This window comes from Paraburkholderia susongensis, from assembly GCF_900177725.1.
GTDB lineage: Bacteria > Pseudomonadota > Gammaproteobacteria > Burkholderiales > Burkholderiaceae > Paraburkholderia > Paraburkholderia susongensis.
The window spans coordinates 1-55316 of record NZ_FXAT01000022.1; the positions used below are offsets into that span (position 1 = coordinate 1).

Sequence of the window (55316 nt, forward strand, 5' to 3'; positions counted from 1 at the left end):
GCGCTGTACGAGAGATCGTTACGCGGGTACACGAACGGCTGGCCGATGCTGTACTTGTACGCCATTGCGACCAGCGTGGGCAGCTTCGCGATCATACGGACCGCGGATACCTCGCGATGCTGCGGGTTGGTGATGTCGAGCGAGTCGTGATAGAACGCGGACAATGCGCCGACTGCGGCAACCAGAATCGACATCGGGTGCGCATCGCGACGGAAACCGCGGAAGAAGAAGTGCATCTGCTCGTGCACCATCGTGTGCTTCGTGACGGTGTCGACGAACTCGGCTTTCTGCTGCGTATTGGGCAACTCGCCGTTCAGCAGCAAATAGCAGGTTTCGAGGAAGTCGGCGTTCTGCGCGAGGTTGTCGATCGCGTAGCCGCGATACAGCAACTCGCCCTTGTCGCCGTCGATATACGTGATTTCGGAATTGCACGACGCCGTCGACATGAAGCCCGGGTCGTACGTGAATTTGCCGGTCTGGCCGTACAGCTTGCGAATGTCGATGACATCAGGGCCCAACGTGCCCTGATAGATCGGCAGATCGATGGTCTGATCACTGTCGGAGAAACTCAGCGTTGCGTGTGTCTGCGAATTCATCTGGATCGTCCTTTTGCTTTGATACCGTACGTGCCGGCATGCATGATAGCCGTACGCCGCGGCGCGATCTCGACGCGCTGCCTGAGGTACGGGCATGCTCAGCCCCGCCCCGCATTCTACGGGTCGGCGCCGCGTTGATTGCGACGATTGATTGCAACAATCCATCTCGGTGCGCGCAACACTCGTTGCGTGCACGCCTTCTGCGAATCATTGGCGCAGCCTGCGCGTGCCTCTTTTTTCGACACACATTACACATATCAGCGCGTTGCTAGCCAAATGAAAGTCGGCGCAACCGCTGCAACAATGTTTTGCGGCAAGCGGACTGCGCCGGCCCACATCCATCTGCGATACTCGATCCACGCTTTGATGTTACGGCCCGCGCCATCCGATGCGGGCTCTTTTGATCAAACAGAAAAACAGGAAGGACCCGATGAATGCTTCTCTCGAAACGCTGTTTCCGGATCACGTCCATACGGAAGACAACACCGTCACCGCGCTCAATCATCAGGACATCGTCGTTGCGTTGTCGGCGGCACTGAAGGCGCAGAACGTCGCGGTGCTGCACATGCTCTATCCGCGCACCGACGCGCGCACGCACCTCAGTCTCGATACGCTCGTCAACGTGCTGCACGGCCACGGCCTGCATGAAGTCGCCGATCTCGTCGCGCAGGAAGCGCACTATCTGCTGTTCAAGGATCCGGCGAAAGCATGGAAAGTGTTCCATGAAATTCGCAACGACTCACTCGCGATCGGCGTGCATCTGTATTACCACGGGGTGGTCGGCGAAGCGGCCGAACGCGCGCTCGACAAGGACGCGCATCGCAAGGCTTGAGGCCTGAACGGGCGATCGGCGGCGCGCGCCTGCCGATCTCCCGTGCTGTTTCCGCTACATCCTCACTGCGCGCGTATCACCCTCAATGAACGCCTCGATGAACTCGTCGATGTAGCGATTGAACGCGGACGGATGCGCGAGGTTCATACCGTGCGACGCGCCGCGCACCGTCTGGCGGCGCGCATCGGGCAGCCACCCTTGCAGTGCGGTCACGGTGCGCCGGAACATATCGGGGCTCTTTTCGCCGTCGATCAATAGCACCGGGCAGCGCACCTCGGCCGCTTCTTCCGGCACATACGCAGGCAACGGATCGCGGAATTGCCTTGCGAGCGTGTGCGCGTTGTCGGTGGCCATGCGCCGGAAACCCGGCGTGCTCATCGCCCAGAAACCGGGGCGACTCACCGAATCGACGAACAGTTGCAAGCCTGCTTCCACTTCGCCCGTTTCGATCAGTTGCGCCGCTTTCGCGCGCAGCGCGTTGACCGTTTCCGGCAGACGCGCGGGCGCACGCCCTGCGATCTGCAACGGGCCGCCCGGATCGGCGAGCATGAGCGTGCGCACGCGTTCGGGATGGCGTCGCGCGAAATGAAACGCCACGCAGCCGCCGCGTGAATGCCCGACCACGTGCGCCGGCCCCGCGCCGAAACGGTCGATGAATTCCGCGACTTCGTCCGCGTGCTCGCTCCAGCTGAACGGCAGGTCCTGCCCTGTGTCGGTCACCGGCCAGTAGTGCGTGAGGCTCACCGCAACGCAGCGATAGCGCTTCGACAGACCCGCGAGCTGCGGTTGCCAGTAGCGGTAATCACAGAGCGAGCCGTGCACGAACAGCAGCAGTTCGCCCTCGCCCGCCTCGACGTAGGGCATGCGCAAACCGTTATGCAGTTCGATGAAAAGTGACGATGACGACGGGGACGCAGCGGAAACAGATTGATTCACGAGTGGTTCACGGACAGCGTGGCGACACGCAATTTCGGCGGCGCCGGCAAAAAAAAGCATTGGAAAAGAAGCGCGTCGACGTCCCTGAAAGTGGGACGCGAAGCGTATTGTCACATATCACTCACTCGTATCCGGCTTCGCCGAGCAACCCAGCCGCGGCCGCCACGCCCGCGCCGCGCACCGCGCAGGTCAGCGGCTCCTCGGCGACATGCACGTCCAGACCGATTTCATCGGTGAGACGCCGCCCGAGGTTGCCGAGCAACGCGCCGCCGCCCGTCAGCACGATGCCGTTGTGCGCAATGTCCGTGACCAGTTCGGCCGGCGCCAGTTCGAGCCCGCGCTTGACCGCACCGATCACCTGCCGCAGCGGCCCCTCGATCGCCTCGGCGATATCGCGGTTGCTCAGTTGCACCGTGCGCGGCAAGCCGTCGTCGACGCTGCGGCCGGTCGCGTTCATCTGCTCGAGCGGCACATCGTGCACGGCCGAGCCGATGCGCTTCTTCACATGCTCGGCGGTCTGCTCGCCGAGCAGCACGCCGTACAGATTGCGCACGTAGCTGACGATCGCCGCGTCGAAATTGTCGCCGCCGACGCGCACCGAGCCGCTATAGACGGTGCCGCCGAGCGCGATCACGCCGACTTCGGTCGTGCCGCCGCCGATGTCGACCACCATCGAGCCGGTCGCGTCGCACACCGGCAGGCCCGCGCCGAGCGCCGACGCGAGCGATTCGCCGATCAGGCTGACCCGCCACGCGCCTGCCGCCCCGGCGGCCTCGCGGATCGCGCGCCGCTCGACCTGAGTCGCCCCGTCGGGTACGCACACCGTAAAAGCGGCGCGCCGGGTCAACAGCGAACGCGGGCGCGCCATGTCGACGAATTGCCGGATCATGTGTTCGGCGGCGGAGAAGTCGGCGATCACGCCGTGGCGCATCGGCCGCACCGCCTCGAGATTGCGCGGCGTGCGGCCGAGCAGCTGGCGCGCCTCGGTGCCGACCGCGGCAATGCGTTTCGGCCCGCTCGCGGGCTCTTTCTGGAAGCACACGACGGACGGCTGGTTCAGCACGATGCCGCCGCCGTCGGTATAGATAAGGGTGTTGGCCGTGCCGAGATCCACCGCCACGCAATGGCGGAACAGTCGCTCGAAGAGCGGATGATGCGGCGTCGGTCTGGCCATAAACGGGCTCTGATATGTCGTTATCCGCCGTCTTGGGCGGTCTGGAAATGCGCCCCCGGTACTTAACCGCCCGCCACGCCCGGCTGGGCGTTGCGCTGGCGCGCGGCGGTCGTGATTTTCAAGCCAATCCCCCTATAACGGCAAGCGGATCGGAATCTTTAGGGCCACTTTCCAGCGCGGCTGTGTCAATCGCGCGACACCGCGCCGAGCGCGCGTTGCAGCGCGGCACGGCCGAGTGCGACGCCGTCGGCGGTGATCGTGTGGCCGACGCCGGGCAGCGCGTAGGCGTCGACCGGGTAGCCGGCCTGGCTGAAGGCGTCGGCGGCGTATTCGAGTTCGCGCACCGGGATCACGTCGTCGTCCTCACCGTGGATCAGCGTGAGCGGCGTGTCGCGCCGCCCGCCACTCTGGACGGCGATGGCCGACGCGAGCCGCCCCGAGTAGGCCACGACCGCCGCCGCGCCCTCCGCGCTGGTCGCGACATGATGCAGCGCCATGATCGAACCTTGCGAAAAGCCGACGAGAGCAAGCCGCTCGAAAGACAACTGATAGCGCGCGAGTTCGGCGTCCAGCATGCGGCGCAGCGCCGGATACGCAGCGGCGACGCGCCCCGTGCGGTTCGCCTCGGTGACGTCGCTCAGGCTGAACCACTGACGGCCGCCGAAGCCGCCGTCGAACGGATCGGTGCCGTCGAGCGACACGAACGCCGCATCGGGCAGGCTCTCGCTCCAGATATCCGCGAGCGGCATCAGATCGCGCGCATTGCTGCCGACGCCGTGCATCAGCGCGACGAGACTCGTCGCAGGCGCGTTCACCGGCGCGCGCCGCCAGCCGTGTTCGAATTGCTCCCAGGTCATGGTCGTTTCCTTTTCTCGGTTGATTCGTGGTTTTGGGGGTGTAAGTGTTGCACGTGGTTGTTGCACGCTCGGGCGCCGCGTGCGGGCTTAGGCGCGAGCATACGCTGCGGGGTTGGTTCGCGCGGTTGTAAGCCGGCATATCGGCGGCGATGACAAGGATGGCTCCATAACTCGGATCGCGGCGCTTCCGAAGCCGCGCGCAGAACTTGTCGTAATCGAGCGCTGTACGCTTAGGACGCTGGCGCATGATGTACTCGTAGGACTGATCTGCTGCAGAAATCCTGTAATGAGCGCAATGAATGCGATGCAGAAGCCCGCCGTCAGTACCGCCCCACCCGGCCATACCGCGAGGTAGTCGAACCAGACCAAGCCCGTGAGGTCCAGCAGCCCGTCAGGGGCGTGGTGAACCGGTGTTTTTTGGGATGTTGTTCTGTTGCACAATCGCGCCTGGTCAATTGGCTGTGAGGCGCGATGTTGTCGCTTTCGTTGGGTTCTCATCACGGTGTCCGTGAAGGGCAGCACGGACATCTCTTCTGGCGGAGCGTTCGCAAATCGATCTACCTTCACATCCGGTCGCCCCGCATGTTCGATGTGGACCAGTGGTTTCATTTTGCATTGCCGGCGAGCGTACCCCGCGAGGCGCACGACGATCTGGTAGAGGGCATGAAAGAAGCCCGCGTAGCGTGGCTGCGACATGCCCCGTCCATGCTGCTGTCCCACCAGTCCTATGAGTTGCGCAACGTGCTCGGGAAAAGCGACAACATCTTTCACATGAACAGGATGGACAACCATCAGGTCGCCAAGGCCCTGTACAACGAAGTAAAGGACGGCAATCTGCTTTTTGTGCCCGAGAAGGACGATATGCGCAAGTGCGTGGAGGCGATACGAAAGCAGCGCGAAAAAGCTTTCCGGCTAGTCCCTGCGCGTACGCAACAACCGGCCGACGCGGACATAACAAGGGTGCTCTACGGCAACGGCCCGCACGTGCCTCAAAATCTCGACACACCATCGTATTATTCCCCCATTGTGGGTGCGCTCAGTGACGCGCAGCCGTTTGACTATCGGCCGGCCATGCCTGACGGCAACGCAGAGGAACTGGCTGCAAGTACGAACAATCCGAACTACGCGGCGAAGATGCTAGGGTATGACCGCAAGACTTTCGGCGATATCCTGCATAAATTCAAGCCACGCAATGGCTTGGGGCCTGCAGATAACGTTATCTGGCACGATAACGGTGACGTGTACTTCAAAGGCAATTATGTCGGCAATTTTCATGACTGGGCAGACTGAGGCGGCATTGATGACAGGTTATCAACGCGCACATGCAACGTTTTACATTTCTGGCGACGCACTGGTGCCGTCGTTTTGGTCAGAATACTTCGGCATCGAGCCGGATATTGCGATTACTAAAGGCGAGCCGTTTACAACGCCGTCCGGGCGACCAAGCCGCGTTCCCGGTCGCGTTGGGCTTTGGGGAGTGGAAAGTAAATCCGCTGTTCGCAGTGATTCCCTTGAGCCTCATCTACGCTACCTCATTGAATACCTTAATCTTCCACGCTCGGACCTTCGCCAATTACTAGCGGAGAAACACACCCACATGCGCTTCTTCTGCTACTGGGACAACGAAACTGGGAATCGCGTGCCTGATGTACCGGACGATATTCGTACCATCATGGAGGCAATGGGGGGCACAATTGAGATTGACGAGTACCGTTAACAGCGCACACGTGACCACACCTACGCTGCACCACGCGCAGCAGCGCCCCACCGTGTCTGCGGCGAAGAACATCAGTTAGTTCCATGCTATGTCCATACACCGCGACATAGCATGTCGCGGTTCGCCTGGCAATGCCCAACTGCTATATGGAACGACCTCTATTTGGAATGGTGCTGAGATCCCTGTCGGCCAGCGAGTAGTCATGTGTCGCGCCATCAAGAAAAAGTACGACGCGATCTTTCGACTAGATGACCCAGAAGCCATGTGCAATTTCGTCTTTACCCTTGCAAAGCGAAACGCAGAAGTCCTTCGATTTTTCACAACCCTTTTCGAAACTCGCGTCGTCAACTCGTGCTGCGTCCACCGCCATTGACTCGCCAATGACACCCGGGGCCAGTAAAAACAATTCAATCTGCTTTCATGGGGAATGCGTCTGGTCAGTACCCCGCAATTGCACTGCAAAATAAAACTGATAATCCGTCCAGTTATCGACTGAATGGATTATCTGTCACACCCCTGAATGGAAAGTCGGGCCTGATCTGTCCCGACGTAAAAGTGACAGTATTGGATGAATGATCCGTCACGCTGTTTTCGTAGACGGGGTATGCTGTTTCCCTCGTCGCGCCGTGCGGGGAATTGTGGGGGAACGGATTTCCCCACGTCAACAACGCTGCTCCCAGGCCTGTTCCCCACAGTCATACCAACACAGGGAAAATCCGTGCAAAGCCAAGCCACACAACCGCCTCCACTTGAAGGAGGCAAGCTGGTCCTTGCGACCTTCGCGGTCGCGCTCGCCACGTTCATGAACGTGCTGGACACCTCGATCGCGAACGTCGCCATCCCCACTATTTCAGGCAACCTCGGCGTCTCGGTCGACGAAGGCACGTGGGTCATCACCGTGTTCGCGGCCGCCAACGCCGTGTCGATTCCGCTGACCGGCTGGCTCACGCAACGCATCGGCCAGGTGAAGCTGTTCGTCGGCGCGATCCTCGCGTTCGTGCTCGCGTCGTGGCTGTGCGGCGTCGCGCCGACGCTGCCGATCCTGCTGCTCGCGCGGGTTTTCCAGGGCGCGGTGGCCGGTCCGCTGATTCCGCTCTCGCAAGCCATCCTGCTCGGTTCGTATCCCAAGGAGAAAGCATCCACCGCGCTCGCGCTGTGGGCGATGACCGCGACTGTCGGCCCGATTGCCGGCCCCGCGCTCGGCGGCTGGATCACGGATAGCTATAGCTGGTCGTGGATCTTCTACATCAATATTCCGGTCGGTCTGTTCGCGGCGGGCGTCACGTGGATGATCTACCGCACCCGCGAATCGCCCACGCGCAAACCGCCGATCGACGTGGTCGGCCTCGGCCTGCTCATCACGTGGGTCGCATCGCTGCAGATCATGCTCGACAAGGGCAAGGACCTCGACTGGTTCTCGTCGCCGGTGATCTCGATTCTCGGCCTCGTCGCGCTGATCAGCTTCGCGTTCTTCCTCGTGTGGGAACTGACCGCGGAACATCCGATCGTCGATCTGCGCCTCTTCCAGCAGCGCAACTTCCTCGGCGGCACGATTGCGATTTCGGTCGCGTACGGCGTGTTTTTCGGCAACCTCGTGCTGCTGCCGCAATGGATGCAGGAGTACTTGAACTACCGCTCCGTCGACGCCGGGCTGGTCACCGCGCCGCTCGGCATCTTCGCGGTGATCCTCGCGCCGGTGATGGGCCGCGTGCTGCCGCGCTCGGATGCGCGCGTGATCTCGACGCTCGCGTTCGTCGGCTTCGCGATCGTGTTCTACATGCGCTCGAAATACGTGGTCGAGATCGACACGTGGCACCTCGTGCTGCCGACGCTACTGCAAGGCATTCCGATGGCGCTGTTCTTCGTGCCGCTCACGTCGATCATCCTGTCGGGCCAGCCGCCTAGCCGGATTCCGGCGGCGGCCGGTTTGTCGAATTTCGTACGCGTGTTCTGCGGCGCGGTGGGCACCTCGCTCGCGGGCACGGCGTGGAACAACCGCACGGTGCTCCATCACGTGCGGCTCACGGAGCAGGCCTCGATCGACAACCCGGCGTTCGCGCAGCAAATCGACACGACGCAGTCGCTGCTGCATCTGAATACGCAATCGGCGCATGCGCTGTTCGATTTCACCGTGAACACGCAGGCGGCGATGATGGGCCTGAACGACATCTTCTTTATCTCGGCGGTCATCTTCGTGGTCATCATTCCGCTGATCTGGATCACCCGGCCGGCCAAGGGCGGTGGTGGAGCGGATGCGGCGGGAGCGCATTGAGGCGGGAGTGCGAGGGCGGCGACGCCGGTCAGCGGAAATAACGCGCAGGCGTGTCGCCGAACGCTTCGCGGAACACCGCGATGAACGACGACACGTCGCTATAGCCGACTTCGAGCGCCACCTGCGTGACGCTTTCGCCCGCGCCGAGATATTCGAGCGCGGCCAGCAAACGCAGTTGCTGCCGCCATTGACCAAAGGTCTGCCCCGTTTCCTTCGCGAACAGACGCGCCGCCGTACGGGCGGTCACACCGGCCGCCGCGGCGAGTTCATCGAGCACCCGCGATTGCGCCGGATCGGCGCCCAGCGCATCGGCGATCCGCTGTGCGCGCGGATCCTGCGGCCAGCTCAGCCCCAGCGGCGCGGCAGGCAAGGTCGCGAGGCGGTCCAGCAGCACTTGCAGAAGACGGCGGGCGGGTTCGTCGAGTGGCTGGTCATGCGGCAGATCGGCCGCGGCAACGAGGAGCGCCCGCACGAGCGCATCAGGGACGAGCGCGCCGGTTTGCGTGGGCAGCAACGCAGACGCTGACGCAGATAACGGCGCGGACAGCGGCTCTTGTGCGGTGGAAGTGGCGGAGGCTGCGTCCGGATCGGGAGCGGCATACAGCGAATACAGGTGCACGGGACGTGTGGCGTGCAGGCAGTGCAGCGTGTTCGCGGCGATCCACAGCGCGTGGCCGGGCGGCACGACCCAGCGGCCGGTTTCGGTGCGCACCGTCAGCACCCCATCGCTCACGTAAATCAGCTTCGCGCGGTGATACGCGTGCCACGGCTCGTCCAGCGTCTCATGGCGCTCGCCGACCACGAAGAGCGCTTGCTCGATTCCGTCCAGATCGAAGGCTTCCATCATGGTGTTTGCTTTGGCGCGCGGCTTCCGCGAAGGGAGCAAGATTAGCATGTCCGCGTGAGCGCTCCGAAGGGGCTGGCGTGATGGAGGCCTGCGCCGCGCATGTATCGGGCCTCTCCCCCGATACCCGCGGATGCCGTGCCGGGGAGCATTCCCGGCGGCCATGCGGCAATTTCACGAGAGCATCAGTGTCATTCATTCAATGACGAAACGGCATGGAAAACGGTATCGAGAACCGCCTGGGCAAGCGCGCGTGCTACAAAAAAATTTGACAGAGTATCTTAAGATATATATCTTAAGATACATCTTACGACAGCACGGGAGTACCCAAGATGCGTCATTCACACCGTTTTTCCGGTCCGCGCGGCGCGGACGCCCATTCCCACGGCGATTTCGGCCGCGAGTCGCTTCACGCGCTCTGGCACGTGTTCCACGGCAATGCCCACCGCGGTCGCCGCCACCACGAATTCCACGCTGACGCGCGCAATCAGAACCCCGACGGCTTCGGCACACCCGCTGGCTCCAATGGCCCCTCCGCCGCCGATCCTCGCGAGCACGTCTCGCGTCATGCCTTCCCGCATCAGGCCTTCTCGCTCCATGCCTTGTGGCACGCGATCAGCCGCCATCACGACCACCGCTTTGGCGGCCGCGGCGGGCGCTTCGGCGGCGGCTTCGGCGGCCCCGGCGGCCCCGGTGGCTTTGGCGGTTTCGGCGGCGGTCCCGGCGGCTTCGGCGGTGAAGGCGACGGTTTTCCGCGCGGCCGCAAATTCAGCTCCGACGACCTGCAATTGCTGCTGCTCTCGCTGATCGACGCCCAGCCGAGCCACGGCTACGAGCTCATCAAGGCGCTCGAAACGCGCTCGAACGGCTTCTATAGTCCGAGCCCCGGCATGGTCTATCCCGCGCTGACGTATCTCGAGGAACTCGGCTACGTGACCGTACAGCTCGAAGGCAATCGTAAGCGCTACGAACTATCGGACGCGGGCCGCGAATATCTGGCCGCGAACCGCGAGCGCGTCGAGCTGATGCTCGCGAGACTCGCGCATATCGCACGCAAGATGGATTCGGTGCGCCGCGCGTTCGCCGGCCAGGAGCCGGCCGACGTCAGCGAAGGCGGCTGGGTGCCGGAGCTGAACGAGGCGCGCCGCACGCTCAAGAACGCGCTGCTGCGCCGTGACAACGCGCCGGCCGACGAACAGCGCCGCATCGCCGCAATCCTGATGCGCGCGGCAAGGGAAATCGAAGATGCAAGCGCCGGCAAGGACGCGAGCGAGAACCCAGGCGAGAACGGCGAGCCCACCGCCTAAGAGCGCGCCACCCCGCGCACCCAATCGAACAGAGCACGATCCGAACAGGAGCAACACCCTCATGCAAACTCAGGACAATCGACCCGATCTCGCCGTGCAGCGCGTACGGCATCCGCTGAAATTCCGGCTGTTGCAAGTCAAGGCGGTGCGCCCGCTGAGCCCGCATCTGATTCGCGTCACCTTCACGGGCGACGATCTGCACGACTTCGTGTCCGCATCGTTCGACGATCACATGAAGGTATTTTTCCCCGAGCCCGGCGCCGACAAGCCGACGCTGCCGCAAGCCGGCCCCGACGGCCCCGTGTTTCCGGACGGCCCGCGTCCGACCGCGCGCGATTTCACGCCGCGCCGCTTCGATCACGAGGCGCGCGAACTCGACATCGAATTCGCGATGCACGAAGCCGGCCCCGCCGCCGAGTGGGCCGCACAGGCCAAAGTGGGCCAGTATCTCGGCGTCGGCGGTCCGCGCGGCTCGTTCGTAATCCCAACCGCTTTCGACTGGCATCTGCTGGTCGGTGACGACACCGCGCTGCCAGCCATCGCGCGCCGTCTCGAAGAACTGCCGGCGGGCGCGCGCGTCGCGGCGGTGATCGAAGTGGCCGATCCGTCGGCCCGTATCGAATTCACGACGCAGGCGGAGCTGCACCTCGTCTGGTGCTATCGCAGCGAGCGAGGCAGACAGGCCCGCGCGCGGGGCGAAGCGCTTCTGCAGGCGGTGCGCGACACCTATCTGCCGGAAAGCGGCGAAGGTTACGTGTGGGCCGCCGGCGAAGCGGCGAGCATCCGCGCGGTGCGCCAGCATCTGTGCGGCGAGCGCGGCGTCAATAAAACGCGGATTCGCGCGGCGAGCTACTGGAAACAGGGCGCCGTCGCGGTCCACGAATCGATCGACGACTGAGCGCGCCCGCGCCGCCGCCCATCATGCGCGGGCGCTCCTGTCAGGCACACGCCGCTGCCATGCCCGTGCCCGCGTGGTGCGATGTGAACACGCGTCAATCCGTCTTGCCCGTCAACGCCCGCCGCTCGGCATCGCCCTCATCGTGCGGCGCCGAGTGGAACGCCCTCGCCTTGCCGATCACGATCTTCAGCATCGCAATCACCGGCACCGCGAGAAAAATCCCCGCGACGCCGCCGAGCTGATCGCCCGCAAGCAGACCGACGATCACGAGAAACGGACTCACCTCGACCCCTTCGCTCATCAGATAAGGGTTGAGCACGTAGTCCTGGAACAGCCGGTACAGCCCGATAAAAATCACCAGCCATAGCAGATGCGGATAGCCGCTGAACACCGCGACCACGAGCGTGATCGCCACGGCGGCAAGCGGCCCCGCGAACGGCACGAATTCGAGCAGGCCCGCGCTGACCGCGAGCAGGAATGCGTACGGCAGACCGAGCAGCGAGAACGCGACGCCGTAGCAGATCAGCGTCGCGAGCGACAGAAACAGCAGTGCGCGCACGTACTTCGAGAGCAGCACGTTCAGATCGCCGACGATCTCGCTCCACAACCTGCGATGCCGCGTCGACAGCAGCGCGAGAAACGCATCGCGCATCTGACTGCCGTCCTTGATGAGCAGGAAGCTCAGAATCGGAATCAGCACGAGATAGATCAGGTTGCTCGCCGCATGCACGACGCCGAGCCCGAGACTGCGCGCCATCGGCACGGCGTTGTCGGAGCCGGTCTCGATCTGGCTGCGCAGGAAATCGACGATCCGCTCGCGCAACGGCTCGAGAAAGTGCGGCAACGGCAGACGGTTCGGCACGTCGGTGCGCATCAGCGCGGGCAACTGCGTGAGCAGACGCGTCGCCTGGTCCTGCAATTGCACGCCGAAGAGCGAACCGACCACGGCGATCAGCGCGACCACCACCACGAACACGAGTGCGATCGACGCGACGCGTGGCAGGCGCCGCGGCCTGAAGCGCTCGACGAGCGTCACCATCGGATAGATCAGATAGCTGAAGAACACCGCGAACACGATCACGAGCACCGTGGTCGACGCGATATAGATGATGCAGAACAGCAGTGCGATCAGAAACGCAGTCCAGACTTTTCTGGCGGTACCGACGTCGAATCCCAGCATGAACCTTCCTCGAACAGGCGATGTGATCCGGCGCGTCACACGCGCCGGGAACGTCTGACTGTATCAGGTGGTGACGGGTCGAGTGTGACAGGCCGATCCGCGCAGGCGAACACGAGCGCGGACGGCACGGACGGTGCAGGCCGCGGCGCCCACGGGTTGCGCGTCCGAATGGGCTCGCGGTAACAGGAAACGTCCGAGGGAGCGTCAGTTCTTCAGTCGGTCGCGCACCGCGTCGGCTGCGGCGCCGAGCCCCGCCAACGGATGCGCTTCGTGTGTCCACGGCGAGCCCAGAAAATGCCTGACGCGCTCAGGTCCCACCTCGGCCAGCGTCGCGGGCGACCAGCGCGGCTCGCGATCCTTGTCGATCAGCAGCGCGCGCACGCCTTCGCGGAAATCGCCCTCCTCGATCGCGCGCTTCACGATGCCCAGCTCCATCCGGAAGCATTCGGCAAGCGTCATCTGCCGGCCGCGCAATAGCGCCTCGCGCGTCACGTGCAGCATCGTCGGCGAGAGGGACGTGAGTGTGTCGTAAGTTGCCTGCAGCCATTGCCGCACCTCGCGCGGCGGTTCGCGTTCGAGATCGTGGCGCAGTGTCGCGACGATCCGCTCGACGCTCGAACGCCGATCGAAGTGCCGCATGATCAGTTGCGTGAACGGGGCGAGCGGCGCGTGCGGCACGACGTTGCACGGCGGCTCGAACACGCCGCGCAATGCCTCCATGCACTCGCCTGCGTGTGGCATGCGTTGCAGGCGCTCCTCGAAGCTCGCGAGCCACTCGGCCGGCACGCACAGGTCGGCCAGATGCAGACGCACGGCGTCGGCGCCGGAGAGGGTCGCGCCGGTCAGTCCGGCATACAGCTCGAGCTCGGCCGGCATCACGCTCAGAAAATGGCTCGCGCCGACGTCCGGCACGAAGCCGATGCGCGTCTCCGGCATCGCGATGCGGCTGCGCTCCGTGGCGATGCGCAGCCGCGCCGCCTGCCCGAGCCCCATGCCGCCGCCCATGGCGATGCCGTCGAGCAGCGCGACCACCGGCTTCGGAAACGTGTGCAGCACATAGTCGAGCCGGTATTCGTCGATGAAAAACGCGAGCCAGCGCGCATCACCGTGCGTCGCGAGCCGATACACCTCGCGCACGTCGCCTCCTGCGCAGAAGCCTCTGTCGCCCGCGCCTTTCAGCACGAGCGCGACGATCCCGCTGTCGGTGCGGCAATGCTCGACGAGCATCGCGAGTTCGCGCACCATCGCGTGCGATAGCGCATTGAGCGCGGCCGGCCGGTTCAGCGTGACGATCGCGACGCGGTTAACGACGCGAAACAGAATCTCGCGCTCCACTTGCGGGCTGGTCTCGTGGCGCGCCTCGGGCACAGCGCTCATCGGCCCATCTCCTCGAGCGCACCGTCTGCCTGCCCGCTCGTCTGCCAGCGCGGCGCGCGTTTTTCGAGGAACGCGTTGACACCTTCGCGCTGATCGGCGCCGTCGAACAGATCGACGAAACGCTCGCGTTCGAGCGCGAGCGCCGCCGCGCGCGGCACACCATGACGCGCCTCATGGATCAGCTCCTTGCTGAAGCTCACCGCCTGCGGGCTCAAACCAGCCACACGCTGCGCCATGCTCAACGCGGCTTCATGCGCGCTGCCCCGCTCCACGACATCCTCGACGAGACCGATGCGCAAAGCGGTCGCCGCATCGACGCGCTCGCCGGTCAGAATCATGCGCTTGGCCCAGCCCTCGCCGACGAGCCACGGCAGCGTCTGCGTGCCGCAGCCGCACGGCAGCAGGCCGACCGCGGTCTCGGGCAAAGCCATCACCGCGTGTTGCTCCGCGATGCGGATATCGCACGCGAGCGCGCATTCGAGGCCGCCGCCCATCGCATAGCCGTTGATCGCCGCGATCACGACGGGCCGCGCGTTCTGCAAGGCTTCGAAGGCCGCACCGAAGCGCGCCGCCGCCGTGCGCGCGACTTCGCGATTGCCGTCGGCGAACGTGTTCAGATCGGCGCCCGCGCTGAAAAACTTTGGCCCGTCACCGGTGATGACGACCGCGCGCACGCGCGCATCGCCGTTCAGTTGCCCGACGAGGTGTTGCAATTGCAGCAGGCCGTCCGGCGTGAACGCGTTGGCGGGCGGGCGTTTGAGCGTCAGCAGCGCGACAGCGCCGTCGTGCGCGTAGTCGAGGCCGATCATCGGGCGCCTCCGTTGCCCTCTTCACCGTCATCATGCCGATACAGCTTGATGACCGCCGAAAAGTCCAGCCGTCCCGCGCCGTTCGTGCTCACCGTTTGATAAAGCTGTTGCGCGAGCGCACCGAGATAGACCGGTTGACGCACGCTGCGTGCCGCGTCGGTGGCGAGGCCGAGGTCCTTCAGCATCAGATCCGTGCCGAAGCCGCCCGTATAGCCGCGCGAGGACGGCGCGGTCGCGATCACGCCGGGCATCGGATTGTAGGTATCCGAACTCCAGCAGCGTCCGGTCGACGTGTTGATGATGCTGCCGAGCACTTTCGTATCGATGCCGAGCGCCTCGCCGAGCGACATCGCCTCCGCGACGCCCGCCATCGAAATGCCGAGCACGAGGTTGTTGCAGATCTTCGCGACCTGGCCCGTGCCGGTGTCGCCGCAATGCACGATGTTCTTGCCCATTGCCGAGAGCACGGGCTTGACCTGCTCGTACGCGCTCGCGCTGCCGCCGACCATGAAGGTCAGCGTGCCGGCCGCCGCGCCGCCGGTGCCGCCCGAGACCGGCGCGTCGACGAAGCTGTTGCCGTGGCGCGCCGCGAGTTCGGCGCACGCCTTCACGGTGGCGGGGTCGATCGTGCTCGAATCGATGATGACAACGCCTTTCGCGATGCCGGCGAGGATGCCGTCGTCCGCGCCTAGCACGCTGCGCACGTGAGCCGCCGCGGGCAGCATCGTGATTACGCATTCGGCGCCGGTCACGGCCGCCTTCGGCGAACCAGCCGCTTGCGCACCTGCGTCGACGAGTGTCTGCACGGCCTGCGCACTGAGGTCGAACACGCTGAGCGCGTGGCCCGCCTTCAGCAGGTTGAGCGCCATCGGCGCGCCCATGTTGCCGAGTCCGATAAAGCCTATTTTCATGGTGCCGTCTCCCGTATGGCCCGTGCTTCTGGTTCGTGCTTCTGGTTCGTGTTTCTGGCCTGTGTTTCGCGAGGTTTCCCCGTTGCGCGCGCAAACCGCTCAACGCAGGCGAATCGTCGTGTTGACACCGTCGTTGACGGTGTCGTCGTCGAACCAGCGGGCCGTGACCGTCTTGGTCTGCGTGTAGAACTGCACGACCTGCTTGCCGTACGGGCCGAGGTCGCCGAGCTTCGAGCCGCGCGAACCGGTGAAGCTGAAAAACGGCACCGGCACCGGAATCGGAATGTTGATGCCGACCTGGCCGATATCGATCTCGCTCTGGAATTTGCGCGCCGCCGCGCCGCTTTGCGTGAAGAGGCCAACGCCGTTGCCGAACGGATTGCGGTTGACGAGCGCGATCGCGTCGTCGAGCGTGGCGACGCTCAGCACCACGAGCACCGGCCCGAAAATTTCGGTGCGATAGATTTCCATCTCCGTTGTGACGTCGGCGAACACGGTCGGGCCGATGAAGTTGCCCTGCTCGTAACCGGGCACATGCACGTCGCGACCGTCGAGCGCGAGCGTCGCGCCTTCCTTCACGCCCGCGTCGATCAAGCTGAGAATGCGTTGCTTCGCCGCGCGCGACACCACCGGGCCGACATCCGTGCCCGCCTCGTGACCCGCGTTGATCTTCAGCGTCTTCGCCTTCGCGACGAGATCGGGCAGCCACTCGCGCGCAGCACCGACGAGCACCGCCACCGAGGTCGCCATGCAGCGCTGTCCGGCCGCGCCGAACGCCGCGCCCGCGAGCGCGTTGAGCGTCTGCTCGCGGTTCGCGTCGGGCAGCACGACCGCGTGATTCTTCGCGCCCATCATCGATTGCACGCGCTTGCCGTGCTCGCTGCCGAGGCGATACACATGCGTGCCGACCGCCGTCGAGCCGACGAACGAAATCGCCTTCACGAGTTCGTGCGTGCAGAGCGCGTCGACCACGTCCTTGCCGCCGTGCACGACATTGAGCACGCCCTTCGGCACGCCGGCTTCGAGCGCGAGTTCGACGAGTTGCATCGTCGATAGCGGATCCTGTTCCGAGGGCTTCAGCACGAACGTGTTGCCGCACACGAGCGCCATCGGGAACATCCACAGCGGGATCATCGCGGGGAAGTTGAACGGCGTGATGCCGGCGCACACGCCGAGCGGCTGCCGCAATGTATAGGTGTCCACACCACCCGCGACGTTCTCGACGAATTCGCCCTGCTGCAAGGTGCCGATCGAGCACGCATGCTCGACCACTTCGAGGCCGCGGAAAATATCGCCTTCGGCATCGGGAATCGTCTTGCCCTGCTCGGCGGAAAGCGTCTTCGCGATGCGCGGCATGTGCTCGCGAATCAGCGCCTGGTACCTGAGCATGATGCGCATGCGCGCGCCGACCGGCGTGTCTTTCCAGGTCTGGAACGCGGCATGCGCGCTGCGTACCGCCTCGTCGACCTCCGCGACAGTCGCGAACGGCACGCGCGCGAGCACCGCCTGAGTGGCCGGGTTCACGATCTCGCGCCACTCGGCCGTCTTCGATTCGACGAATTCGCCGTTGATCAGCAGCTTGACGGTGGCAGGCGCGCCGCTGCCGGCAACGTCGCGGCTGGACTCTTTCGAAGCCTCTTTCGAAGCAATGGTGCTCATGCTGAAACTCCTGTGCGATGGCCGCGCGGCGGCCGGACAGTGACGAAGATGAAAAACCGCTGGCCCCTCGAAGCCGGAGCCTGAAAACAGAACAGGCGCGCGAGGCGATCAGCGCAGATCCGGAAAGTCCTCTTCCCAGTACTCGTCAGGCAAACGCGCGGGTTCGGCCGCGCGCTCCATTTCACGGCGCCGCAATTCGACGCGGCGAATCTTGCCGGAGATCGTCTTCGGCAGTTCGCTGAATTGCAGACGGCGAATCCGCTTGTACGGCGCGAGCTTTTCGCGCGAGAACGCGAACACCGCGCGCGCGAGTTCGGGTCCGGCCTCGTAGCCCTGGCGTACGGTGACGAACGCCTTCGGCACCGACAAACGCACGGCGTCGGCGCTCGGCACGACAGCCGCCTCGCCGATCGCCTCGTGCTCGATCAGCACGCTTTCGAGTTCGAACGGGCTCAGCCGGTAGTCGGACGATTTGAATACGTCATCGGCGCGGCCGACGTACACGTAGTAGCCGTCGTCGCGGCGCAGCGCGACATCGGACGTGCGATAGAAACCGTTGCGCATGGCCTGGGTGGTCGCGGTCGCGTTGTTCGCATAGCCGGTCATGAGACCGAGCGGACGCTCGGCAAGCGGCAGCGCGATTTCGCCTTCGGTGACGGGCTGATCGTCGGCGTCGAGCAGTTCGATCCGGTAGCCCGGCAGCGGGCGGCCCATCGAGCCGGGCACGACCGGCTGCCCCGGCGAGTTGCCGATCTGGCAGGTGGTTTCGGTCTGGCCGAAGCCGTCGCGAATCGTGATGCCCCACGCGTGCTTCACGCGCTCGATGATCTCGGGATTGAGCGGCTCGCCCGCGCCGACGATCTCGCGCAGCTTCACCGGATAATCGGCGAGACGCTCCTGCACGAGCATGCGCCAGACGGTCGGCGGCGCGCACAGCGTGCTCACGTTGAAGCGTACGAGCGCATTGAGCGTGTCTTTCGGCACGAAGCGCGCGAAGTTGAACACGAACACGCAGGCCTGTGCGTTCCACGGCGCGAAGAAACAGCTCCATGCGTGCTTGGCCCAGCCCGGCGAACTGATGTTCCAATGAATGTCGCCCGGTTGCAGACCGATCCAGTACATCGTCGACAGATGCCCGACCGGATAGCTCTCGTGCGTGTGCTCGACGAGCTTCGGCTTCGACGTGGTGCCGGACGTGAAATACAGCAGCAGCGGATCGCTCGCGCGCGTGACGCCATCCGGCGTGAATTGCGGCGACGCGTCGCGGGCGGCGGCGAGATCGGTCCAGCCATCGCGCGCCGCGCCGACCGAGAAGCGCGTGAGCGGCACGTCGAGCGTGTCGAATTTGCCCAGCTCCGCGCTATCGGCCACGACGAACTTCGCGCCGCCGATCTGCACGCGGTCGCGCACGTCGTCGGCGGAAAGCTGGGTGGTGGCGGGCAGCACGATCGCGCCGAGCTTCATCGCCGCGAGCATCACGTCCCACAGTTCGACGCGGTTCGGCAGCATCAGCAGCACGCGGTCGCCACGGCCGACACCCGCGCCGCGCAGAAAGTTCGCCATGCGCGAAGAGCGCTCCGACATCTGTGCGTAGGAGAGGCGCAGGCCGTCGCTCGCGGGATCGTCGACGATCCACAGCGCAGGGTTGTCGTTGCCGAGCGCGATCGTGTCGAAGTAGTCGAGCGCCCAGTTGAATTCGCCCAGCGCCGGCCATGCGAATTCGCGATACGCGCGGTCGTAGTCGGTCCTGTGGCGCAATAGCAGATCGCGCGCTTCGAGAAAGCCTTTCGCTGCTGTCATCGTTGTCTCCTGTCGATCGGCAGGGGGCTTGGGCACCTGCTCAAGTCCCACACAAAGCTCCTGCTCCGATCCCATGCAAGATGGTTGCCGTGGGCGCGCTGTGCGCTCCGTTTTTTTGCCGGTTACCGCTGAGGTTACCTCTGAAGCTACCGCCAGGACTGCCACCGTCGTTACCGCATGCTCGCCGCGAATCACCAGCGGCCAGGCTATTTTGCGCTCAAACGTGACGCGCAATCACCATGCGTTGCACTTCGCTCGTGCCTTCGTAGATCTGCGTGATGCGCGCGTCGCGATAGTGACGCTCGACCGCGTAGTCTTCGAGGTAGCCATAGCCGCCGTGAATCTGGATCGCGTTCGAGCAGATTTCCTCGGCCAGCTCCGAGGCGAACAGCTTCGCCTGCGACGCTTCCGACAGACACGGCCGCCCCGCCGAGCGCAGCCGCGCCGCGTGATGCACGAGCAGGCGCGCGGCGGAGAGGCGCGTCGCCATATCCGCGAGCATGTTGGCGATCGTCTGATGGTCCTTGAGCGGCTTGCCGAACTGTTCGCGCTCGCTCGCATAGCGGCGCGCGGCGTCGAATGCGGCGCGCGCGATGCCGACCGCCTGCGCCGCGATGCCGATGCGCCCGCCCTCGAGATTCGACAGCGCGATGCGCAGGCCCTCGCCCGGCTCGCCGAGCAGATTGGCTTCGGGGACCGCGCAGTTGTCGAGCGAAATCGGGCAGGTGTCGGACGCACGAATGCCGAGCTTGTGCTCAGGCCGGCCCACGTTGAAGCCCGGCGTGCCGGTCGGCACGATGAACGCCGACAGGCCGCGCTTGCCGCGTTCGGGATCGGTCACCGCGAATACGATCGCAAGACCGGCGCGCGCGCCGTTGGTCACGAACTGCTTGCTGCCGTTGAGAATCCATTGCCCATCGCGCAGCACGGCGCGGGTGCGCAGATTGTTCGCCTCGGAGCCCGCCTGCGGCTCGGTCAGACAGAATGCGCCGATCGTGCGGCCGCTCGCGAGATCGTGCAGATAGCGGTCTTTCTGCGCGGCGCTGCCGAAGTTGAGAATCGGCCCGCAGCCAACCGAATTGTGCACACTCATGAGCGTGGCGCACGCGGCGCAGCCGGCCGCGATTTCTTCGAGCGCGAGCGCGTAAGCGACGTAGTCGGTGTACGAGCCGCCCCACTCGGGCGGCACGATCATGCCGAGAAAACCCAGTTCGCCCATCTGCGCGACGACCTCGGCGGGCAGTTGCGCGTCGCGATCCCATTGCGCCGCGTGCGGCGCGAGACGCTCGGTCGCGAAGTCGCGCGCGGCGTCGCGGATCATCCGTTGTTCGTCGGTGTAGAAGCTGTCCATGACTGCGTCCTGTTGTGTGCAGACGAGGCTGCGGGCGATGGCCGCGCTCGCTGGCGCCCATTGCCGCCGCTGATCGCTCGTTACTGATTGCTCGTTGCTGCAAGTGTAGGCAAGCGGCCCGCGACGCTCGATGCTCGCTGCGCTCATTGTTGCTGAGCGCTTTTGCCATACTGCTACCATGCGTGTGCCTGCAGCCCCGCTATTTCTGGGGGTTTTGCCTACCCTCGACAACCTGCTGCTGAGCGCTTTTGCCAGATCGACCGGACTCCCTTACCCAGACATGAAAAGCGACAAAGGCACGATTTCCGTCAGTCTCGTCGAGGAAACGCTCGCGCTCGCGCGGGCACGCGGCCTCGATGCGCTGCCGCTCGCCGAAGCCGCGGGCATCGCCGCGCCGATGCTCGCGTCGCCGAAAAGCCGCGTGTCGTCGGCGCAATACGGCGCGCTGTGGGCCGGCATCGCGCGCGCACTCGACGACGAATTCTTCGGCCAGGACTCGCATCCGATGAAAAGCGGCAGCTTCATCGCGATGACGCAGATGGCGCTCGGCGCGCGCAACGGCGCGCAGGCGCTCGCGCGCGCGGTCGGCTTCATGCGGCTCGTGCTCGACGACCTCGGCGCGACGATCGAAACGCACGCGCAGCACGTGCGGCTCAAATTCGTCGAACGCGAAGGCGCGGCCGCGCCGGCGATGTTCGCGTACGCGACGTATTTCATCCTCGTCTACGGGCTCGTGTGCTGGCTCGTCGGACGGCGCATTCCGTTGCTCGAAGCGCGCTTTCGCTGCGCCGCGCCTCCCGCCGCGCACGAATACGAGCTGATGTTCTGCGAGCGGATGCATTTCGGCGAGCCCGAGTCGTATGTCGACCTCGAACCCGCCTTTCTCGAACTGCCCGTGATCCAGACCACGCGCTCGGCGCGCGCGTTTCTGCGCGATGCGCCCGGCAGCTTCATCGTCAAATACCGCAATGCCGGCTCGCTCGCCGCGCGCGTGCGCAAGGCGCTGCGCGCGCTGCCGACGGCGAACTGGCCTGCCGCCGATCAGATGGCCGCGCGCCTGCATGTCGCCGAGGCCACGATGCGGCGGCATCTGAAGCAGGAAGGCTATACGTATCAGTCGATCAAGGACGCGCTGCGGCGCGACATCGCGATTGAGCAATTGCAGCGCACGCACCGCACGATCGCCGACATCGCCAACGCGGTCGGCTTTGCGGAACCGAGCGCGTTTCATCGCGCGTTTCGCAAGTGGACCGGCATGCGGCCGGCCGACTATCGCCCGGCCAGGGGCGATTTCACGCGCCGCGCGGAATCGGACTAAGCTTTAAGCAACAACGGGCCAGCCTTGATCGAGGTATCGGCCCGCGCCCGCCCAGCATCATCGGCGAGCGCGGCGGCCGTCGGCGATGAACACGTATCCGCGTCTCCCGCTCCGGCAGTCCGGTTCGCGCAGCCCACCTGGCCAAGGCGGTGCGGCGCGCCGGTTGATGCGCGCCATAGGCGCGCGCGGTCGGCTGTTGCCGGTTGGGCTGGCATTTGCGTCGGTTTTGGCGTTGCTGTCCGGGTTCGCATCCGGGTTCGCGGCGCGCGAAGGCCTCGCGCCGGTGCAAGCGGCCAATGCCGCCACGGTCGCGGCGGCAACCGCGAACAGCGTCGTCGTGATTCCGGTGAACGGCGCGATCGGACCGGCCAGCGCCGATTTCATCGTGCGCGGCCTGCAACGCGCCGCGAGCCAGCGCGCGCAGCTCGCGGTGCTGCAGCTCGATACGCCGGGCGGGCTCGATACGTCGATGCGGCAAATCATCAAGGCAATACTCGGCTCTCCGGTGCCGGTCGCGACCTTCATCGCACCGAGCGGCGCGCGGGCGGCCAGTGCGGGCACCTACATCGTCTACGCGAGCCATATCGCGGCGATGGCGCCGGGCACCAATCTCGGCGCCGCGACGCCGATCGAGATGGGGATCGGCGGGGCCGAGCCGCCTTCCGGCGGTGGTGCGCCGGGCTTGCCGGATATGCGCGGCATGACAGGCGGCGCGTCCGGGCCTTCGGCGCCGGGTTCCTCGGCATCGGAGCCTTCGGCGTCCGGATCTGCTTCGGCATCAGCATCCGCCTCAGGCGCCGCAGCCGCTCTCCCTCTTGACACCCAATCGACCGAACTGCGCAAGCAGGTCCACGACGCGGCCGCCTACATCCGCGGCCTCGCGCAGATGCGCGGGCGCAACGCCGACTGGGCCGAGCGCGCGGTCCGTGAAGCGGTGAGCCTGTCCGACGAGGAAGCGCTCGCGCAGCACGTCATCGACGTGGTCGCGCGCGATGTGCCCGACCTGCTGCGCCAGGTGAACGGCCGCACGATCGCGACGAGCACCGGCAGCGTCACGCTGCACACCGCCCACGCGCCGCTCGTCGTGCTCGAACCCGACTGGCGCAGCCGCTTTCTCGCCGTCATCACCGATCCGAGCGTGGCACTGATCCTGCTGATGATCGGCATGTACGGCCTGTTCTTCGAATTCGCGAATCCGGGCTTCGTGCTGCCTGGCGTGGTCGGCGCGATCAGCCTGCTGCTCGGCCTGTTCGCGATGCAGATGCTGCCCGTGAGCTATGTCGGCCTCGGGCTCGTCTTTCTCGGCATCGCGTTCCTGATCGGCGAAGCGTTCTTGCCGACCTTCGGCTCGCTCGGCTTCGGCGGCGTGGTCGCGTTCGTGATCGGCGCGATGATGCTGATGGACACCGACGTGCCCGGCTATGGCATCCCGCTGCCGCTGATCGCGGCGGTGGTCGTGTTCAGCGTCGCGTTCGTGCTCGGGGTGTCGCAGCTCGCGTTGCGCGCGCGGCGGCGGCCGGTCGTGACGGGCTCCGAGGCGCTGATCGGCTGCGTCGGCGTAGTGCTGGACGGCGGCTTGCTGCCCGAGAACCCAACGGGCGGCATGCTGGGAGGCTGGGCCCGCGTGCACGGCGAGCGCTGGCGCGTGTCGAGCACGGCGCCGGCCGCGGCGGGCCAAAGCGTGCGCGTCACCGCGCGGCACGGCCTCACGCTCACCGTGGTGCCCGTCACGCCGCTCGACGCACTGGAAGGAGAACGTTCATGATCGGCTTCACATTCGGCTTCAGCAGCATCCTGATCCTGCTCGCGGCCGTGCTGATTGCTTCATCGGTGCGGATTTTCCGCGAGTACGAACGCGGCGTGGTGTTCATGCTCGGACGCTTCTGGAAGGTCAAGGGCCCGGGGCTCGTGCTGATCATCCCGATCGTGCAGCAGGCGGTGCGCATGGATCTGCGCACCGTCGTGTTCGACGTGCCGCCGCAGGACGTCATCACGCGCGACAACGTATCGGTGAAGGTCAACGCGGTCGTGTATTTCCGCGTGGTCGATCCGGAGAAGGCGGTGATCCAGGTCGCGCGCTACTTCGAGGCAACCAGCCAGCTTTCGCAGACGACGCTGCGCGCGGTGCTCGGCAAACACGATCTCGACCAGTTGCTCTCGGAGCGCGAGCAACTCAACGCCGACATCCAGAAGGTGCTCGATGCGCAGACCGACGCGTGGGGCATCAAGGTGTCGATCGTCGAGATCAAGCACGTGGACATCAACGAAACGATGATCCGCGCGATTGCGCGCCAGGCCGAAGCCGAGCGCGAGCGGCGCGCCAAGGTGATTCACGCGGAGGGCGAATTGCAGGCGTCGCGGCAGTTGCTCGAAGCGGCACAGACGCTCGCGCAGCAGCCGCAGGCGATGCAGTTGCGCTACCTGCAAACGCTGACGACGATCGCCGCCGACAAGAATTCGACGATCGTGTTTCCGCTGCCGATCGACCTCGTGAGCGCGGTGCTGGAGCGGTTCAGCAAACCGTCGGCGCCGTAAAGCGGGGGTGTGCTGGGGATAAGCTCGTCGCGGGGCAATGCGCATGGCGGCGGGTGAATGTGATGGCGGCGCGGCAGGTGGGTGCCTTTGCGCGGTTGCCTTCGCGGGCTTACCGCGCCGCGGCAAGGTATCATCCGCCCCTTCGACACCCTCGCCGCCGCGGATCCGCGCCAAAGCAGCCGGAGCCCACACCATGCCAATCTGGGTCGATGCCGACGCCTGCCCTGCCGTCGTCAAGGACATGCTCTATCGCGCCGCGCGCCGCACCGGCACGACGCTGACGCTCGTCGCCAACACGTTTCTGCGCGTGCCGCCGTCGCCGTTGATTCGCGCGATCCAGGTGCCCGCCGGTTTCGACGCCGCCGATCAGTTGATCGTCGAGCGCGTTGCCACGGGCGACCTCGTGATTACCGCCGACATCCCGCTCGCCGCCGCCGTGCTGGCAAAAGACGCCCACGCGCTCGATCCGCGCGGCAACTGGTTCACGCCCGGCACGATCGAGGAACGGCTGCGCATGCGCTCGATGCTCGACCAGTTGCGCTCGAGCGGCGTCGACACGGGTGGCCCTGCCGCGTTCAGCCCACGCGACGGCAAGACGTTCGCGGGCGAACTGGATCGGTGGCTCGCGCGTAATGCGCCGGGCGCTGCGCACTGATGCGCCGGCACCGAACTAGCCCGGCAAAACGGCGGCTCGAACGAGAATGCCCCGCGCGGAAATTCCTGGGTAAAGTATCTCGAATGGGCCGCGGAAAACCGCGCATAGTCGACCGGCGACAGGTAATGCATGACAGGGGAATACGCACTGCTGTCATGTAGTTCCTGTCCGCAGGCACCCTTGTCCGCAGCACTGGTGCTGCAAACAGATCGACTATCCGAATGACTCGCGCGATTTGCATGCCGCCCATCAAACATGGTCATCCGTTGCAAAAAACACACAACACATGTCACGTTTCCAGCGCCTCGTCCGGGTGATTTCAGAAAGTCTTCTGAGCGATATAGCGCGTGGGGGAATGAAAAAATAATGAATATGTTTAACAACTACTTCGGCATCACACAATCCGGCTCAACCTTGCGCACAGAGGTTCTGGCCGGTTTCACCACCTTCCTGACGATGGCCTACATCATCTTCGTCAACCCGGCGATTCTCGGCGACGCCGGCATGCCGAAGGACGCGGTCTTCGTCGCGACCTGCATCGTGGCCGCGCTCGCCTCGCTGATCATGGGTCTGTACGCGAACTACCCGATCGCGCTCGCGCCCGGCATGGGCCTGAACGCATACTTCGCGTACACGGTCGTGAAGGGCATGGGCTTCACGTGGCAGGCCGCGCTCGGCGCGGTGTTCATCTCCGGCTGCCTGTTCCTGATCGTCACGCTGTTTCGCGTGCGCGAAGTGATCGTCAAAGGCATTCCACACTCGATACGCATTGCGATCACCGGCGGTATCGGCCTCTTTCTCGCGATCATTTCGCTGAAATCGGCCGGCATCGTGGTCGGCAATCCGGCCACGCTCGTCACGCTCGGCAACCTGTACGACCCGCACGTCGTGCTCGCCACCATCGGCTTTTTCGGCATCGTCACGCTCGACTATCTGCGCGTGCGCGGCGCGATCCTGATCGGCATCGTCGGCGTGACCATCCTGAGCTTTTTCTTCGGCGGCAACGAATTTCACGGCATCGTCTCCGCGCCGCCGTCGATCGCGCCGACGCTGTTCCAGCTCGACATCCGCAGCGCGCTCTCCACCGGCATTCTGAATGTGGTGCTGGTGTTCTTCCTCGTCGAACTGTTCGACGCGACCGGCACGCTGATGGGCGTCGCGAACCGCGCGGGGCTGCTCGTCGAAGGCAAGATGCACCGGCTGAACCGCGCGCTGCTCGCCGATAGCACCGCGATTCTGGCCGGCTCGATGCTCGGCACGTCGTCGACCACCGCGTACATCGAAAGCGCCTCGGGCGTGCAGGCGGGCGGGCGTACCGGCGTGACCGCCATCACCGTAGCCGTGCTGTTCGTCGCGGCGCTCTTTTTCGCGCCGCTGGCCGAAGTGGTGCCGCCCTACGCGACCGCGCCCGCGCTGCTGTACGTGTCGTGCCTGATGCTGCGCGAAATGCTCGATCTGCCGTGGGACGACGCAACCGAGGTCGTGCCGGCCGCGCTCACCGCGCTCCTGATGCCGTTCACCTACTCGATCGCCAACGGCGTCGCGTTCGGCTTCATTTCGTACGCGGGCCTCAAGCTGCTGACGGGCCAGGCGCGCCAGGTAAAGCTCGTCGTGTGGATCATCGCGGCGATTTTCCTGTTCCGTTATTTCTACCTCGGCAGCGAGTGACGGCGATTAACGGCGGATAACCAGGAGTAGCCGCGCGCGGGCAAGGATCAACAATGGTTCGTCGACAGAGCCCGTTTCGCTCGGGCACCGTTTATCATCCGATGATTCCAGAAACGATCGGCCTGATCACAGGAGCCCCGCATGTCTTCCTATAGCCGCACGGCGGACCGCTACACGAAGCCCGCCATTTTTTTCCACTGGATCATTTTTCTGCTGGTCGCGCTCGCCTATCTGGCGATCGAGATACGCGGCCCGCGCGGCTCCGACAGCCGCGTGCTCTGGACCGGCGTGCATTTATGGGCGGGCACGCTCGTGCTCACGCTGTCGGTTTTGCGGCTGCTTTGGAGACTCTGGGCCGGCGCGCCGGAGGAAATCGAAAACAACCGGCCGCTCGCGTTTCTCGCGCGCGGCGCGCACCTCGCGCTCTACGTGTTCATCTTTGTGCAACCGCTGCTCGGCATGCTGATGGTCAACGCTGGCGGGCGGCCGGTCACGCTCGCGTGGACGAACATCAGCTTCACGCTGGTCGGCGCGGATTCGATCGCGCGGCCGCTGCTCAAGGACGCGCACGAACTGCTCGGCAACGTGTTCTACGGAGTAATCGGGCTGCACGCGCTGGCGGCAATCGTGCATCACGTGATTTTCAAGGACCGCGCGCTGCGGCGGATAATCTGAGCGCGCAGCGAGAAAGCGCCTGCCGCGCGTGCCGGCACCGCCCACACCCTCGCCCAGTCACTCAGTTACGCCAGTTCGCCTCGTAAAAGCGCACATAGCCGCTTCTGAGCACGAGGCATTGCGCCCGCGTCTCCGACAGCAGGCGGCGCGTGGCGGCCTCGATGCGGGAGCGGTGCGTGTCGAATGCGACGATCATGTCTTCCAGACGCGGCGACGCGGCGCCGAAGTGATCCTCGAGCGCTTCCGCGGTAATCATGCATTCCACCCTCTGCCCATCGATCATCGCGGGAAACGCCAGGGTAAGTTCGCGACCTGAATATTCAGGGGTTTCATTCGGGAAAAGGATCTGCATGGGAGTCACCTGGAAGATTGCCGCGCATGGTGCGACCAGGGTAATGCGCGCACGGGTTGCATCCTGTCGCGTCCGCCGCTCCCCCTCCTTGTCCAATGCAGTCGACGCGGGCCGTCACCCCGCTGCTGCGGCGCGGGTTCGCGACGCGCGGAGGTGAATTGATTTACTTTAGACGAGTTCGCGCAAGGCGCAAGTTTTACCCGGGTTTTCCTTGAGGGGCGGGCCGTGAGCGCGCGCCCTGGCGGGTGCCTTGGTGATACGTCGACGGGTACATTGGTACGCACGCCGGCGCATGTTGCGGCGCGGCATAAAACCGCGCGCGATCCCGTGTAAAGTGTCGCGCACTCAACGTCGCGCAACCCGGTGTTGCGCCCAGCCAAGCACTGACAAGATGTCCGATTCCACCCGCCCGCCTCTGGTTCGCGTCGAGCCGCTCGGCCAGAGCTTCGAGGCACCCGATTCGCTGACGATTCTCGAAGCCGCCGGTTTCGCGAATCTGCGTTTGCCGCGCTCGTGCCGCAACGGCACGTGCCGCACGTGTCTGTGCAGGATGACGGCCGGCCGCGTGCGCTACACGATCGAGTGGCCGGGCCTCAGCCGCGAGGAAAAGGCGGAGGGTTATATCCTGCCGTGTGTGGCGATCGCCGAGACCGACGTGGTGATCGAGGTGCCGGACGCGATCGAACTGGCGGCGCGGTGAGTGGTGGAGAGGCTGAAGGGCGCGGCGCACGGCGCTGCGCCCATGTCATCGAGCAACGCTCGATGCGGGTTTTGACGCGCGTATAGGCCCGATAGGGCTGGTTCACGCTAATGACGGCTCTAATTCCCGTTGCCAAAAGCGCGGGAGATTTTCTTGTCCGTGTTGTACTGGCTCAGCGCATACACCGACCAGATCGCGGCCGGCACCCAGCCGATCAGCGTCACCTGCAGAATCAGGCAGATGATGCCCGCAAACGGACGGCCAATCGTGAAGAACTGCAACCACGGCAAGAGGATGGCAAGCAATAATCGCATTCGGTTTTCCTGTTCCTATCGTTCCGGCAGCCTGCGTCGATCCGCGTGGGCCGCATCGGCCTGTGCCTTGGCCCGCGCATCTGCCTGCGCATCTGCCTAATTAATCGGTGCAAAGCGCGGCACCTTGACGCCTTCCTGCTCGACCAGCTCGAAAAACACCGTAGCGGGCCGTGTCCAGATCGTACCATTGGCCGCCTTGTAGACGATCATCGTGACAGTCGGATCGGATTCGAGCGTGGCCTCGCAGACCAGTTCGTAAATGCCGCCTTTGTAGTGCCGATAACGCATGGTGTGGGTCCTCGTCGAATCAATAAAAGCGCTGTGCGGCCGCCATCAGCCGCCCTCTTTCATCTGCTTCAGGATCTTGTAGACGGTCGCGCGGCCCATCGTCAGCACGGCGGCCACGTAGTTCGCCGAACTGCGGCCGCGAAACGCGCCCTGCGCATGCAGCGCTTCGACGATTTCCCGCTTGTGTTCGCGCGTGAGCGCATTGATGCCGATCTGCCGCTCGCGCAGCCACGTGTGCAGATACGTGTTGATGCGGTCCTGCCAGTCGTCGCGGAACAGATCGTCGGCAGGCGCGGCGGTCATGGAGCCGCCCTTGATGAACAGATCGAGTGTGGAGCGCACGTCCTCGAACACCGCGATATTGAAGTTCACGCACAGCATGCCGGCCGGCTTGCCGTCGTCGTCGAACAGGATGTTGCTCACGCAGCGCATGCGCCGGCCGTCCCAGTTCAGTTTCTCGTACGGGCCGATGGTCTGGCCGCGCGCCGCGTAATGCGCGTCGTCGAGCACCGACGGCGCACCGACCTCGAGCCTCGACAGATTGTTCACGAGATAGGCGATGGTCTGATCGCGCAGGTCGTGAATCACCACTTCGGCGCACGGATAGAGAAGCGCCGCGATGCCGTCGGCGATCGGCGCGTAGCGCTTGAGCAGCAGGTCTTTGACAGGAGACACGTTCGGATTGCGCATGGGAAAAACGCGAGGTTCGAAGGAGGCGGTGCTTACGCGCGTGGCGCGGCGTTGCGAATGACGAAGCGATGCGGCTGGATGCGCCGTACACGCGCAGGCTCGGTGCAGCAACGCGCCATTGTAGCGGCATGGGCTGCGTGTCGCGACGGGTGGACGCCGAGGCGGCGCCTTCTCGGCTTCGCCGCCATGCGGCGTCGCGATTTTTGTCCGCGGCACGAGCACATTTTTTTCGTGCGATAAACACGCATCCAACCGATGGAGCCAACCGATGGCCACGCTCGAAGCGTTTCGCGCCGTGCTCGATGACGAGCGCACGCCTGAAATCATTCGCAACCACATCATCGATTCGCTGCAATACGCGCTGCGCAATTACGGAGCGGTCTTTACCTCGAAGGAAGTCGAATGGCTGCGCGGCTGGGACGACGCGCGCATTCCTCTTGCGGCCGCGCGCGAGTTGCAGAAACGCGTCGCGGAAACCTCGCGCTAAAGCGCACGCGCGGGGCATGCCGCGCGCTATCGCGGTTATCGGCGGTTACCGGCGGTATCGGCGGCTATCGGCACTTACCCGCCTGCCCGCAAAGCCCCGCCAGCCGGGCGTTTCAGGCGCGCACGGAACTTTGTACTATCCAATCGGGCCTATTTCAGGCATCATATTGCAATAGTTGCATTTCGCACCCAGCAGCACTGGCAGCACCAAGCAGTCTCAAACTGGCATCTCCGCACTACCCCCGACTGTTCGATCGCCGCTCGCCGGCGATCCCGTCACCCCGGCAATGCGCCGCAGGCATTCGCCGTCGCAAGTCGTACAACTGAGCGGTTCTGCTTCATGCGTCCGATGCGCGCGACTTCAGCGTGTTTTTCCGTCGCATCCGCGATTTCGCGCGGCCGCTCGAGCCGTTGTCAGTGAGCCTGCGGGTCAGCCTGACCTGTGCCACCCCTTTTCATCGCGGCGCGCCCTTCGGTGCTGCGCCGCCCGGTCCGCGTCCGCGCACTTCCCCCGCGCGCGGCATGCGGACCACGCAATACAGGACATACGTTTCATGAATCCAGCAGTCAAGACCTACAAAGGTTACGAAATTCATCCGCTCGTTTATCCGCGCCGCCCGGCGGGCGCGCAGACGAGCCGGGACCCCGGCGCAGGGTACGACGCGTCGGTGCGCATCTGCCGCGTCGGCGCGAATGCAGCGGCCGAAGGCCGGGTGTTCCGCCTGCAGTATCTGTTTCCGTTCGACGGCATGGGCAAGGCGCGCATCGCATGCATGGCGCACGCCGAACGGTTAATCGACGGTCAGGTGAGCGGCCAGTCGGTCGCCGATCTTTGAGCCGCCGCCGCGGCTACGAAACCGGTGCACCATTAGCGCCATAGCAGGCGAAAGCCGATGCCGCGCGGCGCATTCAGGCGGCGCATTGAGGCACCGCCCCGCCCACCGTATCCGAAGTCCTGCCGCCCGGTTTGCCGGCGGCCGGCACCCTATATATCCCATCGACCAGGAGTTATGCATGGCGAAAGAAGAACTGCTTGAACTTGACGGTATCGTCGACGAAGTGCTTCCGGATAGCCGCTACCGCGTGACGCTCGACAACGGCGTCGTGGTCGGCGCTTACGCATCCGGACGCATGCGCAAGAACCACATCCGTATTCTCGCGGGCGATCGCGTGACGCTCGAAATGTCGGTCTACGACCTGACCAAAGGCCGGATCAATTTCCGCCATAAAGATGAACGCCCGAGCGGCGGCCCCCGTCCGGCATCGCATGCCGCGCGGCGTCGATAAGCGGCGATAAGTAACGGTAACGGCGGCGCACTGCGCACCGGCGAAGCCCGGCGTGCGGTGTGAGGTGGCTCGCTCGAACTGCGCACGAAGGCGCGAGGCCGCATCAGGCTCGTACCTTCTTCACCACTTCACTTCCCGTTCGTTGCCCTGTCCGATTGTTCGGAATACTCATCAATGCATGCGCGAACGTTTTACGCCACGATCTTCCCGACCTTCGCGATGGACGCCGCGCGCATCACGCCGCCGCCGTCTAAACCCCGAACACCGCGCCAAGATCCTCCCCCGCCGCGCTCCTGCGCACCTGCTCGACCACCCGCTCTTCCAGTTCCGACAGATGCTCGCGCATCGCCGTCAACGCGGCCTGCAGATCGCCGGCATCGAGCGCGTCGATGATGCGCGCGTGCTCTTCCGCGGAACAGTTCGAACCCTTCGACGGATCGAATAGCGCCTTGTACAGCTCGGTCTTCGCGACCAGTTGCCCCACGAGGCCAAGCAGTTCGGTGCCGCCCGCGAGTTCCGTCAGCAGCACGTGGAACTGGCCGGCGAGACGCACGGATTCATCGATCACACCCGCGCGCTGAGCCTTCTCTTCGCTGCGCACGTGCGCGCGCAGACGGCGTTTGTGCGCGGCGCTCAACGCGCCGCACAGCGCCGCGACGATGCCCGCCTCGACGATCTGCCGCGCGCGGTACACCTGGCGAATGTCCTCCTCCGACGGCGACGGCACGAACGCGCCGCGATTCGCCTCGAGCACCAGCTTACCCTCGAAGCCTAGCCGCGCGAGCACCTTGCGCAGCGCGCCGCGCGTGCAGCCGAACGCGGCCGCGAGATCGCGCTCGACCAGTTGCGCGCCCGGCCGCAAGCGCCCTTGCAGCAGGGCTGCGGTGATCGACGCGTAGATGCGCTCTTCGACGCTGGGCGAAGCGTCATCGCTCGAGCCGGGAGCGGGCGCGTCGGGTTCGGTTGACGAAGAACGGCGGGTACGTGGAGCCATGAATTCAGTGACGGGAAAGCGCATGGAAACGGAGCAAAAGCCGTACAAAGCCGGCAGACAGCCGCGCATGAGCGGCACGGTATTGCACGCGGGCGACACATGAGCAGCACATGGGCGGCACAGCGTTGCCCGGCATTCTAGCGGTGGCCTGCGGGCTGCGCCAATCCGATTATGACTTGGATCACGTCCCTGGCTTATACCGGGCATTCGGATAAATGGTTAACCATTTAATGTTATCATGGTTAACCAAATCGCTGATTGCGGCAGTTTTCCCCGATTCCTGGCGCCGATCGCCCCATCCGGCGCCAAGGGGCGCACGAATCACCGTCTGCCCCGCCCCGCCGTCGCGTTTCGCCCATTTCCGCGCCGCCGCCTTTGCCAGGCAACGTCGCGCCTTCACCTTCAGGTCTATCGTGAATCTGCCCTCCAGCGCCACCCCGTCCCGCGTCTCCACGAACGACACCGCCCGTGCCGGGCTGACGTGGCACGACGTCGTGTGGCTCGGCGCGATCGTCGTGATCGGCATCAACCTGCGCCCGTTGCTGACCTCGATCAGCCCGCTGATGACGACGATTCGCGAGGCAACCGGCCTCAGCTTCTACGGCGCGTCGTTGCTGACCAGCCTGCCTGTGGTCGCGATGGGTGTCGGCGCATTCGGCGCGGCCGCGTTGACGCGCAGCGTCGGCGAAACGCGCGGCGTCTCGCTCGGTCTGCTCGCAATCGCGTTCGCCTGCGCGGCGCGCGCCGTGGCGTCGAGCGGCGCGGCCTTGCTCGCGACGGCGCTGTTCGCAGGCGCGGGCGTCGCCGCGATCCAGGCGCTGCTGCCCGCCGTCATCAAGCAGCGCTTTGCCGCGCGCGTGCCGCTCGCAATGGGCGTGTTCTCCGCGTCGATCATGGGCGGCGGCGGCCTCGGCGCGAGTCTGAGCCCGTGGGTGAGTCGCGTAGCACAGTCGTGGCACGCGGGCCTCGCGGTCTGGGCACTGCCCGCGTGTATCGCGCTCGCATGCTGGTGGCTGCTCACGCGCGGGCAGCCCGGCCATCACGCCGCCGCCCATTCCGCTGCCGCGCCGGCGCCGGCCTTCTCGCCGTGGACCACGCGGCGCGCGTGGACGCTCGGCCTCTACTTCGGCATCGTCAACGGCGGCTATACGAGTCTCGTCGCGTGGCTGCCGGCGTTCTATCAGCAGCGCGGCGCGAGCGTCGAAGCCAGCGGCTCGCTGCTCGCGGCGATGACGGTGTTTCAGGCCGTGGCGGCATTGCTGCTGCCGCTCGCCGCGGCGTCGTTCCGCGATCGCCGGCCGTGGCTCGTGCTCGGGTTGTCCGCGCAACTGGCGGGTGTGCTCGGGCTGATCGTCTGGCCCGACGCCGCGCCGCTGCTGTGGGTCGGCATGGCCGGCGCGGGACTCGGCGGCGTGTTCTCGCTCTCGCTCGTGACCGCGATGGACCACTCGGCCGATCATCGCGTGGCCGGTCAACTGGTCGCGTTCACGCAGGGCGTCGGCTTCATCGTCGCGGCCGTCGCGCCGCTCGTGGCCGGCATCGTGCGCGGCTGGAGCGGCGGCTTCGTTGCCGCGTGGATCATGCTCGCGGGCTGCATCGCCGCGATGATCGCGGTGACGCTGGTGTTTTCGCCGCGGAGTTATTCGCGGTGGCTTTGATGGTTGCGGGTGCTTCGGGTGCTTCAGCGGCTTCAGCGATTTCGGCGGCTTAGGTGGCAATGCACGCGATGCGCCGCTTCGGTGCATCGCGCGTGAACGGGCTTGCATGCCCCGCACCGGTGCAGCATCGCCGGGCGAGCCACATCACACAGCCTCACGCGATTGCGGACAAATCCTCATCCAGCTTCCGTCGCTACGGGCAACGCGCGTAACACGTCCAATACCTCCTCCAATACCCTCACAATAAGCACACCACACGCACGCCACACACGCACCACGGCCGAAATATGCGCAGCACGGCCCGCGCCCTCACGCCCGCCGCCTATCTCGTCACGCAGCATCTGGCATACCCATTGCTTCAACCCTGGCCAGTTGCCCCTCCCCACTCCCCCATGCTGCGTGTTCTCCTTGTCACCGACACCGACAAACCCATCGGCGATCTGCGCGACGCCCTCGCCCGGCTAGGCTGCGAAATGCTGGCCGGCACGGCGACGCCGCACGCGCTGCATCGCGCGGTGCAGAACGAGCGGCCCGACGTCATCATCATCGACACCGAATCGCCGTCGCGCGACACGCTCGAACAACTCGCGGTGATGCACGCAAGCGCGCCGCGCCCCGTGCTGATGTTCAGCCACGACGCGAACCAGCAACTGATTCGCGACGCGGTGAACGCGGGCGTCACCGCGTATCTCGTCGAGGGCCTCGCGAGCGAGCGGCTCGCGCCGATCCTCGAAGTCGCGCTCGCGCGTTTCGCGCAGGAATCGCAGTTGCGCGAGCGGCTCGCGCAGGTCGAGAACGAACTCGCCGAGCGTAAGCTCATCGATCGCGCGAAACGCCTGCTCATGGATCAGCAGAAACTCACCGAACCCGCCGCCTACGCGAGTCTGCGCAAACGCGCGATGAACCAGGGCGTCAAACTCGCCGAGGTCGCGCGCGCGGTCGTCGCGGCGGCCGGCTCGCTCAAATGAAGCGCTCATGAATCCAGCCACTTCCGTCATCGCGCCGGCCTCGTCCGGGCCGCTTGAAAAGACCCATCTGCGGCTGGGTTTCGTCGCGCTGTCCGACGCTGCGCCGCTCGTCGCCGCGAAGCTGCTCGAATTCGGCCACGCGCACGGGCTCACGCTCGAGTTGTGCCGCCAGCCATCGTGGGCCGCCGTGCGCGACAGGCTGCTCGCTGGCGAGCTCGACGCGGCGCATACGCTCTACGGCCTCGTCTACGGCGTGCAATTGGGCCTGGGCGGTCCGCGCACCGACATGGCCGTGCTGATGGTGCTCAACCGCAACGGCCAGGCGATCACGCTGTCGACTCGTCTCGCCGACATGCTCGCAACACACGGCACGTTGCGCGACGCACTCGCCGCGCTCGGCCGCAAACCGGTGTTCGCTCAGACGTTCCCGACCGGCACGCACGCGATGTGGCTCTACTACTGGCTCGCGTCGCAGGGCATCGATCCGTTGCGCGACATCGAGAGCGTCGCGATTCCGCCACCGCAAATGGTCGCTGCGCTCAGCGAAGACCGGCTCGACGGTCTGTGCGTCGGCGAGCCGTGGAATGCGCTGGCCGAAGCGCAAGGTGTCGGCCGCACGGTCGCTCTGACGAGCGAGGTATGGCCCGGACATCCGGAGAAAGTACTCGCGTGCCGGCGCGATTTTGTCGACGCATATCCGCATACGGCGCGCGCGCTCGTGCAGACGCTGCTCGAAGCATGCCGCTGGCTCGACGGCGCGGGACATCGGGACGAGATTGCGCGCTGGCTCGCGCGGCCGGATTACATCGGCATCGACGAGCGATTGATTGCCGCGCGGCTTGGAGAGCGGCTTGGAGAGCGGCTTGAAAGTCGGCCTGACACTGCGCCGGCGGCGCGCCGTCTGCCGATGCGGTTCTTCGACAACGGCACGGTCAACTATCCGCACCCGTTCGAAGGCGCGTGGTTTCTCACGCAGTTCGAACGCTGGGGGATGATCGACGCGCGCAACGATTATGCGGAGATCGCCGCGTGTATCAATCAGACGCAGTTGTATCGCGAGGCAGCAGCGCGCATGAAGGTGGCGGTGCCCGACGGGAATATCGAGCGGGAGTTGATCGACGGCGAGGTGTGGGGCAGCGCGTCGACGTCCGCCGCTTACGCGCGGCGTTTTGCGATCCGGCGATAAACGCCGGCAGCGCAGCGCGCGGAAGTACGTCGAAGCACATCGAGACGCACCAAGACTCCACGCCTTGCTGACTTCGGCATTACCCGGAATCAGTCGAACCAATGGCAGCAACTCGCCGAGGTGCCGAAGAAAAGTCCGAAGCCGCAGTAGTCGAGCTTCGTGAGTGAAGCCGATCATCGGCTCGCCGCCGAATTGCCCGACGAAAAACGAGCTGGCATCGGGCGGGAGCGCGTGCTCGGGACGCACGAGCCGGGCGTGCTGCAACTGCGTGAATTGGGTGGAGCGCGGGGTGATCTGTCGGGCGATCCCGAGGCCGGCTGATCTGCCGCCCGCAGGAAAAACGAAAGCCCCGGCTGCACGGTACAGTCCGAGGCTTCAGCACATGCCAGTGACGCGCGTCAATCGGGGCGTCTTGCCGCCGTCATCTGCCACATCAGCACAACCGCAGCGAATCCTCGTCACGGCTTCGCGCGGTTAAACGATTTGGCCGGTGCCTACACGGCAGGTTCGGAAATCATGCGCCGCCAGTCCCGGTGGGATGTTTGCTCCGATACCACCGCCATAGCCTCATGATCGCCACATAGGCGAGCACCGCCACAATCAGTTCGATCGTCATCCAGACCGCGATGTACAAATCTTCAGGATCGCGAATGCCGAGCGCCTCCGATGCGTTGAACCATGCGCGCATTTCTGCCTCAGACCATCTATCGTGAAGCGGACGCACGAAAATGAATGATAGAAGGAACAGACCTAGAAACAACACGACCTTGGTGGCCCGACGGTCGGCCTTGCTCATGCGCTGTCTAGCCTTGTAAGCCATCTCGAACAGTCTATGGACAAGTGTTGCCATGCGTGATGACCTCAATTGTTCCGTAGGCGCGAAGGCCTGAGTTACGTACGGGGATCGTAGAGGTGTGCAGAAGTGCGCGCCGGAGAAACATAAAGTCGGTATGGCTGGGCAACGTGATACAACCGAGCGAAATACCTTGCCCGCCTGCCGGATGCGGCCGGAACTGCCCGCGCTTGACACCATTAACCCAGGTTACATCATCAATGACACCATCATCACGATACAGTGCAAACCATTCAAAGTGATCGGATGGATTATTCGAATAGAAATTAAATTCATCTTTGAACCACGTTATTACCGCAGACCGTACGCCGCCAATAGGGCGCGCGACGATCCAGTATTTATCAGCGGGAATCGGACCGTTATTGGGCACCGCCGTGCAGCCACCCCGATTGCGGTATTGCTTGTTGCCCGAATACGCGTTAAATGTGCCGAGGCCGACAAAGGTGAGCGGTAATAGAGGCTCGTTATTTATCAGGAATTTTCCCGTATAGGCCATCTGTCTTGATGTTCTCCATTGTAAATTTATGAGCGTTGCATAATTGCAGACCTCATTCGAGGATCAGCACAACCGCAGCGAATCCTCGTCACGGCTTCGCGCGGTTAAACGATTTGGCCGGTGCCTACACGGCAGGTTCGGAAATCATGCGCCGCCAGTCCCGCTGGGATGTTTGCTCCGATAGTATCGCCATAGCCTCATGATCGCCATGTAAGCCAAAACGGTAACAATCAGTTGAATCGTCACCCACACTACGAAATATAAATCCTCGGGGTCGCGAATACCGAGCCATTCCGAAGCATTCCACCATACGAGCAACTGGCTTTCCGTCATCGGGTCGGGGTACGTGTGGACATAACGAATCGCAAGAACGAACAGTCCGAGAAACAGTACGACCTTGAAAACCCTACGGGCAAGTATTGCCATATGTAACTACCTCGATCGTTCCGTACGCGTGGAGTCCCGAATTACGTACAGGGATAGTCGCGGTGTGTAGAAGCGCATTCCGGATAGCCAAAAAATCGGTATGGCGCGGCAAGGTGATGCAGCCTAATGAAGTACCCTGGCCGCCTGCGGGGTGTAACCGGAACTGCCCGCGCTTGACCCCATTGACCCACGTCACATCATCAATCGCCCCATCATCCCGGTACAGTGCAAACCATTCAGCGTGGTCGGACGGAGTTCCCTTGATGGCATTCCACGTATCTTTCGTCAATGCATAAGCCTTCGAGCGGATGCCGCCCGTGGGGCGATCCACGATCCAGTATTTACCAGCGGGAATCGGACCGTTATCGGGCACCGTCGTGCAGCCGCCCCGATTGCGGTATTGCTTGTCACCTGAATACGCGTTAAATGTGCCGAGGCCGACAAAGGTGAGCGGTAATAGAGGCTCGTTATTTATCAGAAATTTTCCCGTATAAGCCATCTGTCTTGATGTTCTCCATTGTAAATTTATGAGCGTTGCATAAGTGCAGACCTCATTCGAGGAGATGCGCGCTATGCGAGCGCTTCATTTTTTACCGGAGTACATTCGTGGTCGCAATGGGCTTCCGCCCAATCTTGGCCATTAATCAAATATTTGACGGTTCTTTGCAGAATCACAGGAAAACGAGCGGCTCCAGCATCCTGAGGCTGGTCGGCGACGCGCGCCGCGCTTCAATCCTGTTCGATATCAGCGCCGCGCTCGCGCATCTTCGACACCAGACTACGCGCACGCGCTACGTCGCGAATGGCGCGCGTGACAAATGTTGCATCATCGCCACCATTCTCGAACGCAGCTCCAAGATACGCCTGCGTTTCTTCTTCGATGCGCAGATGCTCTGCGACATCGTAACGGCTAGAGATTGCAGGGAGCTTCCTCGTCCCGAGGCTGCGGCGGAAACCGCCAGCCGGCATCAGTGTGCCGCGATGAAGTTGCGAACATTCATCGACACCAGCGAGCGGGGAAGTCCCTTTCATTCTCTAGAAGTTGAATTTGTCGATATTGCTCGCATCGAACGTGGTCGGCGGTCCGAGAATGATTTCGCCTTGCGCGCCGATCGTGCGCTTGCCGAGCTTGCCGGCGTCGAACGATTCACCTTCCTTGCCGGTGATCTTGCCCGACGCGAGCGCTGCCGCCGCATACGCGGCGAGATAGCCGAGCTGGTTCGGATCCCACAACTGGAACGCCTGCACGGTGCCGTTCTTTACGAACGCGCGCATCTGGTTAGGCGTGCCGAGGCCGGTCACGGCCACCTTGCCCTTGCTCGACGACGACGAGATATAGCGCGCCGCCGCCGCAATGCCGACCGTGGTCGGCGCGACGATCGCCTTCAGGTTCGGATATGCCTGCAACAGCCCCTGCGTCTCGACGAACGACTTCTGATCGTCGTCGTTGCCGTACGCGATCTTCACGAGCTTGATCTTCGAGTACTCGGGCTTCTTCAGTTCCTCCTGCATCCATTTGATCCACGTGTTCTGATTGGTCGCGTTCGGCGTGGCCGACAGAATCGCGAACTCGCCCTCGCCGCCCATCAGCTTCGAAACCAGTTGCACCTGGCCACGGCCGATGCTCTCGGCGTTCGCCTGGTTCACGAACAGTTGCCGGCCTTCGGGCGCGGTATCGGAGTCGAACGTGACGACCTTGATGCCCTGGCTCATCGCTTTCTTCAGATATGGCACGACCGCGTTCGCATCGTTCGCGGCAATCACGATCGCGTCCTGACGCTGCGTAATCAGCGTGTTGATGTACGACACCTGCGACGAGGCGCCCGCATCCGACGGTCCCACGACCTTGCCCACGCCGCCGAATTCCTTGATCGCGGCCATGCCGCCATCGTCGGCGATCACTTCATACGGGTTGTTGATCTGCTTCGGCACGAACGCGATCTTCAGGCCGCTCTTGAGATCGGCGGCGAACGCGCCGCTGCAACTGAGCGCGAGCAACGCGGCGCATAGCGCAGCCATACCGGTGTGACGTAGAGGTTTGAACATGAAGTGTCTCCTGCGTTGTTGTTGGACAGAGTGTTGACTACGAAGCCGACGAAGAAGATGCCGCCGCCACGGACTTCGCGATGAAGCGCCGGTCGCGCGCCGCACGCCAGCGCGCAACGAGATTCGGTATCAGCACCGACGCGAGCAGCAGCACGCCGGTCACGATGGTCAGCGTTTCGCTCGATACGTCGTCGAGCGTCAAGGCGTTTTTCAGCACGCCGATAATCAGCAGCGACAGCAGCACGCCGATCATCGAGCCGCGTCCGCCGAAAATGCTCACGCCGCCGAACAGCACCGCGGCGATCACGGACAGCTCGAAGCCCTCGCCGTTATCGCCGCGCGCGCTCGTGAAGCGCAGCGTATAGACGATGCCCGCCAGCGCGCTCACGAGTCCCGACAGCACGAAGAGGCGCAGCCTGATCTTCGCGACCTCGATACCGGAGAACGCGGCGGCGGTCGGATTCGCACCGATCGCATAGAGGCTGCGGCCAAACGCGGTGGCCTGCAGCAGCACGGTGAACAGCACAGCGGCGACAATCACGATCACGAACGGCAACGGAATGAAACTCGCGCCGAGCGTGTTCATGCCGAACGCCGTATAAGCGGCCGGGAAATCCGCGACTGCCTGGTCGCCGAGCAACACGTAAGCGAGCCCGCGAAACAGCGCGAGCGTGCCGATCGTGACCGCGAGCGAAGGCAGGTTGAGCCTGACGATCACGAGCCCGTTGAAGAGCCCCGCCAATGCGCCCGCGATCAGCACCAGAACGATCACGACCGGCATCGGCAACCCCATGTGCCACAGCACGCCCATTAGCGCGCTGGAAGCGCCCAGAACCGACGCCACCGACAGATCGATTTCGGCCGCGACGATAATCAAGGTCATCGGCAGCGCCATCAACGCGATCTCGGTCAGATCGGCAAGCACGTTGCTCAGGTTCGCGCCGCTCAGAAACACCGGCGAGAGCCAGCGTCCGAGCGCGAGCGACGCAATCAGCACGATCACGAGCAAGGCTTCCCATTGCAGCGGCGTTTCGCGTTTGCGCGTGAGCAGCGCGGAATCGGGTTTAGCCATGAGCGCGTTTCCTCATCATGCGTTTGGCGACGGAGCGGGCCAGCAAGGTATCGGCGGCGATGGCCGCGACGATCAGCGCGCCCTGAATCGCCTGTTCCCAGAACGGCGACACGTGCAGCACGACGAGCGCGATGCTGATGACGCCGAGCACGAGCGCGCCGAGCGTCGCGCCGAGTATCGTGCCGACACCGCCCGTGATCGCGACGCTGCCGACCACCGCGGCCGCAACGACCTGCAATTCGATGCCCTTCGCGGTGCTCGCATCGACCGTGCCGAAGCGCGCGAGCCACAGCGCGCCCGCGAAGCCCGCGATCGCGCCGGACAGCAGAAAGCCCGACATCACGCGACGCTCGACGTTCACGCCCGCCAGCCGCGCGGCCTCCGGATTCGAGCCGATCGCGTAGTGCTCGCGGCCGCCGCGAAACTGCTTCAGATAGATGGACAGACCGACGAGCACGACGAGCGCGATCAGCGCGAGCGTCGGGATGCCGAGCAGCGTGCCGGTCGCGAGCCGCGAATACGCGTCGGGCAGACTCGTCGCGTTGATCTGGCCGCCATGTACCCATGCGTAGTCCGCGCCGCGAAAAATGTACAGCGTCGAGAGCGTCGCGACGAGCGAAGGCACGCGCCCCACCGCGACGAGCAGCGCATTGATGCCGCCCGCGACGAGACCGATCGCGAGTCCCGCCGCCAGTGCAACGAGCACCGGCATATGCGGGAACGCGACGTAGAGGCTGCCTACCGCGTACGCGCTCACGCCGACCGTCGAGCCGACCGACAGATCGATATGCCGCATCAGGATCACGACGGTCATGCCGGCCGTCAGCAGGCTGACGATCGACACATTGAGCAGTACGTCGCGCAGATTTTGCAGATTGAGGAATTGCGGCTTCGCGAGCCCGGTGCCGACGATCAGCAGAATCAGCACGACGAAGAGCGTCGTCTCGCGGCTCTTCGCAATGCTCGCGACGAGGCCGCCCGCGGAACTGCCGGAGCGCTCCGGCAGCGGCTGCTGGACCGGCGCGGGATGAGTCGAATGGCGCATCATGCTGCACGTCCCAGCGGTGAAAGCGTCTGGCCGAGCGCGGCGCCCATGATGCGCTCCTCGTTGGCATCGGCGCGCGCGATCTCGGCGCTGATGCGCCCTTCGTGCATCACGAGTACGCGGTCGGCCATGCCGAGCACTTCGGGCAGTTCGCTCGAAATCATCAGCACGGCCATGCCGTCGCCCACGAGTTCGGCGAGCGCGCTGTACACCTCGGCTTTCGCGCCGACGTCGATGCCGCGCGTCGGCTCGTCGATGATGAGCACCTTCGGGCCGGTCGCGAGCCACTTGCCGAGCACGACCTTCTGCTGATTGCCGCCCGAGAGCGTGCCGACCGGCGCGTTCGGATCGCCCGCTTTCAGGCGCAGGCGCGCGCCCCACTGATTCGCGAGCTGCGTCTCGCTGCGCGCCGAAATGAGGCCGTGCCGCACGAGCCGGCCGAGCACCGTCATCGACGCATTGCGCGCGATGCTCAGCTCGAGCGCGAGCCCTTGCTGGCGGCGGTCTTCGGGCACGAGCGCGAGCCCCGCGCGCACCGCGGCGGCCGGCTTGCCGGTTTTGATGCGCTGGCCCCCGAGCCAGACTTCGCCGGCGTCGAGCGGATCGATGCCGAAGATCGCGCGCGCGACTTCGCTGCGTCCCGCGCCGACGAGGCCCGCGAGCGCGACGATCTCGCCCGCGCGCACGTCGAACGAAACGTCCTTGAAGACGCCGATGCGCGTCAGGCCGCGCACGGACAGGCGCACTTCGCCCGGCGTGCAGGCGGCCTTCGGATAGAACGTTTCGAGATCGCGGCCGACCATCTTCGCGACGACCGCCTCGGTCGTGAGATCGGCGGTGAGCGCGTCGAAAACCTTCGCGCCGTCGCGCATGATCGTCACGCGCTGCGTGAGCGCGAACACTTCGTCGAGCCGGTGCGTGATGAACAGGATCGCGACGTCGCGCTCGCGCAGCTTGCGCACGATCGCGAAGAGCCGCTCGACTTCCGGCAGCGACAATGCGGCGGTCGGCTCGTCCATGATGAGCACACTCGCATTCAGCGACAACGCCTTGGCGATTTCGATCACCTGCTGATCCGCAATCGACAGACCGCGCACCAGTTGATCCGCGCGCAACTCTACGCCGAGCGACTCGAGCAGGCCGCCCACTTCACGATGCATCGCGTCGTACTGGATGCGGCCGAAGCGATCGACCGGCTGCCGGCCCATGAAGATGTTCTCCGCGATCGACAGATCGAAGAACAGCGTCGGTTCCTGATAGATGACCGCGAGTCCGGCATCGCGCGCTTCAGCGGGCGTCGCAAAGCGGCGCGGCTCGCCGTTCACGAGCAGCTCGCCGGCATCGGGTTGATGCACGCCGGCGAGGATCTTCACCACCGTCGACTTGCCCGCGCCGTTCTCGCCGAGCAGCGCATGCACTTCGCCGGGCCACAGCACGAGGTCGCCGTCGGACAGCGCGCGCACGCGGCCGAATGATTTGCTCGCGTGCCGCAATTCGAGTCTTGGCGTCGCGGATGGGGATTGCTGCACTGCCTGTCTCCTGTCGATCAGAGTTAGCGCCTTAGCGCTTACTCCAATCCCATGCAAAGCTGTCGATCGGAGTTAGCGCTTTAGCGCTTACTCCGGTCTCATGAAAGATGCTTGCCGTGTTCTCTTATGCGGTTTTCCCGACGGCTTCTTGTAAATCTTGTGCATGAGTGGCTGCGAGACACGTACGCGGCCGTATCAGATGCGATAACAGCGTTGCGCATTGCCGCGAAACAGCGCTTCTTTTTCAGCGTCGCTCGCATCGGCGACGATCGCAGCATACGCGCGCCACAAATCCGTGTACGAGCCAAACAGCCGGTCGACCGGAAAGTTCGACGCAAACATCGCACGCTCGACGCCGAACGTATCGATCGTTTCGAGCACGTAAGGTCGCAGGCTTTCGACGGTCCAGCGATGATCGAACATCGCAAGGCCGCTGATCTTCACCGCGATGTTCGGACAAGCCGCGAGCGTGCGCATACCCTCGCGCCATGCGCGATAACCCGTCACGCTGTTGCGGTCGACGAACATGCCCGCATGATTGACGATGAAAAGCGTATCGGCATGCGCGCGCGCGAGCGCGGCCGCCTCCTCCATCTGCGACGGATACAGTTGCAGATCGAACGAGAGATCGTGGCGGCGCAGCAGCGCGAAATGCTCGCGCCATTGCGGCTCGCGCATGAAGTGGCGGCCGACGTAATCGAACAGCTTGTCGTGGTGGACGTTGAGGATCTGCCGGATGCCGCGCGTATTCGCAAACGACGCATGCGCTTCGAGCAGCGCGGGTGCGTTCGGCGCGGAGAGATCGACGGCGGCGACGATCGCGTTCGGCATGCCGCGCGCTCCATCACGATCGGCGATCGACTGCAGCCAGCGCGTTTCTTCGACCGGATCGGCGGGATCGTGATTGGCCTCGACGTGCACGAGCCTGAGCACCTCGATCTCGCCCGCTTCATCGAGCAGATCGTCGAGCAGATAATCGTGCTTCAGATCACGCGCGTCGCCGACGAACGACACGCCCGGGTTGTCGAGCCACGGATAGCGATGCGTCTTCAGATCCCACAGATGGATATGCGAATCGACAACCTGCATGCGGCACCTTCGTCGGGTGAAAAGCGTTTCGAGGTCTGTTCGTTGCTGTACTACTCGTGAGTGCTCGCGGCGTGAGTGCTCACGGATACACGATGACCGAGATGAAAGACCGGTTCGAGCGTTTGCTGAAGCGGTGTGTGATCGGGCTCGGTCTGCATGATGTCGGCCATGTAATCCCACCATTTGCGCATCACGGCGAGTTGCGGCAACTGGTCCATCGTGTGATCGCTCGTGCGCGTCAGCGTGGCGAAAAGATGATGCGAGTCAGGGTCGAAGAAAATCCGGTAGTCACGCACCCCGGCGTTGTGCAGCGCGTCAACCAGCTCGGGCCAGATCTGCGCGTGACGCCGTTCGTATTCCTCGCGCATGCCGGGGTTGAGCACCATCCGGAAAGCGATAGTTTCCATTGCAGCCTGTCTCCTGTTGGAGTTAGCGCTTTAGCGCTTGCACCGACCCAATGCCCGCTAGTTGATGTGATATCCGGCGCTTTCCCGGTGAAGCGTTTGATGCGGGTCTGATGCGACTATAATTCCTGCGTCGATAGCATCTCAATCCGTTGTTGGGATTGGGCGATCCACAAACCGAATCGCACCGGAACCATGAGCCAACATTCAGCCGCCGTCGCACTCGTCAACCGGCTCAAGTTCAAGCACCTCGCCCTGCTCGTCGCGCTCGACGACACCCGTAATCTCCACCAGGCCGCCGAGGCCGTCAACGTTGCGCAGCCGAGCGCGAGCCGCATGCTCGGCGATATCGAGGAAGCGTTCGGCTTCCTGCTCTTCGAGCGCAACGCGCGCGGCATGACGCCCACGCCGCTCGGCGTCGTCACGCTCGCTTACGCACGGCGCGCGCTCGCCGAACTGACGCGCTTCGCGGAAGACCTCGAGGTCAAGCGCCGCGGCGGCCACGGGCAGTTGACCGTCGGCGCGATCATGGGCGCCGCGCCCGATCTGCTCGCGATGGCGGTCGCCGCATTGAAAACCGAAAGCCCGCTGCTCAACGTGCGCATTCTCGGCGAGACGAGCGACCAGGTCGTGCAATTGCTGCATCGCCGCGAAGTGGACCTCGCGCTCGGCCGTCTCACCAACCCTCTTCAGCACAACGATTTCAGTTTCGAGCCGCTCGCGCGCGAAACGCTGCTGCTCGTCGTGCGCGCGGTGCATCCGCTCGCGCGGCGCACGCGCATTACGTTGCGTGAACTGGTCGACTGGCCGTGGGTCGCGCAACCGGTCACGAGTCCGGCGCGCGTGCTGTTCGAGGAAGAACTTGCACGTGAGGGGCTCGCAACGCCGGTCAATCTGACCGAATGCGCGTCGATCTTCGCGACGCTGCAATTGCTCGAAAATTACGATGCGGTTGCGATGCTGCCCGAGTCGGTCGTACGCGACCACCTGCGCGGCGGACTGCTCGTCGCGTTGCCGCTCGAAATCGGCAAGAGCCTCGCGGGCTTCGGCATCCTCACGCGCAAGGAAGAACCGCTCGCCGAGCCGGCGCTGCGTTTCATCGAACTGCTGCGCGGCTTCTCGCGCACACTCGCGCGCGACAATGCTATCGATGCGCCCACTGCGCTCTCTACGCCCGCCGCCGTGAATTGACGCAAGCATCGCGCTCGACTCGCACGCTTACTGCAGGTTGACGAAAAGACCGCCGTCGACGAGCAGCGCCGCGCCCGTCACGTAGCGCGCGCGGTCGGAGGCGAGAAACACCACGCAATCGGCGACATCCTCCGGACGCCCGAGGCGGCCGAGCGGAATGCGCTTCTCGAAGTAGGCTTTCTTCGCTTCGTCTGCGAGATCTTCGGCATTGAGGTCGGTTGCGATCGTGCCCGGCATCACCGAATTGCAGCGAATACCGTATGGCCCGAGCGCAATCGCGCACGACTGCATCAGCGAATGCACGCCGGCCTTGGTCGGCGTGTAATGCGTCTGCATGGCGCCGCCCACCAGGGCGCTGATCGAACTCGTCGCGACGATCGCGCCGCCCGTGCCCTGCTTTTTCATCTGCTGGGCGGCTGCCTGCGTGACGTAAAACGCGCCGTTCAGATTGACCGCGACGGTCGATTCGAGCACGTCGGGCGGCATGTCGAGAAACGCGTGAAACGGACAGATGCCGGCATTGCTCGCCAGCACGTCGACCTTGCCGAATGCTTCGACCGTGCGGCGCACGAGTTCCTGGCCGGTATCGCGCGCGGCGACGTTGCCTTCCACCGCGATCACGCGCCGTCCCAGCGCCTCGATTTCGCCGACCACTTCCGCGACCGCCGAACGGCGTCCATAGGATGCGTCGTTATCGCCCCAGTAGTTGATCGCCACGTCCGCGCCATCGCGGGCGCAGGCAAGCGCAATCGCGCGGCCGATGCCGCGCGAGCCGCCGGTGACGATCACGGCCTTGTCCTTGAGCAGCACGTCATTCTCCTTTGCTGAGATTCACGCTGGGGTTCACGATTCAGCGCATGACTGATGCGCCTGCTTGATGAGCCCGATACGCTCAATGCGGATAAGGCCGCACCAGCGTGCACTCTGGATTGAGCCGCACGCCGAATCCCGGCGTGTCCGGCACCTTCATGCGGCCATTCACGGGCACCGGTTCGTCGAGCAACAGCGGATTGAACATCGGCACGACCTGGTCGGCCTTCGGCGCCATCATCAGAAACTCGGCGAACGGCGAGTTGTGACGCGTCACGACGAAGTGATAGCTGTACACCGACGAACCGTGCGGCACGACCATCACATTGTGCGCATCGGCGAGCGCGGAAATCTTGATGAGCTCGGTGATGCCGCCGCACCAGCCCACGTCGGGCTGGATCAGATCGCAGCACTGCATTTCGAGCAGCATGCGAAAGCCCCAGCGCGTCGCCTCGTGTTCACCGGTCGACACCATCATGCCGCGCGGCACGTTGCGGCGCAGTTCGGCGTAACCCCAGTAATCGTCGGGTGGCAGGCATTCCTCGATCCATTTGAGGCCGTACTCATGCGCGCCTTGCGCGAGCCGCGTCGCGTAGCGCACGTCGAGGCTCATCCAGCAGTCGTACATGAGCCAGAAGTCGTCGCCGACGCGAGAGCGCATGTCGGCAAGCTTGTCGAGGTTCTGTCTGAGTCCGGCTTCGCCCTCCGCGGGACCGTGCTGCAACGGCAGCTTGCCGCCGATAAAGCCCATTTCCTTCGCGAGATCGGGCCGCGCGCCGGTCGCATAGAACACGAGCTCGTCGCGCACGGGACCGCCCAATAGTTGATACACGGGCTCCTTGCGCACTTTCGCGAGCAGATCCCACAGCGCGAGATCGACGCCGGAAATCGTATTGAGCACGACGCCCTTGCGCCCGTAGTACAGCGTCGCGAAGTACATCTGGTCCCACATCTTCTCGATGTCGGTCACGAGCTGCCCTTCGAGAAAGCGCGCGAGATGCTTCTCGACGATGAACGCGCCGATCTCGCCGCCGGTCGTCACCGCAAAGCCGACGGTGCCGTCGCTCGCCTCGATCTCGACGACCAGCGTGCCGAGCACGTTGATGCCGAACGACTGGCGGCTCTGACGATACTCGGGATAGCGCGCCATCGGCGTCGCGATGTGATCGTCGATCCAGTGTCCGCCGGGTTGGTCGTGATAGTCCGCACCGCCGCCGCGAACGATGAAGGCACGCACGTGCCGGATAGTAGGCATAGCCATCGAAGGGCTCCGTGAGAGAGGCGTCGAAGCGGCTCGGCAACGCGCGTTCGACGCGAGTGCAATACGCGTGCAATACGCGTGCGATGCGTGTGCCGCGCGCGCTCAATAAGTGGCGCGGCCGCCGGACAGATCGAACACCGAACCGGTGCTGAACGCGCAATCTTCGGAAGATAGCCACAGAATCAGCGACGCCGCTTCTTCCGGCAGCAGGAAACGGTTCATCGGAATCTTCGAGAGCATGTAGTCGATGTGCTGCTGCGACATCGAATCGAAGATCTCGGTCTTGGCCGCAGCCGGCGTGACCGCATTGACGAGGATGTTTTTAGTCGCGAGTTCCTTGCCGAGCGACTTGGTCAAGCCGATCAAACCCGCCTTCGATGCGCTGTAGTGCGAAGCATTCGGATTACCCTCTTTGCCCGCCACCGATGCGATATTGACGATGCGCCCATAACCCTGTTTGAGCATCTGCGGCACGATCGCGCGGCAGGTCAGATAAGGGCCGATGAGGTTCACGTCGATCACGCGCCGCCACACGTCGGGCGCAAGCTCCCACGTCGTGCCGTTGCCGCCCGTGATGCCCGCGCAGTTGATGAGCACGTCGATCGAGCCGTGATCGGCGACAGTCTGCGCGGTTGCTTTCGCCACCGCGGCCTCGTCGGTCAACTCGACCATGACGGCGCTGACCTTGCCGAGCGCGGCCAGCTCGCGCTGGCTGTGCGCGAGACGTTCGCCGTCCACATCCCATAACGCAACCGACGCGCCCGACTGCAACGCCCGTTGCGCCACCGCGTAGCCAATGCCGCGCGCGCCGCCGGTGATGACGACCGCACGCCCCTCCAGATCGATCCGATTCATTGCTGTGCTCCTGTAGGCCGCCTGCGCGGCGTGCCCTCGTGTAGTTGTATCGCTGCTGACCGCGCTGACTGTTCAGTCAGGTCAATATACGGGCGCTGCGATGCGCCAACAATTCGAGTATTGGAGGGGGTGATAGCAAAAGTGGATCGCTGGCTCGACGCGGGCGAAAGCCGGAAGAATGGCGGCTAATTCGCCTCGATAAAAAGCATCGAAATATAAAGAATGGTCGACACGACAATAATGCCGACGCCGAGCAGCACCCTGGTCTGGTCGAAATTGATCCCGCCGTAGATCGCGATGCCGATCCCGGCGACCGCGGCCAAAGTGCCGAACGCCGCAAGGCCGACGTGGATCTTGCTGCTAATAAGCTTCTTACGCTCGGCCTCGCCGTTGGACTCCGATTCATCCTGTTCCATTCGATGCTCCTTCGCGCAGCAATCCATCTGGGCGCGGCATCACCGATGCTTCATGTCGAAAGATGACGCCGTGCTTCCATGATGCGCCTGAACACTCATTAGCGCATAGAGCGCCCCCTTGCTCACTTGACCTCGGCGCCGCCTCGCGACACGGACGCCGCCACGGCGGCGACAAACACGGCGCGCACCGAGTCGCCGACCTTGATCTGATCCAATGCCACATCCGGCGATACGTCGAGCGTTTCCGTGCGCGTCGGCCCACGCAGCGTGATCGTGCGATTCTTGCGGTCGAGCTTGCGCACCGTCGCCACCACTTCGACACGCCGCGCCGAAGCGACGACACCGTTGGCCGCCGGCTGCGTGACCTGGGTATCGACGCGCTTGCGGATGCCGCTGGGCGCGAGCTTGTCGACGCCGATCAGCACCGCTTTCTTGTACGCGATGTTCACGATGTCGCCGATATGCAGCTTGCTCACGTCGGCGGCCTGGGGATTCACGTCGAAGGTGTCCTCGCCGCCGCGAGGACCGCGAAGCGTGACGCTGTTCGTCGCGGAATCGATCGCGACGACGCGCGCCTGAACATGCAGCAGCGCCACCGCGCCAACCGCCTGCGGCTCCGAGGCCGGCGCCGCTGCGTTTTGCTGCGCGACGGCCGGACCCGCCATCGCGGCCAGCACCGCCAGCGCGATCGTGATGGTCTTCACTCGTGCGAACCCCGAACCCGATGTATTGCAAGCCATGAAACTCTCCTTTTTGATTGCGTCGTTGGTATCAGCGAATCTCGTTGTCACGGATGGCGTGCTACGTGCCCGTTCCGGAAGAACCCGGTGAACAGAAACAATGATGCGGAAAATGGATGGCGAACCGAATGCGTTCGAAAAATAACCGCCGGGCCCGCCGAACACGAACGCACGAGAGTGAAGAGTCGTTTGCCTTTATTCCCGTGACGGGCATTCGTTCTGTCTGAATACTTTTCGGGCAAAACCACCGGCGGCGGCGCCATTAAAAAAGAAGGCGGACAGTCAAGCGCTCTTACCAACCTGGCCTCCGCTTTCCGGGCGCAAAGGCGGCTCCTGTTTAACGCTTCCGATATTCATGATGAAAAACCCGCGGAAAATCCATGCGCAGCCCATGCGCTTGTGCCAGCGCAATAGATAAACGAACGTCTTCCGGGTCATGACGCGCAAGGAACCGCGCGGCTTTGCGCACCCGCTCTTTCGAGCGTCAGCGGCTTGGTGGATGAGTAGCCATAACACATTCCTCGCCAGGATATCGATCACTGCGATCACTGCCCGACCCGATTGATGAGGGCCCGGAAATTGAAAACGTTATGACTATTTCGAACTGTCCGGGGGATGCTAACAAACGTGTAAAGGAATGGCAAGGCAGGTCATGAGGCGTTGTCATTCGTGAATTATCGAGCCTCGTCGTTGCAAATCGTCATGACGGTTTTGCCACTGTTTCGCAACGGTTTCGCAATGGGCACTGCGTGAACGAAAAATGCGGGCGTCAGGCAGTGCCGACTTCAGGTTTGATTCTCTCCCGTACGCTTCGGTGTTTTTTCACGCACGCGTCGAGACCGGCACTGTGCGCCGATGAATCTGCTGCTGCATCGATAGCTAACGAATACCACAACCGAATACCACAACCAGGGCACAGCGGATGCTGCCGCCCGCGTCAGCATCCGCTGTGCCTGTAGAAGCGCCTCGGCGGGCGCACTGCTCCCGCCTCGGCTTCCGCTTTCCAACCGGTCATTGCCCGAAATACACCTTGCATTGGGGCCCGAAAGCGCATGACCGGCTGCGCCTGTTCCCCGCTTCCGATTGCCCGTCGGAAACGCCGCCATACGAGACATCGCGCATCGCCTGATCGCGATCCTGCTGTGCCTGCCAACCCCGGCCGAACGACATGTCGGTGGTAGCCTGCGCCGATTCGTCCGCGTTCTGTTGCATCAGCGCGCGGCCCGACATGCCGGCGTCCGGCTCCGCGGCATTGGCTGTCCTCGGCGCGAGAAACAGAACGGCGCTTGCGGCAACCATCAATACACGTACTTTCATTTCCGGACTCCTCGAATCCGGCGCAGCAGCTTTCGTCCTCCAGAAGAATTGATCCGCGAAACGCAACCTGCCCAAGCGGGCCGAGGAACGGGTCGATGCCAATGCGCCACTGCTGCGACGGGTCATCGAACTAAACGGGTGAAGAATTGCCACACCTGCAACCGATGTCGGACACGCTCCCGCGCGCCGCCGGAATCGGCCGCCGCAAGCGCGGCAGCAAGTTTGCGTTGAGCTGCTTTTGTAGTTCTTTTATAGTTCGCGCGCGGGGGAATTCAATCCGGGGGGTTCCGCGGATGTGGTCAAATGTCCACACCGTTCGATAAACCGCATTTACCGATAAAATCAGTGTGAACAAAGCGTGATTTGCGCGCGCATTGCGTTATGATGTCGCTATAACGCACAAAAAGCGGCGCCCGCACACCGGCGAAAGTCCGGTGAAAGACAGAAAGTGTGGAAGTGATCCCAGCCATTCGCAAGCAATGCGTCGAGACAGAAATTTTTCATCGTGGACATCGGGCTTACCTGCCCCCGTTTGCCGCGCTGCGGCATGCTGAAATGTTGGCTAATTGAAACAATCTGAAACATCCAGTTTGACGGTCGGTTTTTCAGGCGGCTGCCTTTGGCATAGGCCGTCGTATTGCAATTCAGGGAGCAACGTTTTTTTAACGCGGCTCGTAGCATTCCCTTCAATCAACAACCCCACCGCGGGCCGGCCCCATCCTGTAGGGCTCGATGCCTCGCAGCTTTTGCCTGCAATCTGTAACTGACGGAACGCAGGACGTTTTAGAAGGACGAATATCTTATGGACGAAAGGAAGCGAGATAGCATGATTGCGTATCTCCGCCATCGTATGGAAGAGTTTGGTATCAAACCAGACGACCTTGCTGCCGCGCTCGCGTCCGAGTCGCTGCCCCAGAAAAACGGGCGCTATCGCAATGCGACCGGGGACAGTTGGGACGGCAACGGCGAAATGCCGCAGTGGCTCAAGCAGGCCATTAGCGCGGGGCAGTCAATCGAGCACTTCGAATTGTCGGAGAAGCCGGCGCCGGCACCCGCGCCCCAGCCGAAAAAACAGGTGGACTGGTCGAACGACCCGTTCGCCGGAAGCCGGCTCGCGCGCCCCGACAGCCGCTGAGGCCGGGCCGCCCCGCTTCAGGGCACGATTGAAATCGCGGAGGCTTCAAAATGCGCAGCCGCGCCGCGCACCGGGTTTGCACCGTCATCCGTCTCGCGCGCGTCATGGACGGCATTCGCGGCATGCACCGCATATTGCGGCAATTCGATAAACGCGCTCACCTGCCGCACGCTCTGCCAGAACGTCTTGTCGAAGAGACGCGCCTGTTCGTCATCGGACATACGGCCGCCCGCGAGCGGATCGGCAATGGCCCAGTCGAGAAATAACGGCGCGCCGGGAAATACCGGCGCATGAAGTCCGCTCACGGATTCATCGAGCGCGATGACGACGTCCATATGCGGCGCCCATTCTCCGGTGAATTCGAGCCAGCTCTTCGGGCTCAGCATCGTGCGCCCGGAAATGCCGGGCCGCAATTGCGCGAGCGCCAGCGGATGAATTCGCGTGGCCGGCTCGGGGCCCGCGCTGAATGCTTCGAACCGGTGTCCCGCCAGTTCGCGCAGCAAGGCTTCGGCAATGATGCTGCGGATTGAATTGTCCCGACAAAGAAACAGCACTTTGTATTTTCTGGTCACGCTGACCCCGTACCCATGTTTTCTATTGGCCCCTGAGCGGCATTCTGCCGCCCCAGTCTTGCGCCCCCGTGACACGGCGGCGTCTCCATTTTTGCGCCACTCGAATTCGCTTCAGACATCGATTCACGGGCACTGAGCACAACGCACTGCGAAACGCTCCGTAGTGTACCAGCGCGGAAAACGTCTTACATTACCCTGTCAATATTCATCGGATCGAACCATGTCTCCGTTGAGGATGCCTGCTACCGCGACGCACGGAATAAACACCGCCGGTGTGACTACAGCCACGCAGCCGAGCGCGGAACACAATTCGTCGCACAACTGCGACTGCTGGCGCACGAGTGACGAACAGACGGAAGCGAACGGCCCGAGGTGTCAGTCAGAACCGCAGACCGTTCAGAAACTGGAGCCAGAGATTGCTGAGCGTACTGGCCGGGTGCATCGTGTGCGTCTCGCTTGCGGATTCATCGCGCTTCGCGCGGTACGCGCGTTTCGGTTGGGGTGCCTCGTGATCGGCGGCAGCTTGATTCGTCTGCGCCGTGCTGGCCTCGGCCGTGGCTTCAACCGGCTCAGCCGGCTCAGTTGCTGTATCCGCGTGCGCGGCCCGCGCCTTCGCCTGCTTTTTCGCGTCCTTCGTTCTCTGCGCAGCCTGCGCTTCCTCGCGGCGCGCCGCCTGCAACGCGGCCACACTGTCCGCAATCTGCGCGGCTCGCTGCGGCTCGCATTGGCGCCCGAGCAGCACGCCGAACAGCACGTCGCGATTGTGGCCCTCGTCGGCGAAACGCATCGCGAGCGACACCATCTCCGCATATGCCGCTTCGTCGGCTGCGCGCGCCGCCGCCTCGCGCTTCGCCTGGGCCCGCTGGCGGCGCGAGAGTTGCGCTTCGAACGCGCGCATCTGCTCGGCGTAGACCGTGTCGTAGACCTTGCGCTGTTCCGCGTCGGAGAGGATCGCGTACGCGTCCTTGATTTCCTGGAACACGGCGTGCGCCGCATCTTCGGCGCCGTGATTGCGGTCGGGGTGCCACTTCATCGCGGCTTTGCGGTAGGCCCGCTTGATTTCTTCGTCGGTGGCGTGCGCGTGCACACCGAGCGTGTCGTACAGGGTTGCCATGCTTTGCTCGATCTCGCCATGAATCCACGCGGCCATCGTAGCATGCAAAAAACGGCGTCACCGTGAAGCGGGCCGGGCCATCGCGTGCGCTCTCGCGAGAACAACGGCAAGAGGGATAAAAAACGCGAAAAAAAGGCCTCGCCACTGACGCAGCGAGGCCGAGTCCCATGTCAAAGGAGATGTCATGGAGGAGACGGACCCATCATAACCGCCGCCCGGCACGTGCCTAACCAAGCGTTTGCCATATGCTTATCGGCCGCGTGTTCACGTGCATTGCAGCGCGCCAATCGCCGCGCGGTTATATCGTTAGAACAAAAAGTCGCTTAGCGGTGTGACGCACGGTCATTAAGATGACGCTTCAAAGTCGGGTGCGCCGCAGCGGTTCATGCGCTGTCCGCCTGAACCTCGCCATCAGCCGCCTTATGAGCCGCTACCGAAGGAGCATTTCGTTGAGCAGATTCGATCATTCCCGCCGGCCGCTCATCGTCGGCATTGGGGGCACGACACGCGCGGCCTCGTCGACCGAGCGCGCGCTCGCTTTTGCGCTGCGCGGCGCGCAAGCCGCCGGCGCGGACACCCGCCTGTTCGGCGGCGCCTTTCTGCATAGCCTGCCACACTATGCGCCGGAGCAGCCCGAGCGCACCCGCGAAC

59 protein-coding genes (1 of these 59 running past the window's edge) are annotated in these 55316 nt (G+C 64.1%); 23 read left to right on the forward strand and 36 right to left on the reverse strand.

From position 1 onward, the window contains the following. The coding region (locus tag B9Z01_RS33770; protein WP_275937543.1) for a citrate/2-methylcitrate synthase at positions 1 to 596 on the reverse strand (596 nt) is incomplete at its 3' end. Positions 597 to 1026: 430 nt separating this feature from the next. On the opposite strand from B9Z01_RS33770, the gene B9Z01_RS33775 reads away from it, so the two are divergent. Continuing rightward, positions 1027 to 1428, forward strand: coding sequence for a hypothetical protein (locus tag B9Z01_RS33775; RefSeq protein WP_085489859.1), 402 nt, complete (start codon positions 1027 to 1029; stop codon positions 1426 to 1428). Positions 1429 to 1482: 54 nt separating this feature from the next. On the opposite strand, the gene B9Z01_RS33780 is transcribed toward B9Z01_RS33775, so the two are convergent. The 3 genes from B9Z01_RS33780 to B9Z01_RS33790 all read right to left on the reverse strand — a co-directional run bounded on the left by B9Z01_RS33780 (position 1483) and on the right by B9Z01_RS33790 (position 4395). Continuing rightward, complete coding sequence (locus tag B9Z01_RS33780) at positions 1483 to 2292, reverse strand: alpha/beta fold hydrolase (RefSeq protein ID WP_085489860.1); 810 nt, start codon at positions 2290 to 2292, stop codon at positions 1483 to 1485. A gap of 193 nt (positions 2293 to 2485) precedes the next feature. After that, the gene (gene mreB / locus B9Z01_RS33785; protein ID WP_085489861.1) at positions 2486 to 3538 is read right to left on the reverse strand and encodes a rod shape-determining protein; all 1053 of its coding nucleotides are present in this window, start codon (positions 3536 to 3538) and stop codon (positions 2486 to 2488) included. A 185-nt stretch (positions 3539 to 3723) separates the two neighbouring features. After that, positions 3724 to 4395 (reverse strand): alpha/beta hydrolase, encoded by a 672-nt coding sequence (locus tag B9Z01_RS33790; RefSeq protein WP_085489862.1) that lies wholly within the window; start codon positions 4393 to 4395, stop codon positions 3724 to 3726. A 471-nt stretch (positions 4396 to 4866) separates the two neighbouring features. On the opposite strand from B9Z01_RS33790, the gene B9Z01_RS36590 reads away from it, so the two are divergent. From B9Z01_RS36590 to B9Z01_RS33805, 3 genes are all read left to right on the forward strand, one after another. Beyond that, positions 4867 to 5685 carry a hypothetical protein gene (locus tag B9Z01_RS36590; RefSeq protein WP_244196246.1) on the forward strand — a complete coding sequence of 273 codons (819 nt, stop codon included), beginning with the start codon at positions 4867 to 4869 and terminating at the stop codon, positions 5683 to 5685. After that, entirely contained in the window at positions 5669 to 6112 is a 444-nt protein-coding gene (locus B9Z01_RS33800) for a DUF4279 domain-containing protein (protein ID WP_244196247.1), read from the forward strand. The genes B9Z01_RS36590 and B9Z01_RS33800 overlap by 17 nt, the downstream gene beginning before the upstream one ends. Positions 6113 to 6716: 604 nt before the next feature. Continuing rightward, positions 6717 to 8384 (forward strand): DHA2 family efflux MFS transporter permease subunit, encoded by a 1668-nt coding sequence (locus tag B9Z01_RS33805; protein WP_476704046.1) that lies wholly within the window; start codon positions 6717 to 6719, stop codon positions 8382 to 8384. Between the two features lie 28 nt (positions 8385 to 8412). Here the strand turns inward: B9Z01_RS33805 and B9Z01_RS33810 are convergent, their stop codons facing one another. Beyond that, positions 8413 to 9231, reverse strand: coding sequence for an AraC family transcriptional regulator (locus B9Z01_RS33810; RefSeq protein WP_085489863.1), 819 nt, complete (start codon positions 9229 to 9231; stop codon positions 8413 to 8415). Positions 9232 to 9560: 329 nt separating this feature from the next. Here B9Z01_RS33810 and B9Z01_RS33815 point away from each other — a divergent pair, with 329 nt between their 5' ends. Together B9Z01_RS33815 and B9Z01_RS33820 are read left to right on the forward strand one after the other, a co-directional pair. Further along, the gene (locus tag B9Z01_RS33815) at positions 9561 to 10535 is read left to right on the forward strand and encodes a PadR family transcriptional regulator (RefSeq protein ID WP_085489864.1); all 975 of its coding nucleotides are present in this window, start codon (positions 9561 to 9563) and stop codon (positions 10533 to 10535) included. 61 nt (positions 10536 to 10596) lie between these two features. Then, positions 10597 to 11433, forward strand: a complete 837-nt coding sequence (locus B9Z01_RS33820) for a siderophore-interacting protein (RefSeq protein WP_085489865.1) — start codon at positions 10597 to 10599, stop codon at positions 11431 to 11433. Positions 11434 to 11527: 94 nt separating this feature from the next. Here B9Z01_RS33820 and B9Z01_RS33825 read toward each other — a convergent pair whose 3' ends face one another. The 7 genes from B9Z01_RS33825 to B9Z01_RS33855 form a co-directional block, all read right to left on the reverse strand. Beyond that, positions 11528 to 12613 (reverse strand): AI-2E family transporter, encoded by a 1086-nt coding sequence (locus tag B9Z01_RS33825; RefSeq protein WP_085489866.1) that lies wholly within the window; start codon positions 12611 to 12613, stop codon positions 11528 to 11530. 204 nt (positions 12614 to 12817) lie between these two features. Next, entirely contained in the window at positions 12818 to 13990 is a 1173-nt protein-coding gene (locus tag B9Z01_RS33830) for an enoyl-CoA hydratase/isomerase family protein (RefSeq protein WP_085489867.1), read from the reverse strand. After that, entirely contained in the window at positions 13987 to 14799 is an 813-nt protein-coding gene (locus B9Z01_RS33835; RefSeq protein WP_085489868.1) for an enoyl-CoA hydratase, read from the reverse strand. The genes B9Z01_RS33830 and B9Z01_RS33835 overlap by 4 nt, the downstream gene beginning before the upstream one ends. Next, positions 14796 to 15710, reverse strand: coding sequence for a 3-hydroxyisobutyrate dehydrogenase (mmsB, locus tag B9Z01_RS33840; protein ID WP_085489869.1), 915 nt, complete (start codon positions 15708 to 15710; stop codon positions 14796 to 14798). Before mmsB ends, B9Z01_RS33835 begins: the two co-directional genes overlap by 4 nt. A 99-nt stretch (positions 15711 to 15809) precedes the next feature. Continuing rightward, positions 15810 to 17369 (reverse strand): CoA-acylating methylmalonate-semialdehyde dehydrogenase, encoded by a 1560-nt coding sequence (locus B9Z01_RS33845; RefSeq protein WP_085489870.1) that lies wholly within the window; start codon positions 17367 to 17369, stop codon positions 15810 to 15812. Positions 17370 to 17477: 108 nt separating this feature from the next. Further along, positions 17478 to 19169, reverse strand: coding sequence for an AMP-binding protein (locus tag B9Z01_RS33850; protein WP_085489871.1), 1692 nt, complete (start codon positions 19167 to 19169; stop codon positions 17478 to 17480). Positions 19170 to 19386: 217 nt separating this feature from the next. Further along, positions 19387 to 20520 carry an acyl-CoA dehydrogenase family protein gene (locus B9Z01_RS33855; RefSeq protein ID WP_085489872.1) on the reverse strand — a complete coding sequence of 378 codons (1134 nt, stop codon included), beginning with the start codon at positions 20518 to 20520 and terminating at the stop codon, positions 19387 to 19389. A 280-nt stretch (positions 20521 to 20800) separates the two neighbouring features. On the opposite strand from B9Z01_RS33855, the gene B9Z01_RS33860 reads away from it, so the two are divergent. The 6 genes from B9Z01_RS33860 (at position 20801) to B9Z01_RS33885 (ending at position 27371) form a co-directional block, all read left to right on the forward strand. Beyond that, positions 20801 to 21838: an AraC family transcriptional regulator gene (locus B9Z01_RS33860; RefSeq protein ID WP_085489873.1), complete on the forward strand. Its 1038-nt coding sequence runs from the start codon at positions 20801 to 20803 to the stop codon at positions 21836 to 21838. Between the two features lie 85 nt (positions 21839 to 21923). Then, complete coding sequence (locus tag B9Z01_RS33865; RefSeq protein ID WP_085489874.1) at positions 21924 to 23603, forward strand: NfeD family protein; 1680 nt, start codon at positions 21924 to 21926, stop codon at positions 23601 to 23603. Continuing rightward, positions 23600 to 24373: a slipin family protein gene (locus B9Z01_RS33870; RefSeq protein ID WP_085489875.1), complete on the forward strand. Its 774-nt coding sequence runs from the start codon at positions 23600 to 23602 to the stop codon at positions 24371 to 24373. The genes B9Z01_RS33865 and B9Z01_RS33870 overlap by 4 nt, the downstream gene beginning before the upstream one ends. A gap of 193 nt (positions 24374 to 24566) precedes the next feature. Beyond that, complete coding sequence (locus tag B9Z01_RS33875; protein WP_085489876.1) at positions 24567 to 25028, forward strand: YaiI/YqxD family protein; 462 nt, start codon at positions 24567 to 24569, stop codon at positions 25026 to 25028. A 366-nt stretch (positions 25029 to 25394) separates the two neighbouring features. Then, the gene (locus tag B9Z01_RS33880; RefSeq protein WP_085489877.1) at positions 25395 to 26696 is read left to right on the forward strand and encodes an NCS2 family permease; all 1302 of its coding nucleotides are present in this window, start codon (positions 25395 to 25397) and stop codon (positions 26694 to 26696) included. A 141-nt stretch (positions 26697 to 26837) separates the two neighbouring features. Continuing rightward, a complete protein-coding gene (locus B9Z01_RS33885) occupies positions 26838 to 27371 on the forward strand; it encodes a cytochrome b (RefSeq protein WP_085489878.1) in 534 nt (177 codons plus the stop codon). A 61-nt stretch (positions 27372 to 27432) separates the two neighbouring features. Here B9Z01_RS33885 and B9Z01_RS33890 read toward each other — a convergent pair whose 3' ends face one another. Then, a complete protein-coding gene (locus B9Z01_RS33890; protein ID WP_085489879.1) occupies positions 27433 to 27723 on the reverse strand; it encodes a DUF1488 family protein in 291 nt (96 codons plus the stop codon). Positions 27724 to 28114: 391 nt separating this feature from the next. Between B9Z01_RS33890 and B9Z01_RS33895 the strand changes: the two genes are divergently transcribed. Further along, positions 28115 to 28423: a 2Fe-2S iron-sulfur cluster-binding protein gene (locus tag B9Z01_RS33895; protein ID WP_085489880.1), complete on the forward strand. Its 309-nt coding sequence runs from the start codon at positions 28115 to 28117 to the stop codon at positions 28421 to 28423. 119 nt (positions 28424 to 28542) lie between these two features. Here the strand turns inward: B9Z01_RS33895 and B9Z01_RS33900 are convergent, their stop codons facing one another. From B9Z01_RS33900 to B9Z01_RS33910, 3 genes are all read right to left on the reverse strand, one after another. Then, the gene (locus B9Z01_RS33900; RefSeq protein WP_085489881.1) at positions 28543 to 28737 is read right to left on the reverse strand and encodes a YqaE/Pmp3 family membrane protein; all 195 of its coding nucleotides are present in this window, start codon (positions 28735 to 28737) and stop codon (positions 28543 to 28545) included. A gap of 96 nt (positions 28738 to 28833) precedes the next feature. Further along, the gene (locus tag B9Z01_RS33905) at positions 28834 to 29025 is read right to left on the reverse strand and encodes a DUF1653 domain-containing protein (RefSeq protein ID WP_085489882.1); all 192 of its coding nucleotides are present in this window, start codon (positions 29023 to 29025) and stop codon (positions 28834 to 28836) included. Between the two features lie 45 nt (positions 29026 to 29070). Beyond that, positions 29071 to 29715 (reverse strand): helix-turn-helix transcriptional regulator, encoded by a 645-nt coding sequence (locus tag B9Z01_RS33910; RefSeq protein ID WP_085489920.1) that lies wholly within the window; start codon positions 29713 to 29715, stop codon positions 29071 to 29073. Between the two features lie 268 nt (positions 29716 to 29983). Between B9Z01_RS33910 and B9Z01_RS33915 the strand changes: the two genes are divergently transcribed. The 3 genes from B9Z01_RS33915 (at position 29984) to infA (ending at position 31488) form a co-directional block, all read left to right on the forward strand. Next, positions 29984 to 30202, forward strand: a complete 219-nt coding sequence (locus B9Z01_RS33915; protein WP_085489883.1) for a hypothetical protein — start codon at positions 29984 to 29986, stop codon at positions 30200 to 30202. 553 nt (positions 30203 to 30755) lie between these two features. Further along, positions 30756 to 31037, forward strand: a complete 282-nt coding sequence (locus B9Z01_RS33920) for a hypothetical protein (protein ID WP_085489884.1) — start codon at positions 30756 to 30758, stop codon at positions 31035 to 31037. A 178-nt stretch (positions 31038 to 31215) separates the two neighbouring features. Continuing rightward, the gene (gene infA, locus B9Z01_RS33925; protein ID WP_085489885.1) at positions 31216 to 31488 is read left to right on the forward strand and encodes a translation initiation factor IF-1; all 273 of its coding nucleotides are present in this window, start codon (positions 31216 to 31218) and stop codon (positions 31486 to 31488) included. A gap of 250 nt (positions 31489 to 31738) precedes the next feature. On the opposite strand, the gene B9Z01_RS33930 is transcribed toward infA, so the two are convergent. Beyond that, complete coding sequence (locus tag B9Z01_RS33930) at positions 31739 to 32482, reverse strand: GntR family transcriptional regulator (RefSeq protein ID WP_085489921.1); 744 nt, start codon at positions 32480 to 32482, stop codon at positions 31739 to 31741. Positions 32483 to 32895: 413 nt separating this feature from the next. Between B9Z01_RS33930 and B9Z01_RS33935 the strand changes: the two genes are divergently transcribed. The 4 genes from B9Z01_RS33935 to B9Z01_RS35820 all read left to right on the forward strand — a co-directional run bounded on the left by B9Z01_RS33935 (position 32896) and on the right by B9Z01_RS35820 (position 36615). After that, positions 32896 to 34140, forward strand: coding sequence for a cyanate transporter (locus tag B9Z01_RS33935; protein ID WP_085489886.1), 1245 nt, complete (start codon positions 32896 to 32898; stop codon positions 34138 to 34140). Between the two features lie 392 nt (positions 34141 to 34532). Beyond that, positions 34533 to 35108, forward strand: a complete 576-nt coding sequence (locus B9Z01_RS33940) for an ANTAR domain-containing response regulator (RefSeq protein WP_085489887.1) — start codon at positions 34533 to 34535, stop codon at positions 35106 to 35108. A 7-nt stretch (positions 35109 to 35115) separates the two neighbouring features. Continuing rightward, positions 35116 to 36294, forward strand: coding sequence for a CmpA/NrtA family ABC transporter substrate-binding protein (locus tag B9Z01_RS33945; protein ID WP_085489888.1), 1179 nt, complete (start codon positions 35116 to 35118; stop codon positions 36292 to 36294). Positions 36295 to 36453: 159 nt separating this feature from the next. After that, positions 36454 to 36615: a hypothetical protein gene (locus B9Z01_RS35820; RefSeq protein WP_167387617.1), complete on the forward strand. Its 162-nt coding sequence runs from the start codon at positions 36454 to 36456 to the stop codon at positions 36613 to 36615. A gap of 193 nt (positions 36616 to 36808) precedes the next feature. On the opposite strand, the gene B9Z01_RS33950 is transcribed toward B9Z01_RS35820, so the two are convergent. From B9Z01_RS33950 to rhaM, 11 genes are all read right to left on the reverse strand, one after another. Further along, positions 36809 to 37090, reverse strand: a complete 282-nt coding sequence (locus B9Z01_RS33950; protein ID WP_085489922.1) for a hypothetical protein — start codon at positions 37088 to 37090, stop codon at positions 36809 to 36811. A gap of 34 nt (positions 37091 to 37124) precedes the next feature. Then, positions 37125 to 37643 (reverse strand): DUF2778 domain-containing protein, encoded by a 519-nt coding sequence (locus tag B9Z01_RS33955; RefSeq protein ID WP_085489889.1) that lies wholly within the window; start codon positions 37641 to 37643, stop codon positions 37125 to 37127. Positions 37644 to 37787: 144 nt separating this feature from the next. Next, positions 37788 to 38069, reverse strand: coding sequence for a hypothetical protein (locus B9Z01_RS35990; RefSeq protein WP_085489890.1), 282 nt, complete (start codon positions 38067 to 38069; stop codon positions 37788 to 37790). Continuing rightward, positions 38050 to 38568: a DUF2778 domain-containing protein gene (locus tag B9Z01_RS33965; protein ID WP_085489891.1), complete on the reverse strand. Its 519-nt coding sequence runs from the start codon at positions 38566 to 38568 to the stop codon at positions 38050 to 38052. The genes B9Z01_RS35990 and B9Z01_RS33965 overlap by 20 nt, the downstream gene beginning before the upstream one ends. Positions 38569 to 38798: 230 nt before the next feature. Then, on the reverse strand, positions 38799 to 39101 hold the full coding sequence (locus B9Z01_RS33970) for a helix-turn-helix domain-containing transcriptional regulator (RefSeq protein WP_143809160.1): 303 nt from the start codon (positions 39099 to 39101) through the stop codon (positions 38799 to 38801). Between the two features lie 3 nt (positions 39102 to 39104). Further along, positions 39105 to 40115: a rhamnose ABC transporter substrate-binding protein gene (rhaS, locus tag B9Z01_RS33975; RefSeq protein WP_085489893.1), complete on the reverse strand. Its 1011-nt coding sequence runs from the start codon at positions 40113 to 40115 to the stop codon at positions 39105 to 39107. Between the two features lie 37 nt (positions 40116 to 40152). After that, on the reverse strand, positions 40153 to 41187 hold the full coding sequence (locus B9Z01_RS33980) for an ABC transporter permease (protein WP_085489894.1): 1035 nt from the start codon (positions 41185 to 41187) through the stop codon (positions 40153 to 40155). Further along, on the reverse strand, positions 41180 to 42235 hold the full coding sequence (locus B9Z01_RS33985; RefSeq protein WP_085489895.1) for an ABC transporter permease: 1056 nt from the start codon (positions 42233 to 42235) through the stop codon (positions 41180 to 41182). Before B9Z01_RS33985 ends, B9Z01_RS33980 begins: the two co-directional genes overlap by 8 nt. Continuing rightward, positions 42232 to 43761, reverse strand: a complete 1530-nt coding sequence (locus B9Z01_RS33990) for a sugar ABC transporter ATP-binding protein (RefSeq protein ID WP_085489896.1) — start codon at positions 43759 to 43761, stop codon at positions 42232 to 42234. Before B9Z01_RS33990 ends, B9Z01_RS33985 begins: the two co-directional genes overlap by 4 nt. A 195-nt stretch (positions 43762 to 43956) precedes the next feature. Then, entirely contained in the window at positions 43957 to 44850 is an 894-nt protein-coding gene (locus B9Z01_RS33995; protein ID WP_085489897.1) for an amidohydrolase family protein, read from the reverse strand. A gap of 50 nt (positions 44851 to 44900) precedes the next feature. Next, entirely contained in the window at positions 44901 to 45257 is a 357-nt protein-coding gene (gene rhaM / locus B9Z01_RS34000) for an L-rhamnose mutarotase (protein ID WP_085489898.1), read from the reverse strand. A 192-nt stretch (positions 45258 to 45449) separates the two neighbouring features. On the opposite strand from rhaM, the gene B9Z01_RS34005 reads away from it, so the two are divergent. Further along, positions 45450 to 46445, forward strand: a complete 996-nt coding sequence (locus B9Z01_RS34005) for a LysR family transcriptional regulator (RefSeq protein ID WP_085489899.1) — start codon at positions 45450 to 45452, stop codon at positions 46443 to 46445. 27 nt (positions 46446 to 46472) lie between these two features. On the opposite strand, the gene B9Z01_RS34010 is transcribed toward B9Z01_RS34005, so the two are convergent. The 6 genes from B9Z01_RS34010 to B9Z01_RS34040 all read right to left on the reverse strand — a co-directional run bounded on the left by B9Z01_RS34010 (position 46473) and on the right by B9Z01_RS34040 (position 51844). Further along, positions 46473 to 47255, reverse strand: coding sequence for an L-rhamnose 1-dehydrogenase Lra1 (locus tag B9Z01_RS34010; RefSeq protein WP_085489900.1), 783 nt, complete (start codon positions 47253 to 47255; stop codon positions 46473 to 46475). 82 nt (positions 47256 to 47337) lie between these two features. Then, complete coding sequence (gene rhmD, locus B9Z01_RS34015) at positions 47338 to 48516, reverse strand: L-rhamnonate dehydratase (RefSeq protein WP_085489901.1); 1179 nt, start codon at positions 48514 to 48516, stop codon at positions 47338 to 47340. Between the two features lie 102 nt (positions 48517 to 48618). After that, positions 48619 to 49371, reverse strand: coding sequence for an SDR family NAD(P)-dependent oxidoreductase (locus tag B9Z01_RS34020; RefSeq protein ID WP_085489902.1), 753 nt, complete (start codon positions 49369 to 49371; stop codon positions 48619 to 48621). Positions 49372 to 49556: 185 nt separating this feature from the next. Next, positions 49557 to 49787: a hypothetical protein gene (locus B9Z01_RS34025; protein WP_085489903.1), complete on the reverse strand. Its 231-nt coding sequence runs from the start codon at positions 49785 to 49787 to the stop codon at positions 49557 to 49559. A 122-nt stretch (positions 49788 to 49909) separates the two neighbouring features. Beyond that, positions 49910 to 50527, reverse strand: coding sequence for a hypothetical protein (locus tag B9Z01_RS34030; protein WP_085489904.1), 618 nt, complete (start codon positions 50525 to 50527; stop codon positions 49910 to 49912). 1011 nt (positions 50528 to 51538) lie between these two features. After that, positions 51539 to 51844, reverse strand: coding sequence for a hypothetical protein (locus tag B9Z01_RS34040; protein WP_085489906.1), 306 nt, complete (start codon positions 51842 to 51844; stop codon positions 51539 to 51541). An 802-nt stretch (positions 51845 to 52646) separates the two neighbouring features. Here B9Z01_RS34040 and B9Z01_RS34045 point away from each other — a divergent pair. Then, positions 52647 to 52979 carry an H-NS histone family protein gene (locus B9Z01_RS34045; protein ID WP_085489907.1) on the forward strand — a complete coding sequence of 111 codons (333 nt, stop codon included), beginning with the start codon at positions 52647 to 52649 and terminating at the stop codon, positions 52977 to 52979. 17 nt (positions 52980 to 52996) lie between these two features. Here B9Z01_RS34045 and B9Z01_RS34050 read toward each other — a convergent pair whose 3' ends face one another. Together B9Z01_RS34050 and B9Z01_RS34055 are read right to left on the reverse strand one after the other, a co-directional pair. Further along, complete coding sequence (locus tag B9Z01_RS34050; RefSeq protein ID WP_085489908.1) at positions 52997 to 53551, reverse strand: arsenate-mycothiol transferase ArsC; 555 nt, start codon at positions 53549 to 53551, stop codon at positions 52997 to 52999. Between the two features lie 379 nt (positions 53552 to 53930). Continuing rightward, the gene (locus B9Z01_RS34055) at positions 53931 to 54665 is read right to left on the reverse strand and encodes a J domain-containing protein (protein ID WP_143809161.1); all 735 of its coding nucleotides are present in this window, start codon (positions 54663 to 54665) and stop codon (positions 53931 to 53933) included. Positions 54666 to 55114: 449 nt separating this feature from the next. On the opposite strand from B9Z01_RS34055, the gene B9Z01_RS34060 reads away from it, so the two are divergent. Next, positions 55115 to 55316, forward strand: the start of a protein-coding gene (locus B9Z01_RS34060) for an NADPH-dependent FMN reductase (protein WP_085489910.1). The gene runs 518 nt beyond the window's last position; 202 of the gene's 720 nt are visible here — the first part of the coding sequence; the start codon lies at positions 55115 to 55117; its stop codon lies off the right edge, out of view.

Bases quoted from the DNA above. Each gene is read 5' to 3' on its own strand.
- B9Z01_RS33900 (WP_085489881.1), bottom strand. From the start codon at position 28,737: ATGCGATTATTGCTTGCCATCCTCTTGCCGTGGTTGCAGTTCTTCACG.
- B9Z01_RS33800 (WP_244196247.1), top strand. From the start codon at position 5,669: ATGACTGGGCAGACTGAGGCGGCATTGATGACAGGTTATCAACGCGCA.
- B9Z01_RS33910 (WP_085489920.1), bottom strand. From the start codon at position 29,715: ATGCGCAATCCGAACGTGTCTCCTGTCAAAGACCTGCTGCTCAAGCGC.
- B9Z01_RS33955 (WP_085489889.1), bottom strand. From the start codon at position 37,643: ATGGCCTATACGGGAAAATTCCTGATAAATAACGAGCCTCTATTACCG.
- B9Z01_RS33780 (WP_085489860.1), bottom strand. From the start codon at position 2,292: ATGCCCTACGTCGAGGCGGGCGAGGGCGAACTGCTGCTGTTCGTGCAC.
- B9Z01_RS33950 (WP_085489922.1), bottom strand. From the start codon at position 37,090: ATGAGCAAGGCCGACCGTCGGGCCACCAAGGTCGTGTTGTTTCTAGGT.
- B9Z01_RS33915 (WP_085489883.1), top strand. From the start codon at position 29,984: ATGGCCACGCTCGAAGCGTTTCGCGCCGTGCTCGATGACGAGCGCACG.
- rhmD (WP_085489901.1), bottom strand. From the start codon at position 48,516: ATGGCTATGCCTACTATCCGGCACGTGCGTGCCTTCATCGTTCGCGGC.
- B9Z01_RS33820 (WP_085489865.1), top strand. From the start codon at position 10,597: ATGCAAACTCAGGACAATCGACCCGATCTCGCCGTGCAGCGCGTACGG.
- B9Z01_RS33790 (WP_085489862.1), bottom strand. From the start codon at position 4,395: ATGACCTGGGAGCAATTCGAACACGGCTGGCGGCGCGCGCCGGTGAAC.
- B9Z01_RS33825 (WP_085489866.1), bottom strand. From the start codon at position 12,613: ATGCTGGGATTCGACGTCGGTACCGCCAGAAAAGTCTGGACTGCGTTT.
- B9Z01_RS33985 (WP_085489895.1), bottom strand. From the start codon at position 42,235: ATGATGCGCCATTCGACTCATCCCGCGCCGGTCCAGCAGCCGCTGCCG.
- B9Z01_RS33970 (WP_143809160.1), bottom strand. From the start codon at position 39,101: ATGAAAGGGACTTCCCCGCTCGCTGGTGTCGATGAATGTTCGCAACTT.
- rhaS (WP_085489893.1), bottom strand. From the start codon at position 40,115: ATGTTCAAACCTCTACGTCACACCGGTATGGCTGCGCTATGCGCCGCG.
- B9Z01_RS33875 (WP_085489876.1), top strand. From the start codon at position 24,567: ATGCCAATCTGGGTCGATGCCGACGCCTGCCCTGCCGTCGTCAAGGAC.
- mmsB (WP_085489869.1), bottom strand. From the start codon at position 15,710: ATGAAAATAGGCTTTATCGGACTCGGCAACATGGGCGCGCCGATGGCG.
- mreB (WP_085489861.1), bottom strand. From the start codon at position 3,538: ATGGCCAGACCGACGCCGCATCATCCGCTCTTCGAGCGACTGTTCCGC.
- B9Z01_RS36590 (WP_244196246.1), top strand. From the start codon at position 4,867: ATGTTGTCGCTTTCGTTGGGTTCTCATCACGGTGTCCGTGAAGGGCAG.
- B9Z01_RS35990 (WP_085489890.1), bottom strand. From the start codon at position 38,069: ATGGCAATACTTGCCCGTAGGGTTTTCAAGGTCGTACTGTTTCTCGGA.
- B9Z01_RS34040 (WP_085489906.1), bottom strand. From the start codon at position 51,844: ATGAAAGTACGTGTATTGATGGTTGCCGCAAGCGCCGTTCTGTTTCTC.
- B9Z01_RS33845 (WP_085489870.1), bottom strand. From the start codon at position 17,369: ATGAGCACCATTGCTTCGAAAGAGGCTTCGAAAGAGTCCAGCCGCGAC.
- B9Z01_RS33830 (WP_085489867.1), bottom strand. From the start codon at position 13,990: ATGAGCGCTGTGCCCGAGGCGCGCCACGAGACCAGCCCGCAAGTGGAG.
- B9Z01_RS33965 (WP_085489891.1), bottom strand. From the start codon at position 38,568: ATGGCTTATACGGGAAAATTTCTGATAAATAACGAGCCTCTATTACCG.
- B9Z01_RS33860 (WP_085489873.1), top strand. From the start codon at position 20,801: ATGAAAAGCGACAAAGGCACGATTTCCGTCAGTCTCGTCGAGGAAACG.
- B9Z01_RS33865 (WP_085489874.1), top strand. From the start codon at position 21,924: ATGAACACGTATCCGCGTCTCCCGCTCCGGCAGTCCGGTTCGCGCAGC.
- B9Z01_RS33995 (WP_085489897.1), bottom strand. From the start codon at position 44,850: ATGCAGGTTGTCGATTCGCATATCCATCTGTGGGATCTGAAGACGCAT.
- B9Z01_RS33850 (WP_085489871.1), bottom strand. From the start codon at position 19,169: ATGACAGCAGCGAAAGGCTTTCTCGAAGCGCGCGATCTGCTATTGCGC.
- B9Z01_RS33810 (WP_085489863.1), bottom strand. From the start codon at position 9,231: ATGATGGAAGCCTTCGATCTGGACGGAATCGAGCAAGCGCTCTTCGTG.
- B9Z01_RS33920 (WP_085489884.1), top strand. From the start codon at position 30,756: ATGAATCCAGCAGTCAAGACCTACAAAGGTTACGAAATTCATCCGCTC.
- B9Z01_RS33885 (WP_085489878.1), top strand. From the start codon at position 26,838: ATGTCTTCCTATAGCCGCACGGCGGACCGCTACACGAAGCCCGCCATT.
- B9Z01_RS34045 (WP_085489907.1), top strand. From the start codon at position 52,647: ATGGACGAAAGGAAGCGAGATAGCATGATTGCGTATCTCCGCCATCGT.
- B9Z01_RS33945 (WP_085489888.1), top strand. From the start codon at position 35,116: ATGAATCCAGCCACTTCCGTCATCGCGCCGGCCTCGTCCGGGCCGCTT.
- B9Z01_RS33805 (WP_476704046.1), top strand. From the start codon at position 6,717: ATGCTGTTTCCCTCGTCGCGCCGTGCGGGGAATTGTGGGGGAACGGAT.
- B9Z01_RS33880 (WP_085489877.1), top strand. From the start codon at position 25,395: ATGAATATGTTTAACAACTACTTCGGCATCACACAATCCGGCTCAACC.
- B9Z01_RS33895 (WP_085489880.1), top strand. From the start codon at position 28,115: ATGTCCGATTCCACCCGCCCGCCTCTGGTTCGCGTCGAGCCGCTCGGC.
- B9Z01_RS34005 (WP_085489899.1), top strand. From the start codon at position 45,450: ATGAGCCAACATTCAGCCGCCGTCGCACTCGTCAACCGGCTCAAGTTC.
- B9Z01_RS34020 (WP_085489902.1), bottom strand. From the start codon at position 49,371: ATGAATCGGATCGATCTGGAGGGGCGTGCGGTCGTCATCACCGGCGGC.
- B9Z01_RS33775 (WP_085489859.1), top strand. From the start codon at position 1,027: ATGAATGCTTCTCTCGAAACGCTGTTTCCGGATCACGTCCATACGGAA.
- B9Z01_RS33870 (WP_085489875.1), top strand. From the start codon at position 23,600: ATGATCGGCTTCACATTCGGCTTCAGCAGCATCCTGATCCTGCTCGCG.
- B9Z01_RS34030 (WP_085489904.1), bottom strand. From the start codon at position 50,527: ATGGCTTGCAATACATCGGGTTCGGGGTTCGCACGAGTGAAGACCATC.
- B9Z01_RS33835 (WP_085489868.1), bottom strand. From the start codon at position 14,799: ATGATCGGCCTCGACTACGCGCACGACGGCGCTGTCGCGCTGCTGACG.
- B9Z01_RS33815 (WP_085489864.1), top strand. From the start codon at position 9,561: ATGCGTCATTCACACCGTTTTTCCGGTCCGCGCGGCGCGGACGCCCAT.
- B9Z01_RS33905 (WP_085489882.1), bottom strand. From the start codon at position 29,025: ATGCGTTATCGGCACTACAAAGGCGGCATTTACGAACTGGTCTGCGAG.
- B9Z01_RS33940 (WP_085489887.1), top strand. From the start codon at position 34,533: ATGCTGCGTGTTCTCCTTGTCACCGACACCGACAAACCCATCGGCGAT.
- B9Z01_RS34025 (WP_085489903.1), bottom strand. From the start codon at position 49,787: ATGGAACAGGATGAATCGGAGTCCAACGGCGAGGCCGAGCGTAAGAAG.
- B9Z01_RS34055 (WP_143809161.1), bottom strand. From the start codon at position 54,665: ATGGCAACCCTGTACGACACGCTCGGTGTGCACGCGCACGCCACCGAC.
- B9Z01_RS33980 (WP_085489894.1), bottom strand. From the start codon at position 41,187: ATGGCTAAACCCGATTCCGCGCTGCTCACGCGCAAACGCGAAACGCCG.
- B9Z01_RS33855 (WP_085489872.1), bottom strand. From the start codon at position 20,520: ATGGACAGCTTCTACACCGACGAACAACGGATGATCCGCGACGCCGCG.
- B9Z01_RS33930 (WP_085489921.1), bottom strand. From the start codon at position 32,482: ATGGCTCCACGTACCCGCCGTTCTTCGTCAACCGAACCCGACGCGCCC.
- rhaM (WP_085489898.1), bottom strand. From the start codon at position 45,257: ATGGAAACTATCGCTTTCCGGATGGTGCTCAACCCCGGCATGCGCGAG.
- B9Z01_RS33890 (WP_085489879.1), bottom strand. From the start codon at position 27,723: ATGCAGATCCTTTTCCCGAATGAAACCCCTGAATATTCAGGTCGCGAA.
- infA (WP_085489885.1), top strand. From the start codon at position 31,216: ATGGCGAAAGAAGAACTGCTTGAACTTGACGGTATCGTCGACGAAGTG.